The 57,671-nt window shown below is 43.6% G+C and carries 52 protein-coding genes (2 of these 52 cut by a window edge); 13 read left to right on the top strand and 39 right to left on the bottom strand.

Annotated elements, in window-relative coordinates; translation table 11 throughout:
* A protein-coding gene (locus DDT91_RS18415; RefSeq protein WP_187177663.1) for a S8 family peptidase crosses the window boundary here: on the bottom strand, nt 1-971 show its 5' portion. It extends 421 nt beyond the left edge of the window; only the first 971 of its 1,392 coding nucleotides appear in the window; the start codon lies at nt 969-971; its stop codon lies off the left edge, out of view.
* A gap of 244 nt (nt 972-1,215) precedes the next feature.
* The gene (locus tag DDT91_RS18410) at nt 1,216-2,712 is read right to left on the bottom strand and encodes a DUF748 domain-containing protein (RefSeq protein WP_187177662.1); all 1,497 of its coding nucleotides are present in this window, start codon (nt 2,710-2,712) and stop codon (nt 1,216-1,218) included.
* A 284-nt stretch (nt 2,713-2,996) separates the two neighbouring features.
* Here DDT91_RS18410 and DDT91_RS18405 point away from each other — a divergent pair, with 284 nt between their 5' ends.
* Nucleotides 2,997-3,791, top strand: a complete 795-nt coding sequence (locus tag DDT91_RS18405; protein ID WP_187177661.1) for an endonuclease/exonuclease/phosphatase family protein — start codon at nt 2,997-2,999, stop codon at nt 3,789-3,791.
* Nucleotides 3,788-4,645, top strand: coding sequence for a DUF1080 domain-containing protein (locus DDT91_RS18400; RefSeq protein WP_187177660.1), 858 nt, complete (start codon nt 3,788-3,790; stop codon nt 4,643-4,645). Before DDT91_RS18405 ends, DDT91_RS18400 begins: the two co-directional genes overlap by 4 nt.
* 53 nt (nt 4,646-4,698) lie before the next feature.
* Here DDT91_RS18400 and DDT91_RS18395 read toward each other — a convergent pair whose 3' ends face one another.
* The 16 genes from DDT91_RS18395 to DDT91_RS18320 all read right to left on the bottom strand — a co-directional run bounded on the left by DDT91_RS18395 (nt 4,699) and on the right by DDT91_RS18320 (nt 20,290).
* Nucleotides 4,699-6,105, bottom strand: a complete 1,407-nt coding sequence (locus DDT91_RS18395; protein WP_187177659.1) for a Gfo/Idh/MocA family protein — start codon at nt 6,103-6,105, stop codon at nt 4,699-4,701.
* A gap of 162 nt (nt 6,106-6,267) precedes the next feature.
* The gene (locus DDT91_RS18390) at nt 6,268-6,465 is read right to left on the bottom strand and encodes a DUF2892 domain-containing protein (RefSeq protein WP_370539341.1); all 198 of its coding nucleotides are present in this window, start codon (nt 6,463-6,465) and stop codon (nt 6,268-6,270) included.
* A gap of 122 nt (nt 6,466-6,587) precedes the next feature.
* Nucleotides 6,588-7,628 (bottom strand): hypothetical protein, encoded by a 1,041-nt coding sequence (locus tag DDT91_RS18385; protein ID WP_255502184.1) that lies wholly within the window; start codon nt 7,626-7,628, stop codon nt 6,588-6,590.
* Nucleotides 7,629-7,631: 3 nt separating this feature from the next.
* Nucleotides 7,632-8,384, bottom strand: a complete 753-nt coding sequence (locus tag DDT91_RS18380; protein WP_187177657.1) for a DUF6503 family protein — start codon at nt 8,382-8,384, stop codon at nt 7,632-7,634.
* Between the two features lie 163 nt (nt 8,385-8,547).
* Nucleotides 8,548-9,279 carry a hypothetical protein gene (locus tag DDT91_RS18375; protein WP_187177656.1) on the bottom strand — a complete coding sequence of 244 codons (732 nt, stop codon included), beginning with the start codon at nt 9,277-9,279 and terminating at the stop codon, nt 8,548-8,550.
* A 171-nt stretch (nt 9,280-9,450) separates the two neighbouring features.
* The gene (locus tag DDT91_RS18370; protein ID WP_187177655.1) at nt 9,451-10,746 is read right to left on the bottom strand and encodes a glycosyltransferase family 87 protein; all 1,296 of its coding nucleotides are present in this window, start codon (nt 10,744-10,746) and stop codon (nt 9,451-9,453) included.
* 44 nt (nt 10,747-10,790) lie between these two features.
* Entirely contained in the window at nt 10,791-11,720 is a 930-nt protein-coding gene (locus DDT91_RS18365; RefSeq protein WP_255502183.1) for a hypothetical protein, read from the bottom strand.
* A 78-nt stretch (nt 11,721-11,798) separates the two neighbouring features.
* On the bottom strand, nt 11,799-12,491 hold the full coding sequence (locus DDT91_RS18360; RefSeq protein WP_187177654.1) for a glycosyltransferase family 2 protein: 693 nt from the start codon (nt 12,489-12,491) through the stop codon (nt 11,799-11,801).
* 8 nt (nt 12,492-12,499) lie between these two features.
* Entirely contained in the window at nt 12,500-13,969 is a 1,470-nt protein-coding gene (locus DDT91_RS18355; RefSeq protein ID WP_187177653.1) for a cellulose synthase family protein, read from the bottom strand.
* A complete protein-coding gene (locus DDT91_RS18350; RefSeq protein WP_187177652.1) occupies nt 13,970-15,514 on the bottom strand; it encodes a 4Fe-4S binding protein in 1,545 nt (514 codons plus the stop codon).
* Complete coding sequence (locus DDT91_RS18345; RefSeq protein ID WP_187177651.1) at nt 15,511-16,863, bottom strand: NAD(P)/FAD-dependent oxidoreductase; 1,353 nt, start codon at nt 16,861-16,863, stop codon at nt 15,511-15,513. Before DDT91_RS18345 ends, DDT91_RS18350 begins: the two co-directional genes overlap by 4 nt.
* Nucleotides 16,864-16,902: 39 nt before the next feature.
* On the bottom strand, nt 16,903-17,664 hold the full coding sequence (locus DDT91_RS18340; protein ID WP_187177650.1) for a DUF547 domain-containing protein: 762 nt from the start codon (nt 17,662-17,664) through the stop codon (nt 16,903-16,905).
* Between the two features lie 81 nt (nt 17,665-17,745).
* Nucleotides 17,746-18,246 carry a rhodanese-like domain-containing protein gene (locus tag DDT91_RS18335; protein ID WP_187177649.1) on the bottom strand — a complete coding sequence of 167 codons (501 nt, stop codon included), beginning with the start codon at nt 18,244-18,246 and terminating at the stop codon, nt 17,746-17,748.
* Between the two features lie 51 nt (nt 18,247-18,297).
* On the bottom strand, nt 18,298-19,008 hold the full coding sequence (locus DDT91_RS18330) for a Crp/Fnr family transcriptional regulator (protein ID WP_187177648.1): 711 nt from the start codon (nt 19,006-19,008) through the stop codon (nt 18,298-18,300).
* A 71-nt stretch (nt 19,009-19,079) separates the two neighbouring features.
* The gene (locus tag DDT91_RS18325) at nt 19,080-19,556 is read right to left on the bottom strand and encodes a type I restriction enzyme HsdR N-terminal domain-containing protein (protein ID WP_187177647.1); all 477 of its coding nucleotides are present in this window, start codon (nt 19,554-19,556) and stop codon (nt 19,080-19,082) included.
* 53 nt (nt 19,557-19,609) lie between these two features.
* Nucleotides 19,610-20,290: a helix-hairpin-helix domain-containing protein gene (locus DDT91_RS18320; RefSeq protein WP_187177646.1), complete on the bottom strand. Its 681-nt coding sequence runs from the start codon at nt 20,288-20,290 to the stop codon at nt 19,610-19,612.
* Between the two features lie 187 nt (nt 20,291-20,477).
* Here DDT91_RS18320 and hemA point away from each other — a divergent pair, with 187 nt between their 5' ends.
* Nucleotides 20,478-21,746: a glutamyl-tRNA reductase gene (hemA, locus tag DDT91_RS18315; RefSeq protein ID WP_187177645.1), complete on the top strand. Its 1,269-nt coding sequence runs from the start codon at nt 20,478-20,480 to the stop codon at nt 21,744-21,746.
* 85 nt (nt 21,747-21,831) lie between these two features.
* Complete coding sequence (locus DDT91_RS18310; protein ID WP_187177644.1) at nt 21,832-23,391, top strand: WG repeat-containing protein; 1,560 nt, start codon at nt 21,832-21,834, stop codon at nt 23,389-23,391.
* Nucleotides 23,392-23,402: 11 nt separating this feature from the next.
* On the opposite strand, the gene floA is transcribed toward DDT91_RS18310, so the two are convergent.
* From floA to proS, 3 genes are all read right to left on the bottom strand, one after another.
* A complete protein-coding gene (gene floA, locus DDT91_RS18305; protein ID WP_187177643.1) occupies nt 23,403-24,413 on the bottom strand; it encodes a flotillin-like protein FloA in 1,011 nt (336 codons plus the stop codon).
* Between the two features lie 2 nt (nt 24,414-24,415).
* Complete coding sequence (locus DDT91_RS18300; RefSeq protein WP_187177642.1) at nt 24,416-24,874, bottom strand: NfeD family protein; 459 nt, start codon at nt 24,872-24,874, stop codon at nt 24,416-24,418.
* 91 nt (nt 24,875-24,965) lie between these two features.
* Nucleotides 24,966-26,447, bottom strand: a complete 1,482-nt coding sequence (gene proS / locus DDT91_RS18295) for a proline--tRNA ligase (RefSeq protein ID WP_187177641.1) — start codon at nt 26,445-26,447, stop codon at nt 24,966-24,968.
* Nucleotides 26,448-26,649: 202 nt separating this feature from the next.
* On the opposite strand from proS, the gene DDT91_RS18290 reads away from it, so the two are divergent.
* Nucleotides 26,650-27,951: a hypothetical protein gene (locus DDT91_RS18290; RefSeq protein ID WP_255502182.1), complete on the top strand. Its 1,302-nt coding sequence runs from the start codon at nt 26,650-26,652 to the stop codon at nt 27,949-27,951.
* Between the two features lie 77 nt (nt 27,952-28,028).
* On the top strand, nt 28,029-29,543 hold the full coding sequence (locus DDT91_RS18285; protein WP_187177639.1) for an OmpP1/FadL family transporter: 1,515 nt from the start codon (nt 28,029-28,031) through the stop codon (nt 29,541-29,543).
* Here the strand turns inward: DDT91_RS18285 and DDT91_RS18280 are convergent.
* The 3 genes from DDT91_RS18280 to DDT91_RS18270 all read right to left on the bottom strand — a co-directional run bounded on the left by DDT91_RS18280 (nt 29,533) and on the right by DDT91_RS18270 (nt 31,787).
* On the bottom strand, nt 29,533-30,063 hold the full coding sequence (locus tag DDT91_RS18280) for a shikimate kinase (RefSeq protein WP_187177638.1): 531 nt from the start codon (nt 30,061-30,063) through the stop codon (nt 29,533-29,535). The genes DDT91_RS18285 and DDT91_RS18280 overlap by 11 nt on opposite strands.
* Nucleotides 30,060-31,157, bottom strand: a complete 1,098-nt coding sequence (locus tag DDT91_RS18275; protein ID WP_187177637.1) for a BT_3928 family protein — start codon at nt 31,155-31,157, stop codon at nt 30,060-30,062. Before DDT91_RS18275 ends, DDT91_RS18280 begins: the two co-directional genes overlap by 4 nt.
* Nucleotides 31,158-31,229: 72 nt before the next feature.
* A complete protein-coding gene (locus DDT91_RS18270) occupies nt 31,230-31,787 on the bottom strand; it encodes a DUF1599 domain-containing protein (RefSeq protein WP_187177636.1) in 558 nt (185 codons plus the stop codon).
* Nucleotides 31,788-31,909: 122 nt separating this feature from the next.
* Between DDT91_RS18270 and folP the strand changes: the two genes are divergently transcribed.
* Nucleotides 31,910-32,686, top strand: a complete 777-nt coding sequence (gene folP, locus DDT91_RS18265; protein WP_370539340.1) for a dihydropteroate synthase — start codon at nt 31,910-31,912, stop codon at nt 32,684-32,686.
* Nucleotides 32,683-33,558 (top strand): diadenylate cyclase CdaA, encoded by an 876-nt coding sequence (cdaA, locus tag DDT91_RS18260; RefSeq protein WP_187177634.1) that lies wholly within the window; start codon nt 32,683-32,685, stop codon nt 33,556-33,558. The genes folP and cdaA overlap by 4 nt, the downstream gene beginning before the upstream one ends.
* A 155-nt stretch (nt 33,559-33,713) precedes the next feature.
* Here the strand turns inward: cdaA and kbl are convergent, their stop codons facing one another.
* The gene (gene kbl / locus DDT91_RS18255) at nt 33,714-34,910 is read right to left on the bottom strand and encodes a glycine C-acetyltransferase (protein WP_187177633.1); all 1,197 of its coding nucleotides are present in this window, start codon (nt 34,908-34,910) and stop codon (nt 33,714-33,716) included.
* A gap of 155 nt (nt 34,911-35,065) precedes the next feature.
* On the opposite strand from kbl, the gene DDT91_RS18250 reads away from it, so the two are divergent.
* The 4 genes from DDT91_RS18250 to DDT91_RS18235 all read left to right on the top strand — a co-directional run bounded on the left by DDT91_RS18250 (nt 35,066) and on the right by DDT91_RS18235 (nt 41,856).
* Nucleotides 35,066-36,022, top strand: a complete 957-nt coding sequence (locus DDT91_RS18250; protein ID WP_187177632.1) for an NAD-dependent epimerase/dehydratase family protein — start codon at nt 35,066-35,068, stop codon at nt 36,020-36,022.
* 216 nt (nt 36,023-36,238) lie between these two features.
* A complete protein-coding gene (locus DDT91_RS18245; protein ID WP_187177631.1) occupies nt 36,239-38,965 on the top strand; it encodes a PSD1 and planctomycete cytochrome C domain-containing protein in 2,727 nt (908 codons plus the stop codon).
* Between the two features lie 4 nt (nt 38,966-38,969).
* A complete protein-coding gene (locus tag DDT91_RS18240) occupies nt 38,970-40,475 on the top strand; it encodes a DUF1501 domain-containing protein (protein ID WP_187177630.1) in 1,506 nt (501 codons plus the stop codon).
* Between the two features lies 1 nt (nt 40,476).
* Nucleotides 40,477-41,856, top strand: a complete 1,380-nt coding sequence (locus DDT91_RS18235; protein ID WP_187177629.1) for a c-type cytochrome domain-containing protein — start codon at nt 40,477-40,479, stop codon at nt 41,854-41,856.
* On the opposite strand, the gene DDT91_RS18230 is transcribed toward DDT91_RS18235, so the two are convergent.
* The 6 genes from DDT91_RS18230 to guaA form a co-directional block, all read right to left on the bottom strand.
* Nucleotides 41,853-42,203 carry a Spx/MgsR family RNA polymerase-binding regulatory protein gene (locus tag DDT91_RS18230; protein WP_187177628.1) on the bottom strand — a complete coding sequence of 117 codons (351 nt, stop codon included), beginning with the start codon at nt 42,201-42,203 and terminating at the stop codon, nt 41,853-41,855. The genes DDT91_RS18235 and DDT91_RS18230 overlap by 4 nt on opposite strands.
* Before the next feature lie 13 nt (nt 42,204-42,216).
* Nucleotides 42,217-43,509 (bottom strand): glutamate-1-semialdehyde 2,1-aminomutase, encoded by a 1,293-nt coding sequence (gene hemL, locus DDT91_RS18225; RefSeq protein ID WP_187177627.1) that lies wholly within the window; start codon nt 43,507-43,509, stop codon nt 42,217-42,219.
* A 3-nt stretch (nt 43,510-43,512) separates the two neighbouring features.
* A complete protein-coding gene (locus DDT91_RS18220) occupies nt 43,513-45,150 on the bottom strand; it encodes an ABC transporter substrate-binding protein (protein WP_187177626.1) in 1,638 nt (545 codons plus the stop codon).
* 139 nt (nt 45,151-45,289) lie between these two features.
* A complete protein-coding gene (locus tag DDT91_RS18215; RefSeq protein ID WP_187177625.1) occupies nt 45,290-46,273 on the bottom strand; it encodes a type IX secretion system membrane protein PorP/SprF in 984 nt (327 codons plus the stop codon).
* Between the two features lie 10 nt (nt 46,274-46,283).
* A complete protein-coding gene (locus DDT91_RS18210) occupies nt 46,284-49,079 on the bottom strand; it encodes an MBG domain-containing protein (RefSeq protein WP_187177624.1) in 2,796 nt (931 codons plus the stop codon).
* A 711-nt stretch (nt 49,080-49,790) separates the two neighbouring features.
* The gene (gene guaA / locus DDT91_RS18205) at nt 49,791-51,320 is read right to left on the bottom strand and encodes a glutamine-hydrolyzing GMP synthase (protein WP_187177623.1); all 1,530 of its coding nucleotides are present in this window, start codon (nt 51,318-51,320) and stop codon (nt 49,791-49,793) included.
* Nucleotides 51,321-51,522: 202 nt separating this feature from the next.
* Between guaA and DDT91_RS18200 the strand changes: the two genes are divergently transcribed.
* Nucleotides 51,523-52,131, top strand: a complete 609-nt coding sequence (locus DDT91_RS18200) for a hypothetical protein (protein ID WP_187177622.1) — start codon at nt 51,523-51,525, stop codon at nt 52,129-52,131.
* Between the two features lie 2 nt (nt 52,132-52,133).
* On the opposite strand, the gene DDT91_RS18195 is transcribed toward DDT91_RS18200, so the two are convergent.
* From DDT91_RS18195 to DDT91_RS18160, 8 genes are all read right to left on the bottom strand, one after another.
* Entirely contained in the window at nt 52,134-53,138 is a 1,005-nt protein-coding gene (locus DDT91_RS18195; protein WP_187177621.1) for a phosphotriesterase, read from the bottom strand.
* A 279-nt stretch (nt 53,139-53,417) separates the two neighbouring features.
* The gene (locus DDT91_RS18190; protein WP_187177620.1) at nt 53,418-54,413 is read right to left on the bottom strand and encodes a ligase-associated DNA damage response exonuclease; all 996 of its coding nucleotides are present in this window, start codon (nt 54,411-54,413) and stop codon (nt 53,418-53,420) included.
* 141 nt (nt 54,414-54,554) lie between these two features.
* Complete coding sequence (locus DDT91_RS18185; RefSeq protein WP_187177619.1) at nt 54,555-55,214, bottom strand: flavin reductase family protein; 660 nt, start codon at nt 55,212-55,214, stop codon at nt 54,555-54,557.
* Nucleotides 55,211-55,654: a hypothetical protein gene (locus DDT91_RS18180; RefSeq protein WP_187177618.1), complete on the bottom strand. Its 444-nt coding sequence runs from the start codon at nt 55,652-55,654 to the stop codon at nt 55,211-55,213. The genes DDT91_RS18185 and DDT91_RS18180 overlap by 4 nt, the downstream gene beginning before the upstream one ends.
* Nucleotides 55,655-55,670: 16 nt before the next feature.
* Nucleotides 55,671-55,934 carry a hypothetical protein gene (locus DDT91_RS18175; RefSeq protein ID WP_187177617.1) on the bottom strand — a complete coding sequence of 88 codons (264 nt, stop codon included), beginning with the start codon at nt 55,932-55,934 and terminating at the stop codon, nt 55,671-55,673.
* Nucleotides 55,935-56,003: 69 nt separating this feature from the next.
* Entirely contained in the window at nt 56,004-56,684 is a 681-nt protein-coding gene (locus DDT91_RS18170) for an SDR family NAD(P)-dependent oxidoreductase (RefSeq protein WP_187177616.1), read from the bottom strand.
* A gap of 112 nt (nt 56,685-56,796) precedes the next feature.
* Nucleotides 56,797-57,501 (bottom strand): GTP cyclohydrolase I FolE, encoded by a 705-nt coding sequence (gene folE / locus DDT91_RS18165; RefSeq protein WP_187177615.1) that lies wholly within the window; start codon nt 57,499-57,501, stop codon nt 56,797-56,799.
* Nucleotides 57,461-57,671, bottom strand: the 3' portion of a protein-coding gene (locus tag DDT91_RS18160; protein WP_187177614.1) for a 6-carboxytetrahydropterin synthase. The gene runs 200 nt beyond the window's last position; 211 of the gene's 411 nt are visible here — the last part of the coding sequence; the start codon falls outside the window, past its right edge; the stop codon is at nt 57,461-57,463. Before DDT91_RS18160 ends, folE begins: the two co-directional genes overlap by 41 nt.

The following is a 57,671-nucleotide window of genomic DNA, read 5'->3' as shown; positions in this document are numbered from 1 at the left end:
AATAGAATCCCAGCTGCACCTGCGCGATCAATGGCATCTTTCAAAGCTTGAGAGAAGCCTCCACCACCCCAAGAGTTGTTGGTAGCCACAATATTCAAATTGTGACGAGTCTTCAAATCGGTGAAATAATCAACCGATTTGATCGCATTGGCTGTAGTTCCTCCCTGACTTCCCAAGAATTTTGCTCCCATCATTTTCACGTTCCACACCACCCCGGCAACACCTTTGGCATTTCCACCTACGCCACCAATAGTGCCGGCCACGTGGGTACCATGATCGTCCGCAGTTCCATCAAATAGGGAACTGTTGTTTCCGGCGAAATCCCAGCCGTAAACATCGTCAATCAGTCCGTTTCCGTCATCGTCAACCCCATTTCCTGCAATTTCACCGGGATTGACCCCTGCATTGGCTGCTAAATCCTCATGAGTATACATATAGCCCTCATCGATAATTCCGATGTAAACTGTGGAGGATCCGAGTTTATTTGCATTCCATGCAGTGGCAGCTCCGGAACCAAATTGGTTGTTATTGGCTGACATACCCCAAAGCTGACCACCTGTAAAGTAGGTGTCATTGGAGGTAGCAAAGTGGTTGTAAATCCAGTTGGGCTCAGCATATTCTACCTCTGGCATGTTGCGAAGTCGCTCGATGGCTTCCAAGGTACCTAAGTTACTTTGTACCAGAAGCAGGTCTCCACTTGGACCACTCTTACGGGCATTTGCCAACTCCATAGCCTCGGTTTTGATTTCTTCCACTACTTGAGCTTGAATCATTCCCAAAATATCCTGGGAAAGTCTGGAGCCTACAGTGGTCGTTTTGTACTTGATTAATAGCTGACCCGGAACGAATTCTTGGTGTGTTACTCGCTGCACTGCGTCAGAAACGGCTACTTCATTTTCGATGATTTCACCGCAGGATGCTGCTAAACCCAACAGGGCTGAAAAAGACAGCACAGAATAAAGTTTTCTCATAAGGTAAATTTGGTTAATGATTTCTAGAAAAGTAAGTTATAGTCCGAACATTCACAAAACATTTAATTATTAAACAGAACTTATTTTTTCAGTTAATTCATAACGCATTTCATTGACAAAAAATGTACTTTTATTAATTTAAAAACTGATAATATAGTTTACTTAATTTCATAATTGTAAAAAACAAGAATAATGATTCTCCAGAGTACACCTTCATTTTGAAGTAAGAACTGGAGTAGACCGCTTATTTTTCTGCCGATTTTAAGATTGTCTTAACCGCTCCACCTGGCACAATTTTCAACATGCCTTCTTTGGTACTCTGCCAAATCAAATAAAAAGGTCCACGAGAGCGATTGCGCTGCATCAAAAAGGATGGGTGAACGTATTTTTTCTCACCTGGCAAATTGGAATGATTCAAGGCGAGGTTGGCTGCCGTGGAAGAAAAAATATTCTTCTTTTCCCCTTTTTTATTGAACATCTCGACCTTTAAATCCTTGTAGTCAAAAATCATATCCACATGGGCAGATGCCTCGGTAGCCTTAATGACTAATTTCAGTCTATCCATGTGGCCGGAAGTCACATCCCCATTCATAATGGGCTTCATGGTAGAATTAAGGGTAGTCAGATCAAAGTTTTTCAATTCTACTTCCAAATTGAAGGCTTCCTTATCATAAGGGACTTTCAACTTGAAATCCAATATTCCTTCCCCTTTGACTTTTCCTTTCACAGAAGCATCAAAATGCTCCAGTTGGTTTTGAAATTCAGGAATGGTAGTGACGTTGACGATATGACCGTTGAGTTCTGTCCAATGTAATTCCCATGACTCCCCTTTTTCAGGAACATTTTCACTGTAAGCGATGTGACCATTGACCAAAATCAAGGAGTCCAACTTAAGCGGAAAATTCACTTTTTGTAACATTCCTTGAAACATGGGTTTGATTTCATCTTTTGGACGAGGCTTACTTTTATTCCTAAAATCTTTGAGATTAAGTCCTGCAACAGTGAGCTTATCCGCCCTAACATCCAAATCACTCTGAAACCTGCTATTAGATTCCAACCCCATAAACACCATGGAATCCAGCTCTACATTGATCAAGTCGGTCTGAAATTGCATTTTTTGGGAGGCCTTTTCCAGAGATTCAGAATAGGTAAAACTCAAGTTTTCAAATTTCACCTTGTCTTCCGCCGTGTCAAAAGTAAACTTGCCTAGGTTGACTTGCTGCCCCTGAAGATCATAAAAAAGACTGTCTATATGGAGACTGATGCGGTCATACTTAAACGGAATCATGTTGTTCCAAACCAAGGAATCTGTTACAAGCCCAGTAGCCAAAATATCCAGCCTTTTCAAATACCCTATCTCCTTGCCTTCATCCAAAATCAAAGCACTACCCTTTTCTATCTGAAATTCTTCCAGCAATCCTCTGGAAAGTATGTCACCGAAAAGACTTTTCAATTCATGATCAGATGCCTTTTTTTTAGACTCCCCAGCCTTGTGATGGATAACAAAATCAGCATTTATGAACTTCAATTTTTCAAGGGTGAGATCTTTCTCCAGTACCAGCTTTTTCAAATTGATCCCACTTAAATAGGCTACATCTACCTTTCCCTTTACAAAAGAGTTTGAAACACTATCCAATGGAATGATTTCAACTTCATCGATCTCGATACTTCGTTCCACTATATTGAAATCAACCTTTGTAAACAAAAAATCATATTTTCGATCAGGCTTGCTGTTGATCATGTTAACTAGATTTTTATTGATCCAGGCTTCGCCTAATAAATATACCGCCCCCGCAAAAAGGACAATTATCCCTATTACGCTCCCAAAAAAAATCAACACTTTTTTCACCTTACTATCTATTGAAATAATACCAAAACACTTATTTAAATTACTGAAAAATGATTTATTTCAAGTAAATAATTTTTAGAAACAATATCAGAGAGGAACCTTAATTTTTTAGACCAAAACACCTCAACTCATCAAAAATACTTTAATCAATCTAAGACAATTTAATAGATTTGAGGATGAAGCAAACATTCTTTCTCCTTTTGTTTTCAATTCTTGTGACGGGCAGCACTATTGCCCAAGAAATCAAAATTTTAACCTACAATATTTTTCATGGTGAAATGCCTGAAAAACCGGGAACGCCCAATTTTGAAAAAGTCAGTGATCTTTTTGTTTTGATGCAACCGGAGGTCGTAGCTCTTCAGGAAGTGGATTCACTTACAGGCAGGTACTTGACACTATACCCTGATTCTTTGGACCTTATCAATAAGTTTATCAGGGAGACAGGTTACCGAGGCTATTTTGGCAAAGCGATGAATTACGATGGTGGCGGATACGGAGAAGGCCTTTTGGTGAAGAAGGGATCCAAGTACCACACGATCCAATTGCCCAATCCCGCCGGTGGAGAGTCCCGTGCAATGGCTTGGGTAAAAGCAGAATTGAAGACTTTGGAGGAATTTTATTTCGGGGGTACTCACCTTTGTCATGAATTCTCCGAAAACAGGATCGCCCAACTTGACTCCATTCTATCCTACGCCGAAACCTTGGACAAACCCGTCATCTGGGCAGGAGACCTGAATTTCACCCCAGACTCGGAAGAATACAAAAGAATTCCAAGCCACTGGAAAGAAGCCGGGGCCGTAGCCGGAAATACCCAAAACACCTATGGAACAGCAGAAAATGGGCTTAGGATCGACTATATCTGGTATGATTCCAGAAAATTTGAATTGGTAGAATACAAAGTCATAGAAGTACCCTACTCCGACCATTACCCAGTCTGGGCGATCCTAAGAATGAAAAAAGAACCACAATGACCTCCCCGACATTCAAAATTCTCCGTTGGGCCCTGCCCGTTATCTTGGTCATTTTTGCTTCCTCTTTTCTTTTATCCAAGAAAGAAAATCCAGATTGGATTGAACTTTTCAATGGCAAAGACCTAAAAGACTGGACACCAAAAATCCGAACCCATGAGTTGGGAGTAAACTATGCAAATACCTTTCGGGTAGAGGATGGAATGATGAAAGTCCGATATGATGGATATGAGCAATTTAACCAGCAATATGGCCATATCTTCTACAAAAAGCCTTTCTCCTATTACCTTTTGACCGTGGAGTACCGTTTTGTGGGCGAACAATGCCCGGGCGGAGAAGGATGGGCATTGCGAAACAGTGGCGCCATGCTCCATTGTCAAGATCCAAAAACCATGCTCAAGGATCAGGATTTTCCAATTTCGATCGAAGCTCAGTTTCTGGGAGGTAATGGCAACGATCCCCGCAGCACTTGTAACCTCTGCACTCCAGGAACCAATGTCGTGATGGGCGACACGCTTTTCACTCCTCACTGCATCAATTCCAAGTCTCAAACTTACCACGGAGATCAGTGGGTCAAAGCCAACTTCATCGTGATGGGAAACAAAGAAGTGCATCACTTAGTAGGTATGGACACCGTGATCAGTTACTACAAACCTCAAATTGGAGGTGGAAATGTGTCCCCCGTGGACCCTAAAATAAAAATGGATGGCAAGCTGATCGAAGGGGGCTATATCAGCCTACAAAGCGAAAGTCATCCTATCGATTTTAGAAGAGTAGCGGTATTAGACCTGACCAAAATCAAGGACAACCCTGTAAAACTTCAAGAAACAATCAAAAAAGCCCTAAGTACAAACTAATAAAGGGAGGTCCTTGAAGACCTCCCTTTTGTTTTCCTGTTAGTTGGAATTCATCAAATTCTGACTTTGGTAGTTCCTCCACCTTTTAGGGTAATTTCCACAGGTTTATTCGTTTTCCAGTGGCCTCCTGTGAAATCAGGGACATCGATGGAATTGGATCGGTTAGCCACAGACCATTCACTCAATGGGGTGATACAGCTCCAAAGTGCGGCATCGTACACATCCTGATCCAGCGGAAGTCCATTTCTCAGACAATCGATCAGCCTCCAATCCATCATAAAGTCCATGCCCCCGTGTCCACCGATTTGCTTGGCAAGCTCGCCTACTTTCTGGACTATTTCAGGAGTATATTTTTCTTTCAATGCCATCATCTCGTCTTCTTTCATCCAGCTATGACCTTTGGATACTTTTTGGTCAGGGTATTTTTGGGCATAACCTTCAGTACCACTGACCACGTGCAATCTTGAATACGGACGCGGCGAAGTCACATCATGCTGAATCATGATAGACTTACCTTTCTTGGTTTTCACCACAGTGGTATTCATATTTCCCCTATAGTTTTTAGCCGCGTAGGAGTTCCAAAAAGTGTCCTTCTCAGCCAGTTCCTGCGCCTTTTTCTTCATTTGGAAATCATTGGACGACACCGAAGTCAGGTAATCCATCTGATCCCCTCGGTTGATGTCCAAAATCTGACAGATTGGTCCCAAACCGTGAGTAGGGTACAAATTTCCGTTTCGGAAGTTTTCTTCCAGTCTCCACATGCCCTGATAGCCTTTGTCCTTGTCAAAATTAAGCCAAAGCAAATCATGGATGTACGCACCTTCCACGTGAACTACCTCTCCGAAAAATCCCTCACGAGCCATTTTCAAAGTCATGAGTTCAAAGAAATCATAGCAGCAATTTTCCAATTGCATGCAGTGCTTTTTGGTACGCTCGGAAGTCTCTACCAGCTGCCAGCATTCGTCAAGGGTGCGCGCAGCGGGCACTTCCACCGCAGCATGTTTTCCAGCTTCCATGGCAAACACAGCCATGGGTACGTGCCATTCCCAAGGTGTGGCGATGTAAATCAAATCCAGATCCGGACGCTCACACATTTTTTTCCATGCATAGGCGCTTCCGGAGTAAAGTTCGGGTTGATGAATGGTGCCTTCCAGCGATTTTTTGGCCTTTTCTGCACGTTCAGGAAGTAGGTCGCACAGTGCTTTGATTTCCACACCTTCGATTTTGCTCAGACGGTCTACAGCCCCTGGACCTCTCTGTCCTAATCCGACTACGCCTACGCGTACCGTTTCAATTTTGGGTGCAGCAAAGCCGGACATATTAAAGGTCTGGATTCTTGATTCTCCATATTTAGCCTCAAGGGGAAGGACTTTCATAGAATCAGCGATGGCACTTCCTGCGCCAAAGAGGCCTAATCCAGCCAACCCGGTGGATTTCAAAAATTCTCTTCGTTTATTCATAGCATTGAAATATTTTCTGGGTTATTGTAAAGGCTATTTACTAAAAAAATTAAAAAAGTTCCTACCAGACATCAGAAAGCAATAAAAAAAGCCGGAAGCAATCGCTACCGGCATTTCCCTCAATTTGAAAGCACTATCAATTATCTATAACCCAAACCACCCTTAGGCGGACTTAGTCTTGCATGTAGTTATCCCAAAAACAGCATAGAGCGGACAAAAGCTGATGATACTTGTCAGGATGAATATGGCTGCCACCACCCAGGCTATTGTTCCGATTACACCCTCCACGACGCCAAGAAAATAAAGCGCGATTAACACTACAGCGATCAGTAATCGGACTGTTTTATCGAGACTCCCCATATTCTTATACATGGCGTCGTGAGGTTAAGTAAAAGAAAGGACTGTTTGGCTTTAATACTGAAACAAAGCTAAAGGCTCTCAGAATTATCAACCATGACAAAAGTCACAAAGAGGAGTGATTTTCAGTCTGCTAAATAATAGTTCGCCATGATTCGCTCTGCCTTTTTTCCTTGCGGAGTAAAGTCAAGCTCTCGCTCATGCCGCTGAGGATACCACTTCCAGAAAAATACGCCTGCCAACCAATCCTTTTTCCAGGCAGTTTGAAAAAATGCTTCATAGCAAAGCGCCTGAACCTCTTCAGAAAATTCAGTTTCCCTACGTTCATTTGGCCACACCCAAGGCTTCACCGCGGCATCAATCGTATTGCAATAGCCGATTTCGGTGAATAGAACCGGCTTCTTGAATTTTCTAATTACTTTCTCAATCTGAGGAAGATAGGTATTCCAAGATTGAGTGAGTTCTTGAAGTGAAGGATTGTGATTTTTCGCCAAGGGAAAATAGGCCTGAATTCCAATGTAATCCAGGGCATCCCAAAATTTGACTTGCTCAAACTCCGTAAAATTCGCAGCATAAGTGAGCTTGCCAGAATAAACTTTTCGAACCTCGGTGATCACAGCCCTCCATTCTTTTTCTTTGGTAGAAATCTTTTCCAGCTCCGTTCCCACACATAACATGGGCATTTTTAGCTCTTCCGCCAATCGGGCATAGTCCAGAATAAACGCTTGGTAGTTTTCAAACCAGCTTTTCCAGTCTTCCTCTGATTTCATCTCGATCTCCCCTACCCAGCCTTCTCTCACCCATAGGTGTGGCTTCATCATATTCATCATCCCAAACCGGGAAGTGGAATCCAAAGTGGCTTTGATTCCCAGCGGAGTCTCTCCCCACCAGCGGCGCTCATTGCTCATATCCCAGCGGATCTCCGGGGAGTGCTTGGCTGATTGCCAACCGAAAGGGGTTTGAGAAAGAGCATTGGCACCTGTAGAAGAAAGCTCCTCCGCTTCTCCTCCTGATAATGGCTGCCTGCTGCCTACCCAACATACTCCTTTCCACTTTTCCTCTGCCTTGATTAATTCCTCCTCAGGAAATATCCACCAGCCAAAAACCAATAAAAAAACAAAGCCCACCGAGCTGAAAAGGTAAGTTGCATGAGTGGGCTTGGCCATAGGTTAGTTTTTTGGAAGTGCTTCGACTCGTATATTTTCCAGATTGATTTCGGAGAGTTTTTCCAAGCTTCCTGCTTCGAAGAGTTCCTGCATCTTGTCGAGTGGCGTGTCCTTGTCAGCAGGCTTGTAGTTGAGGTAGTTTTGGAATCGGATTCCTCCCACTTCCTGCACTCCACTCACTTCACGAAGCCTCACTCCCCCCCCATCGGTAAAGTACAGGTAAGCCATGTAATCCATCAGGTGATCTTCCTTGCCAAACCAGTACAAAAACTCATCTTCGTAGTGATCTCCCCCGCCTTCAGCTTGGAAAGTGACTCGGATGAGGTCGTATTTTTTCCCTTTGATTTCTGTCTCTCCAACAAGCGTTTTTACAGCAGCTGGATCATTTAGTCCATAAGGCAAAAAAGCAAAATAGGCCACCGAATTGACCGAACGGGAAAAAGCGCCAATGCGCTCCTCGGTCAAGGTATCGATTTTGACCCCATTGACTGTCCTCGTAAATCCTGAATTATTTAATACATCTCGCACTGTTCCAGTAGAATCGGAGAATTCACGAATGTATTCGTAAGCGTGGGGAGTTTTGAAAATCGTGTAATGAATATTTCTAAAGTCAAAATCGATCTTGACTTGTTCGTAGATCTCTCCACCATGTGCCTCGATGGCGGCATCGACAATTTTTTCGGCTTCTGTTCGCTGCTTGCAGGAAATAGCTGAAGCAACAACAACCAACAAGAACAGGAATTGGGTGATTTTCATAGTCTTAAAGATAATGGGAAAAACAGTGGAAATACTGTTGAAATACATAGATATACAATTGAAATAATACCTCCTTTGGAGGTTGAAATACTTTGAAATATTTCGCGAAGCATATTTCCCAGAGCGGAGCGAAGGGTATTTCCAATGTATTTCAATCTTCTTTCTACTGTTTTTCAATTTGATAATCCGAATACCGATACTCCGCCCTGAGAAACAAGCGTTCCCCTTTTTCATTCACCCGCCAGCTTTCTCTGGTGCCGTGAAGTTTTAATCCCTTTACCTCTTCTCCGGAAAGGTCATAGACCAAACTGCGGTGATCTTTGAGTTGGACTTCATTTCCGACCATTAAGAAAGTCACAGGATCAAAAAAGTACCACCAAGTATCAGAATCAGGGCCATAATCCACACGGATTGATTCCACTTCCTTCCCGTTTTCCAAAGTCTTTTTTCCTTCATAGATGAGTTTTCCTCCTTTATCCATCAATTTCCAAGGCTGTGCCACCGTGTAAAAAGCCCCATCAAAATCCTTCTTTTTGGCTGCTAAAAAGCCTTCATTTTGCACTTCATTTTCTCCCATTTGGTAGCGGATTTTGGCTCCATCCCAATACATCACGTGCTGAATGCTGTCTTTTTCCCAAGTGATTTTTCCTTCGAAAAAGGGTTTGAAACGAAACTCATGCCACTGATCGAGTTCGGACTCCACGTTGCCGTTTTCGTCCAAAATCCGGGTCCATTTCCGGAATTTAAGTTGAGATAAATTCTCCCAAGCCTCCTGACCTCCATGAGCTTCAATGGATTTTTCCAACAGGTCCAGTGCTTGCTGCTCAGGGCTTTTGGAACAGGAAAACTGAGTTAGAAAACTGAGTAGGATAAGAAGTCGAAGGAATAGTTTCATGCAGCAAAATTAAATATTAAGGTCATTTGATTTTTTCCAAAAAACTGGCTAAAGATTAATTGATTTCGGTTTAACAGGCAGAAAGATAAAGCGTCTCATCTCAATAAAGGATTGTTTTTTAACCACATAGACACATAAGAATCATATAGATTTTTTAAGTGAGCATATCATCTATGTGACTTCTATGTGCCTATGTGGTTTCATTTTTTTTGAGAAGTAATCCAAATAGATTCCCAGAACTACCAGACCATACTCCAAAATCAGAAAAATAGACTGCTCTTGGAAATCGGGGTTTCCATAGGCCTGATAAGAGAAGATCGCTCCAGAGCTCCACAGCAAAAAGGTCAATTTCCCCCGTAACACACTCAATCCCAAGGCCGGCAGGATATACCAAGGATGCACCACTGGCTGTAAGATTAGGTAAACCAGGTAAATCAGTACCATCAAATCAACGAGTTCGAGGAGGGATTTTGGTTGCCTCTTCAAGGAAAAATACCAGATCAGGATAACCGTGAACAAACTGAGGATTTTCGTCAAAAAAGCGATCGTATTGTATCCTTCAATCCAATACCCCACTTCACGAAGCAAGTAATAGATCGAGGCATTAAATTCAAATTTGCCCTGATACAATTGGAGGCTTTGCAAAAAATTGACCCAAGAACTATCGATAAAAAGCGGGGTGAAACTAATCAGGGTAGTGAGTCCAGTTCCAACCCAAAACCAGGCCGATTTTCTCGATTTTTCATAAACCAAAAATGAAGGACCGAGCATCAGAGGAAGGAGCTTAATTCCTATCGCAACTCCCCAAAAGCCACCTGAAAGCCCCAATTTCACTTTTTGAATCGCCCAAATCGATGCCAAAAGAAACAGCAGCACCAAACCTTCCATGTGTAAATTCCCGGTTATTTCCATGATCACCAAAGGATTCAGCCAATACCAGAAAATCCGTTTGGTGGGAAGCTGAAAAGCCATCAACAACTTCCAAAGCAGGACAAAAACTCCGATTTCCCCTAAAAGCAAAATCAACCGGAGTGTGTAATTCCCATTCCAAACGAAACCCATCGAAGCTTTGGCTCCCAACCAGAAAATCGCCTGATTGAGCGGTGGATAGACGGAATAGTAATCGGGGGAATTCAGATTATCAAAAAGTTGATTGAGATAAGCATTTTCGGGATCAAAGTTTTCCTTTTGCCATTCCTGAGGTGTTTGAGAGTATGGATTTTGGCCGATTTTCAGCATTTCTCCATCCCAAAGGAATCGAACAAAGTCATCTGACCACTGTGGAGCAAATGGAAAAACTGCCAATCGGAGGAGTAGTCCTGCAAATAACACGTTGCGAAAGCTGAGCTTTTCTCCTGCTAAAAAAAACAGCCCTGCCATTCCTGCAAAAGCCATCGAAAACAGCAAAAAAGTCAAACCAAACGACTCTCTCGGGACCCGGGCGAGGAAAAACAAGATCCCCGACATTGCGAGAATCAGAGCATACTTGAAGGGTGTTTTAATCCTGCTGATCAAAGCCCCAAATCCTTTCTCAAAGGTTCGTACACTTTCTCATTCTGCTTCCAATATTCAAGCAGCTGCATGTTGGTACGGGTGGCCGTGGTGACTTCCTGTTTTCCGTCAGGTTTAGTCCAGGTTTCGGTAAAACCAAGGATCTCGAAAGGAAAGAACTGCTGGTAACGGATGAAGATTTTTCGGCCTATTTCTGAATAAACTACCTCAATCTCGGACTGATTGGAACCCAAGTCTTTTTTGGAAATGGTTGCCTGTTCGGCCTTGAGAGGAATATGGGCAAATCGCTGAAAGATCAAACTGGGGATCAAATTGATATTTCCCATGGGCACTAGGTCCGGATTGAGCCGGATGAGATTGAAAAGCTCCTCCTCCGCTTTTGCATCGATTTTGGATTCAAAATCACCCTCTGATTCGAAGTAGGAAAATAGTTTGGCGTTGTATTTTCCACTTTTGAAATTCAACTGGGAAAAAGACTGCCCGCACCATTCGGTCACGGAGGCAGTCAATTTGGGAGAAGGAACTTCCTCATGCACTGGAGTGAACACAGACAACATGGTATGGTAAGGATAGACTCCCGTCACAAAATCTCGGGTCATATTCAATTTTATCACCTTTTGGGCATCGGATGGACGATCTTGGGGATTGTCCAGCTTGACTTGCTTGGATTTGGAAAAATCCTCCGTCACAAAGATCATCACCGCTTTTCCTGACCGAACCTCTCCATAGCGACTTTGCTCCAAGTCAAAGACATTGATTTCAGCTTTTCCCTGATACCAATATTTGGCAAATTGCTCTTCCTCTACACCTTCTCGGCCGGAGGAACTGCAAGAAGAAAGGAAAGCCAGAATTAGAAAAAGGGGGATAAATGATTTGAAATTTCGGATTTCAGATTTCGGATTTCGGTGGTTTTGGTGATAGGTGTTCATTTTCTGAATTAGAAATGATTTCAAATTACGCGATAGTGCTTCCAAACTGCCGACTGCGACTGAACACTACCTACTTATTTACCAATACTTGAAGATCGTAAAAATAATCTTATACCCCGCCCCAATCACGCCCTTCACGGTCCCGCTCACTTTGGAGACTCCAATTCGCTTGCGATAGTTGACCGGAACTTCGGTATAGCGAAGGCCAGCTTTGTGGGCTTTGATCTGCATCTCGATGGTCCAGCCGAAGTTTTGATCGACCATATTTAAGTCCAAAAGCTTTTTCCAAACGATTGCCCGAAAAGGTCCCAAATCAGAGAACTTTGCCCCTTGCATGTACTTCATCATCGTCGTCGCCAGCCAGTTGCCAAAGACCTGAGGAAGCGTCATCGATCCACTCTCCCGCTGCCCTAAGGCTCTTGACCCGATGACCATGTCGGCTTTTCCATCTAAAATCGGCTGCACCAAATCGCTCATTTCCTCCGGAAAGTCGCTATAGTCTCCATCCAAAAACACCACGATATCCGGCTGTATTTCCTGATTTTTGATCCAGTCCATGGCAGTCAGGCAAGCTTTTCCATAGCCTTTTTGGGGTTCGAAAACGACTTTGGCCCCAGCAGCTTCAGCTACTTTTCCTGTTTGATCGGTGGAATTGTTATTGGCCACGACAATGTGGCGGACAAACTTTGGAATTTCGGCAATGACTTTTGGGATGGACTTTTCCTCGTTGTAAGCAGGAATAATGACGTCAATAATCGGCGGGTGATTCATGGAATGATTTATCGACCGAGGCCGTAGGATTTAAAGGAGGAAACAAAGACCAAGGTATAGCCGAAGGCTAGCATGGCATGAAAGGGCAGGAATAGAAAATTTCCCTCACGGAATGCCAATCCCACCATCACCCAGAAAACCAATGCCAAAAGCCCTTCAAACCACGTAGTAACCGGCATGCGATGCAGGATGTATCGATTGGAGCTCAAAGAAACTTTCCCGGATTCGAGATTGAATTTTGGAGTACGGATAAAGGGAGATTTCTTGCCGGTTAAACCTTCCCAAACCGCTTGGGCATTGTGCAAGGCCAAGCCCATGGATACCGAAAGGAATAGCGGCAATTGCCAAATCACTCCGAAAAAGGAAGACAGAAATGACTTTCTAGCGATAAAATACGAGGCCAGATACACGCCGGCAATCAGTACAAATCCAATCAGGAAAATCCCCGAAAGTCGGACCATCCACTCGGGAATCAGTCCCTGCACTCCAGCCCACCAAACCCCAATGCTACTCAAACTGGTCAGTAGCACCGCGATGAAAATCGTGGAATTGAACAAATGAGCGAAGGAATGAAACTTGATCCAAAAGGGTAATTTTTCCTGACTCACCTTGCCGGCATGCTTTACAGCACATTCGGCCCCACCTTTTGTCCAGCGGAATTGTTGGGACTTCACGGCAGACATGATCGGTGGGAGTTCGGCAGGCGATTCGATTTCGGGTCGATAGACAAACTGCCAGCCTTTTTGCTGGGCTCGATAGCTCAAGTCCAAATCTTCCGTCAAGGTATCATCGTGCCAGTTGCCCGCATCGAGGATGCAGCTTTTTCGCCATATTCCTCCTGTGCCATTGAAATTGATAAAAGCACCCTGTCGGTTTCGCCCCATCTGCTCGATAAAGAAATGCGCATCCAAGGCAAATGCCTGCAATCGCGTCAGGAGAGAATAGTCTCGGTTCAGGTGAGTCCAGCGGGTCTGTACCATCCCGATTTTTTCGGAAGAGAAAAAAGGAATAGCCTTGAGCAGAAAGTCCGGATCGGGTACAAAGTCCGCATCGAAAATGGCAATGTACTCTCCTGAGGCTGTTTCCAATCCTTCCCGCAAGGCTCCAGCTTTGAAGCCTTTCCGGTCAGTTCGATGCAGGTAGCGGAAGTTGATATCTGGATATTCCTTGAGTTTGGCTTGGATCAAGTCCACCGTCTGATCGGTACTGTCATCCAAAATCTGGATTTCCAGCAATTCCTTGGGGTAATTTAGCTTTGCGGCAGCATCGATCAGGCGCTCGACGACATAAAGCTCATTGAAAACTGGAAGCTGAACGGTGACTTTTGGCCAGATGGAAGGCGTGACTTGAGGTGTGGAAGCCCATTCTTTTCGGGCTTTCAGAAAATGAAAAAACAAATGCCCCTGCGCCAAACTGTAAATCAGGATAAACAGCATTCCCAAGAAATACAGTCCGCAGAGGATATAAAGGAAAATCATTTACGCGTTGAGCTTGATGGAGTCATTGCCGATAATGATCGGCAGGTCAGCAATTCGGTTTTCTTCCGGCCCGTTTTCCAACTTCAACACCCCACGAGGACACACGGCAGAGCACACACCACACCCAACACAGGAGGAACGCACAATGTTCTGTCCACGCTGCGCATAGGCACGGACGTCAATCCCCATTTCACAATACGTCGAGCAATTGCCGCAGGAAATACACTGACCTCCGTTGGTCGTGATTCGGAAACGCGACTTGAAGCGCTGCACGATCCCAAGGTAAGCTGCCAATGGACATCCAAAGCGGCACCATACCCGGTTTCCCATAAATGGATAGAATCCCGTTCCCACCACGCCTGCGAAAGCTGAGCCGATCGCAAAACCATAAAACGAATGTAGTTGATTGGTGACATTGCCCAAAAAACTGAAGCCGGAAAAGTAGTTGGCAATCGTCACAGCCGTCATCACCACGGCCAAAACCAGGACGCTATGAATGATCCACCGCTCGTATTTCCAGGCTTTTAGCGATTTGTCAGAAAGCTGACGAAAAGGATCTCCGACCGTCTCCGCCAAGCCTCCACAACCGCAAACCCAAGAACAATACCAGCGCTTCCCATAGAAATAAGTGAACACCGGCACTCCTACTATAATCAGCAAAATGCCCCAAATCAGCATAAATATGCCCATGCCTCCACCTGAGAGGAATGTGGAAATCTGGTAATCGTAGAAAAAATCGTAGTCGAGTGGCCAGATATTTTTGAAATCGTAATAAGGTTGATTGAGCAAAACCAAAATCTCGGGAATCAGAAAGGCAAAAGCCGTCTGGAAAAACATGACCGAAGCGGTGCGGAGTTGCTGGTATTTGTTGCCCCGATATTTTCGAAACATCCGCACTCCCATCACCAAAATCGCCAGGGTGTACACCAACCCATACAAAAACCACTGACTGGCAGGACCGCCAGAAAGCATTCTGGAAATCGGCTCCACCATCCAAACCAAGTTGACCAAATAGGCCGGAAACCAGTAAAGCAAAATGTAAAATAGAATCAGATAGCCTCCGGTGATCATTCCCAGCCAACCCTTGTTTTTCAGTTTGGAGTGGAAAATTCCGTTGTTTTTGATTCCTGCTGGTTCCTCAGCATACTGACGAAAGTTGAAGAGATATCCGCCTAAAACCGCCAATCCGATAGATAAACCCAACCAAAGCCATGGGTTGTCTCGAACCGGACTGCTCAGGGCAGCTTTGGCCAAAGAAAACCCATAATCATCCCAAATGACCTGATCCCAAAGTTGCTGGGCTTTCAGGTTGTCATTGTAGGTGTTGAAGTTTTCTCCAAAAGCGGATAGGAATGAGAAATTGGAACCATATTCCTGCCCGTACATCGGAGCGAGGATTTCGGCCATTTTCTCCTGATGAATGTCTTTGGTATTAGCCAAAACCAGTTCCTCGGTCAGGGTATAGGTACCAAAAAAAGGAACCACCGTAAACACAGTCAATCCGATCAGAAACAATCCCAACCCTATTTTTTCGATTGTCCTCATACGCTTGCTCCGAATAGTTTTTGGATAAATGATTTTTTGGCAGGCTGGAAATTTCCACCGAATTGCGCTTTAAAGGCTTTTTGAATCTCTATGAAATAGGGTGCAAAAAACTCCGGATCGAAGTTGGCTTTATCCAGTTTGGCTATCACTTTTTCTCCAGACCACTTTTCCCGGATTGCCTGATCGAAGAACTCATGCCGTAATCGGAAACCGAAATTGTTGATGCCGAGAATTTGACCTGCTGAATTCATTAACATCCGAAAGCAGACTTTTCCTGAGGAATGCTCCCAATAGAAACTTTTGACCTCCGAATCTTTCCAAGTCGAAGGAACGGTACCATAGGTTTGGTATTCGATATCCAGGAATTTGGCCGAGTTGAACCAGATTCCGGGTTGGTAGGGAACAGGTTTTTTGCAAAGGTTATGCGCTAAGGTCTCTCCGTGCTTGCGCCCGGTATACCAAACTTGCTCGATGGTTCTCCTATCAGCAGCCGGAGGATTTTCAAACTCCGCACAATCTCCGATAGCAAAGACATACGGGATATTGGTTTGGAAGAACGCATCCACTTTCACCCCTCGATTCACCTTCAATTCGGTATTTCTCAGAAAATCCACATTCGGACTTACTCCAGCTGTCAAGCCTACAAACTCGCAGGAAATCTCCTCTCCTTTGGAAGTGATAACAGCCCGAACTCGGCCATTCGAATCTGAAAGGATTTCCTTCAATTCGGTCTCCAAACGTAAGTCAATATGATGCTCGAGGATGTGTTTGCCTACCAAATCAGATTCTTCTTTGGGTAATACATTGTCCCAAAATCCTTTTTCTCGAACCAAAAAAGTAACGGGGATTTTCTTATAAGCCAGCATTTCAGCCATCTCAATCCCAATCAAGCCACCGCCTACAATGACCGCCCTTTTCACTTGCTGATGCGTATTTTTTTCCATCAGCTCCAAATCCTGCTTGGAATATAATCCCTGCACACCCTCTAAGTCTTGACCTGGCCAACCAAATTTATTGGGTTTGCTACCCGTGGCGATGACCAAAACATCATAGGTCATCTTTTCTCCTGAATCAAAAACCAAGGTCCTTTCACCAAACTCAACCTTCTGAACCCAAGCCTTCTTTAGCTCAATTCGATTTTTCTCCCAAAACCAGGATTCATAAGGCTGGGTATGCTCAAACTTCATGTGGCCCATGTAGACGTACATTAGCGCTGTCCGGGAGAAAAAATAGTCCGACTCACCGGAAATGACCGTAATGCGGGTATCCGAATCCATTTTCCGAACGTGTCGGGCCAGGGTAATTCCGGAGATTCCGTTGCCGATAATAACAAGATGACGAGCAGGCATAAGGGAGAGTTGAAAGCAAAAGTTACCCAAAAAATCGGGTTACTCGTTGAGGTTCCAGTTGTAATCCAAATGGGAAACCTTTGCGTTGGATTTGATTTTTATTTTGGAGTATTGATTGAGAAAATCGACGAGGCTTCCTTTTTTGGTGAAATCCCCCTGAAACCAAGAGAAAATCGAGGAGATCTGAACTTGATCTGGAGCGATTTTATTTCGAGTTGGATCATTGATAAACGTGACAGCTACTTTTTGAAGCTGACTTTCTAGCTTTTCAGCCACAAAAGCCTCATTCAATAAAGGGGGGCAAGAAACTGAAGCGCAATTGATGGCAAAGTGGATTCTTGGTTCGTCAAATTCCTTTCTCAGGATCGCATGCTCAATCTCATCCAAGCTGGAAAGAACTCCACCAATCTTGAAAAATTGGTAGTGCCAAACATCTTTGATTAGCGGGATTTTCAGTTTGGGTCCCAAGTCTCGAATGCTTTTCGTGGGGTAATTATCCACGATCAGTTTGACAGTAAACGCATTGTAAGCATTGATCCAGTAGGCGAGTTGCTGGTTTTTAGACCAGGTCTTTCGGTCCGGTGCATTGTCCGAGATCAATTTCAGGTATTGCTCCAGTTTTGCCTTGTCTTTGATAAAACCTTTGTAGTCCACCATCCCATTGGGCTTGACATGGGTTTTGACCAATTGATCCCAGATCTGGTGACTCGGAGGAGTCGTTCCTGCCATACCCAAAGAAGAGCTTTGGCAAGAGAAAACAAATAAAGGAAGAACTAATGCAACTATTTTGAAGAAGGACATAAGCTGGATTTTACTCGATATACGAAAGGAACGGAAAGGTAAGTTTTTTCAAAAATGATTTATGTCTTTTATCCGACACAATCAATCGTACACTTTCTCACCTTTATTTAGCCAAATGCCCCAAGATTTGGAATAGGTATGGACTTTTTGAGTGGGTTTTCCATTTTGTACTACGGGCTGATTCTCATTGACCCAGTGAATGATGCCTCCATAAAGGTTAAAGACTCGGGTAAAACCGGCACTTTGAAGTTTTTTGCCTATCTCTTGTGACCTGGCACCAACGGTACAGTAAACCAAGACAGGCTTGTTTTTATCCAAATCAGCAACATTTTTCAGATTAAAAGTATCGTACCCCACCCATTTAGCTTCCGGAAGGTGGCTGACTTCATACTCTGCCTTTTCACGCGCATCCAGTATTTGATAATTGCTGAGATTGGAAATCTGAGCGGGTTTGATCACCGGAAAATTGTCATCATAAATACCTTCCAATAGAGTCTTGTATGCAAGAGACTGCCCAAATGAAGGTAGGAAACCCCAAAAGAATAGTAAAGAAAAAAGAATTCGGGCCCTTTGGAAGAACATATCTATTCAGATTTTTCCCAAAGAACCCGAAAATAAGCTATCTGGTTCTGATCATGCGTAAAAATCAGACAAGCGAGCCAGGCCTCTCTTATCTTTGACAATGATTTTTTTACCATCCATATCAATCAGGTTATCCTTCTTGAATTCTGAGAGTAATCTGATCACTGACTCAGTTGCAGTACCGACAATACCAGCGATTTCTTCCCTACTTAGAACCAAGTCAATTTTTTGATTCCCTCCCCCTTCTACGCCGTATGAATTGGCCAATTGCAATAAGACAAAAGCCAATCTTTCTCTGATACTTTTTTGAGTTGCATCTGTCAATCTTTCCTCCATCACCCCGATTTCATGGCTCAATTGCTTGGTTACTCTTTTAAAGAAATCTGTATTTTTCAAAAGGGTATTCAAGAAAGGCTCTTTGGGAACAAAGCAAATTTTAGCATCCTCTATAATCATGGCAGAATTGGTGTAATTCTCCTCGCTAAGTAAAGCTGCATAACCAAGGAAATCACCTTTTTTAGCCAAATGGATAATTTGCTCTTTTCCATTAGACGCTGTTTTGTAAACTTTTACTACTCCGGCATTAATGCAGAAAATCCCAAGAGGCTTTGTTCCTTCATAGTAAAGAATTTGACCTTTCCGATGAGAAATAAGGTTCTTGTAATCCGAAATTGTACAGAGCTGAGATTCAGGAAGGTCTGAAAACATGGATTGCTTCCTACTGGCACAAAGCTCACATGGTGTATGGGAATGAGTACTCATAATTTTGCTGGTGTAAAAATGGTATTGAAAATTTAAAAAAATAACCTGATATAAATCATATAATGGAATAATTATTTAGGGCTCTCGGGTAAACTTTTTCGTTCAATAAATTTTTTTTCATCAAAGGAATAAACCATATAAAAATGTTTTATTCCATTGGAAAGAATCAGGTTGGGACAATTCAACACGTTATTATATGCCATTGCCTGACTCAAAGTCTGTTCGCTCATAGTGACATATGGAGCTTTGCATTCAATCAACAAATAAGGCTTACCTGCTCTGTCAAAGACCACTAAATCGGTTCTTTTTTGCAATTGATTGTATTTCAGCCCTTTTTCCAGAGAAAAAAGACCTTTCGGATACTGATGATGATTGACAAGGAAATTGATCCAATGTTGACGAACCCACTCCTCTGGAGTCAAGGACACAAATTTCTTCCTCAAAGGGTCAAAAATCATTAGCTTGCCATCAGCCACACGGAGATTTGGTTCGAAATGTGGAAGGTCTAATCCAGGCAATTTGATTTTTTGACTCTCACTGGAATTCATCCCCCAAAGATGGAAAAAACATCCTGAAATCAATTCAAATCCAAATAGGATTCTTAGAACTCTAAGTAGGGACCAATTTTATCTACCCATTCCTGTTTAAAAATTTTAATTTGAAGCAAGTCACTTGGTGAATCAAATTTTCCGTGTTGCTTTCGATAAGCCACCAATACTTTCGCCTCCTGAAAGCTGATGTAAGGATGTTTAGCTAATTCTTGGGGATCTAGCTGATTAATTTGAATTTTCCTGAATATCGAGGGATCAAATTCAAAATATTCCCAAATAGCTTCAATTGTTTCCTCTTTGAGTCCGTAAACCTCCTTTAGTTGGGATTGAGATCTAAAACCTCCCAAATTTTCCCGGTATTTAACTATTCTGCTTGCAGTGGAAGGTCCAATTCCCGGTACGATTTGGAGGGTTATGGAGTCTGCCTCTGAAAAATTGATTCGATTGATTCTCTCACTGACTCTCTGTCCTTGAAACTTCCTGACCGTATCCTGCGGGTTAAAGGTAGGAAGAGGTGAAGCCGCCAATGCTAAACCTTTCCTTTCGAGACTGTCAACTTTGGCCAAATAGTTTAGATAAATTTTCTCGGAATTTTGGTTCTTGACAAATCTTATCAAATCGGGACTTACCCCCAAAATGAGTAAAACCGGAACCAACAAAACAAAGCCTTTGGACTCTTTTCTCGAGAATCCCAAGTTTGTTTTTAACCAAAAGTAAATCTTCTCTTTCATCAAAAAATTACTGAAAAATTCTTTCTAAATGTTAAGTTAAAACTATTAAAACTTGTTGCCAAACCAAAACAGGCCTCAAATTTTACTCAGGCAATTATTTAGATTCATTCCAAATTAGCAAAGGCTTACACGAAAGAAACCTTTGCGGTGAGATCATCTGTTAAATTTGCAACGTCACATTGTAGCAATGCAGATTAAGTTTAGAGCAGTCAGTTTATCACATAAAACAGCACCTGTTCAGGTCAGAGAATTAATTTCTTTGGATGAGCAGTCCATACAGCGCATATTATTGAAACTGAAAGAATTCTTCAGTCTAAGCGATGCCCTGATCATTTCCACCTGCAACAGGACAGAGGTTTACTACAGCCACGAACTCGATTTGAGCACAGAAATCATCAAACTCATAGGCTTGGAACGAGGGATGACAGATGTGGTCAACTACTTGGAGTATTTTCGGATCATCAATGAAGATCAAGCTGCCATTACCCACCTCTTCAGGGTTTCCATGGGATTGGAAGCCCAGGTTGTGGGAGATATACAGATTTCAAATCAGGTAAAAAGGGCCTATCAAACAGCAGCGGATATGGAAATGGCAGGACCATTTCTCCATAGACTGATGCATACTATTTTCTTTACCAACAAGCGAATTGTACAAGAGACCTCTTTTAGAGATGGGGCTGCTTCGCTTTCCTATGCAACTATTGAATTAATCGAAAGTCTTACTTCAAACACCTACCAACCAAGAGTGCTTCTTATAGGTGTGGGAGAAATTGGTGAAGATGTGGCCAAAAACATGGTTTATCTTCCGGATGCCAAGGTTAAAATCACCAATCGCACCCAGTCTAAGGCCGAAGAAATTGCAGGGCCTTTGGGATTTGAAGTGGTGCCTTTCGAACAATGTAACCAAGCAATGGAAGAAGCAGATGTCATTGTCTGTTCCATAATGAAAAACGAGCCTTTTATTACCAAGGAACTCGTAAAGAAATTTGATATTCCGAGCTACAAGCTATTTGTGGATTTATCAGTACCTAGAAGCATCGAAACTTCTATAGAGGATGTACCTGGGGTCATATTGTATAATGTAGATAATATTCGAAGTAAGGCCACCGAGGCCTTGGATAAAAGACTTTCTGCAATTCCCAAAGTCGAATCGATCATTGAAGAAAGTATCGAAGATTTTCATAATTGGAAAAAAGAAATGATGGTATCTCCTACCATCAATAAACTGAAGCAATCTCTAGAGCAGATCAGACAGGAAGAACTCAGCCGCTACTTGAAAAATGTGGATGAAAAAGAGTATGTACTAATCGACAAGATCACCAAGAGTATGATGCAAAAGATCCTCAAAGTACCGGTAGTTCAACTTCGGGCTGCCTGCCAACGAGATCAGGCAGAGGAAATGATTGAGATCATTACAGACCTTTTTGACTTGGAAAAGGTAAAATCAGAAAAATAATTTCCTTAAACTTTACTAGAAATGACCAAAGGACTTTTTGCAAAGCCTTTGGTCATTTTATCTTTAGCGCCACAGATAACCTATTATGCAAAACAGATTCAGTCTTTCTTTACTGGCTTTTTTTGGATTTTCCTTGACGACATCGGCGCAAACCTGGGAGATATATGATCTAAACGGAACGCTTAAAACCAGGGCCATTTACGAAAAAGTCCAAATCCTGGGAGAAACAGTCAGTGTAGGGAAAAGTCCGGATGGCCTTTTTTTACTCTCTTCGGACCTACGTCCCATGCTAAATCTTAAAGGAGAAGAGGTTTTCCAATACCTTCAGCCATGGATTTTAGTGAAAGGCCCAACTGGAATCGGGGCTTTTCATGAATATGGACAACTTTCTCTTCCCTTGGAATATGAAGATATCCAAGCCTACACCAATATTTTATTGGCACGAAAAGGAAATTCCTACTGGATATTCGAAAGAGGGACAGGGAAAACCATTTCGTTGGGGCAAGCTGACGAAGCTATCTTGACCCATCATGGTATGGTGATTCTTCAAAAAAACGGAAATTACTACCTACCGCTTTCCAAAGACCCAGGGAAGGCCTACCAAATGCTTTCTGAAAATGAGGGCAACTTCCTTCTTGCGAAAGAAACAACAGGTTTTGGACTAATCAATAGAGAAGGAGACTATGTCCTTGAACCTGTGGTCGACCAATTGGAGCATTCTCGTGGGGATTACTTTTATGGATATGATGAAAATCAATATCTATTGATCCGAGGCGATGAGGTCAAGGCCCAAGTCAGTTACAATTCTTACCATAAGATCACCAAGGAAGGCGATCTCATGCTGGAATACATTCATGGCAAGCTCCGAAGGGTAATGAAAGAAGACGGCATCTTGCTGGATGCAGTCGGAATAGAATCAGTCCAATTGATAGGAAAAGACCTTTTTAATGTAAAATTCAGGGAAAACAAAATCGGACTCTTAGGCAGAAAAGGTTGGTTGGTTCAGCCCAATTCGGACGCGGAATGGATTGGAGCCGGCAATGAGGGACTTTTCCCAGCAAAAAAGGGAGGCAAGGTGGGTTTTGTAAATTCTGCCGGAAGCTGGGTAGTACAACCACAATTCAACGAAGTTAGCCTATTTTCCGAGCAGGCAGCTCCTTTTCGCAATTCTGGCACATGGGGCCTAATCAATCCCGATGGCAGAATTTTGTCTGAAAACAAATGGGATGAAATCAAGCCATTTTTGGGAGGTATAGCCGTGGCATATTCAGCTGGTTCTTGGTATTTACTCAATAGTAAAGGAGAATTGGCCAATGACTCAGGGTTTGACCAGATCTGCCGACTCACGGAGGGATATTTTTTGGTGGAAAAAAATCTAAAGAAAGGACTTCTTGACAGCAAAGGAAATCAGATTTTGCCTTTGGAATTTGATCACCTCCAAGTGGAGCAAAAGGATTTTATCATAGCCAAAAAGGATGGCAACTTTGGTGCAATCAAACAAAACGGGGACATCATTTTCCCATTTCAATACCAAGAAATTCAGGTGGACTGGGCTGGTCAAAAAATACTGGCCAAAGAAATGTACACTCCTGTGGTAATTCAAGTGGAGGAATCTGTCAAAGGAAAAAGGAAGAAGGGAGCCTAAAGCTCCCTTTCTCATTTTTTATCACCTTTCCCCAGGCTTGGGTCCTTCGTGTCTTTATCAGAATTGGCAATCGAATCTCTCATTGAAGTATCCGACTTGATATTTTCCATCTTGTAGTAATCCATGACCCCGAGTTGGCCGCTACGGAATGCTTCTGCGATAGCCTTTGGAACTTCTGCTTCAGCCTCGACCACTTTGGCTCGCATTTCTACATTCTTCGCCTTCATTTCCTGCTCAAGGGCAACCGCCATGGCGCGTCTCTCTTCGGCCTTAGCCTCTGCCACTTTCAAGTCAGCTGAAGCCTGATCGATTTGTAGTTTTGCCCCGATATTGGTCCCCACATCGATGTCAGCAATGTCGATAGAAAGAATTTCAAAAGCGGTACCTGCATCCAGGCCACGCTGGAGCACTAGCTTGGAAATCTTGTCCGGATTTTCCAAAACCGATTTATGAGTCGCTGCCGAACCGATAGAAGTTACGATACCTTCTCCAACTCTGGCCAGAATAGTTTCCTCTCCTGCCCCACCTACAAGTTGAGCGATATTGGCTCTTACGGTTACTCTTGCTTTGGCGATCAACTGAATCCCGTCCGCCGCTACCGCTGCCACGCTGGGGGTGTTGATCACCTTGGGATTTACAGAAATCTGAACTGCTTCAAAAACATCTCTACCTGCCAAATCGATCGCTGTGGCCTGCTTAAAACTCAGATTGATATTGGCTTTATCGGCAGAGATCAAGGCCCTGATTACCGCAGGCACATTACCTCCGGCCAAATAATGGGTTTCGAGATCATTGGTAGTCAATTGCAGTCCGGCTTTGGTCGCTGTGATCATGGAATTGACAATCACACTTGGCGGCACTTTCCGAATACGCATTCCGATCAGTTCGCCGATTCCCACTTTGACATTGGCAAACTGTGCAGTAATCCAAAGATTGACAGGCACAAAGTATAAAAAGATGAATAAAAGGACAATACCGGCAAAAGCGGCGACCAATACGAACAATGAGCTATCTGCTTCCATATTTATTTTACTATGATTTTATTGTTTTCAATTTTTACGATTTCCACTGTCTTCCCCACCTCTATAAACCCTGATTCGGACTTAACCTCATATAGCTCATCCGAAAATAATGCCTTACCAAAAGGCTTAATATCCGACACAGTGGTACCCATCATTCCCACCTCCAACCCTGACGTTCTTCCGTCAAAAGCCCCTCCAGTCATGGAGGATTTGAGCGAGAATTTTTTCCAAACGCCAGAACTGAAACCATACCATACCGCAGCAAAGTTCAAGGCCAAAGCCACCCCTGTAATCCAGAGAGCCAAAGAATACTCAAAAGTCAAAAACGCATAAACTAGTCCGGCGAGACTGACTAGGAAACCAAAAATCCCAACCACAGTGGTACCTGGGATAAAAAGAATTTCCAATAAAAGCAGAATTAAACCGGTGATGAGCAGACTGCTAAGAATCAATATCTCCATGGAACAGGCACGATTTTTCTCCAAAATACGAGAATAAGGGGAATTCTTAGCCTAAAGCCATAAAAAAACCCGGGAAAACCCGGGCTTTAGATCAATAGGCTTTGGCAAACAAAACCCTTCCTTGAGAAGGCTTGCCCGTCAGGACACAGACCCCTGCTTCTTCTTTTCTGTCCAATGGAATACAGCGGATCGTAGCTTTGGTAAGCTCCTTGATTTTCTCTTCCGTTTCAGTGGTCCCATCCCAATGCGCAGAAACAAACCCGCCTTTTTCTTCTAAAATCTGGATAAACTCATCCCAGGAATTGACTTCCGAGGTTTTTTCATTTCTGAAATCCAGTGCTTTTTGATAAATATTGTGCTGAATGTCCTCCAGAAGTTCAGCTATTTTCTGGGAAATTGGCATTTCAGAAAGGCTAAAAGATTCCTTTGTCAGGGTATCGCGACGGGCTATTTCTATAGTTCCATTTTCCAAATCACGCGGTCCCATGGCAATTCTCACAGGAACACCCTTCAGCTCATATTCCGCAAATTTCCAACCTGGTTTCTGTGTGTCGCGATCATCATATTTGACAGAGATTCCTGCTTTTCTTAGCTCTGTCATAATTTCCTTTACCTTGACAGAAATAGCTTCCAGTTCGGCTTCTCCCCTATAGATAGGAACAATCACAACTTGATGCGGAGCAAGTTTTGGAGGAAGCACCAGCCCGTTGTCGTCAGAGTGGGCCATAATCAATGCTCCCATCAATCGGGTGCTTACGCCCCATGAAGTACCCCATACGTAATCCAAGCCTCCTTCTTTAGTGGCAAATTTCACATCAAAAGCTTTGGCAAAGTTTTGTCCAAGGAAATGAGATGTTCCTGCTTGCAGCGCCTTTCCATCTTGCATCATTGCCTCGATACAGAAGGTTTCGTCTGCACCTGCAAAACGCTCGTTTTCAGTTTTACGGCCTTTAACTACAGGCAAGGCCATATATTCTTCCGCAAACTGGGCGTAGACATTCATCATCTGTACGGTTTCATCCATAGCTTCTTGTGCACTGGCATGTGCAGTATGCCCTTCCTGCCAAAGAAACTCAGCCGTACGAAGGAATAGCCTGGTGCGCATTTCCCACCTTACCACATTTGCCCATTGATTCACCAACAGTGGGAGATCCCTATAGGACTGAATCCAGTTTTTGTACGTACTCCAAATAACCGTTTCCGAGGTAGGTCTGACGATCAGTTCTTCTTCCAGTTTTGCCTCTGGATCTACAATCACTCCGGAACCATCCTCAGCATTTTTCAGCCTGTAATGAGTAACTACCGCACATTCTTTGGCAAATCCTTCTACGTGTGAAGCCTCTTTGCTGAGGTAGCTTTTAGGAATAAAAAGGGGAAAATACGCATTGGTATGACCAGTTTCTTTAAACATCTTATCAAGCTGAGCCTGCATTTTCTCCCAAATCGAATAGCCGTAAGGCTTGATTACCATACAGCCACGTACGGGGGAATTTTCGGCTAAATCAGCTCTTTTGACAAGTTCATTGTACCAGAGAGAATAATCCTCACTGCGCTTTGGAAGTCCTTTACTCATGGAGTTGTTGTAAATAGTAAAATGTCCTTATTTTTGCTTACTTGTGGGTGGCAAATATAACCCAAAAAGTACAACCTCGGGTTCGTCATCTCGTATAACCATGCAACAATCCACTTCTCTTATGAAGAAAATATCAATTATCTCTGCTTCACTTCTCCTGGGCTCTTTGACATTATTGTCCTGTAGTTCAAACAAAATGGCAATGAGTAACAACGATGACAACCTTTATTTCATGGCATCAGATGTGAAAATTGCAACACAGTATGCAGTAGCTAATAACAACCCCACCACATTTGAAAACCTGAAAAAGGATCCTACTGCAGTACAGGAAAATTTCAGTTCCAGAAACGTAAATCCCGAATATCTATCCAGATATCAAGCCAATACTAATATTGCCTCCTCGGAAGAAGGTGCGGTTTATTTCGATGATACTACACCTACCCAAAATACAGGTGTCAATGTGAATGCGTACGATAATTTCTATTCCAATAACGGAGCTCAGAATTTCAATACCCCTAATATAAATTTCAATTTCGGATTGGGATTTGGGTTCAGTCCTTGGGGTTGGGGAATGTCTCCTTGGATGGGTTTTGGATGGGGTTACCCTATGGGCTTCAACATGGGACTTGGATTTGGATGGGGTTATCCCATGTATCCAGGTTGGGGATTCCCAATGTATGGATGGAGAAATCCGATGTTTGGTTGGGGATACCCGATGTACGGCTGGGGAATGCCCGTCTATCCAGTTTATCCAGGATATCCATCTTACATCTTGCCCGGTGGTGAATATGGAAACAGAAGGGTAGTTTATGGAGCCAGACCTACAAGAGGTTCATCCTTTACCAATACTGGAATAAGAGCAGGAGAAGCAGCCGTTATGCCAAGCACAGCCAGAGCACAAGCCAGAGCGAATGCAGCAACAGCCAATTCCTCTTCTCCCAGAAGGGTCATATCCTCTTCAGAAAATTCACGAGTAGCGAGCAGAGACTTCAGCAATTCTCAAAATGATTATTACAACTCGGGAAGAAGCAGGGTGGCAACAACTACCAGAAACATGAATTCGGCTGCATCCGATCGTGGTACAGTCTCTAACAGCAGAGGTTCTTCCTACCCTAGTGCAAGACCTTCAGTAACCTCTCCATCAAATACCAGAGGCTACTCTTCCCCTTCAAGAAGTTCTTATCCTTCTGGATACGATAGATCCACCAATCCATCTTACAACAGATCTTCAAGTCCATCTTATAATAGGTCTACCAGTCCTTCGTACAATAGATCTACCAGTCCGTCATACAATAGATCATCCTCTCCATCTTACAACAGAGGTACATCTTCACCTTCCTACAATAGGTCAGTAAGCCCAAGTAGATCCTACGACAACTCATCAAGTTTCAGTGCTCCTAGCAGAATGAGCTCGGGAGGAAGTAGTTTCTCAGCACCTAGTAGAAGCATGGGTGGTTCCTCTGGAGGCGGAGTCTCCGGAGGTTCCAGAGGAAGGGGGAATTAATTCCCCCCTTTTTTTTATAAAAAATATCCAATAAAACACTTCTGGCTCGTTCTTTTCTGAACAAAAACAATCAATAAATGAGGTTATTTTCTTCACTATTGTTCCTTGTCTTTTTCCAAGCAGGTACTGTATTAGCCCAAAGCGGCTATTTTGAAGATGCATACCGATTCAGCCGAGCTGTTCCTACCGGTTCAGCAAGAATTATCGGAGTGGGTGGAACCCAATGGTCTCTTGGAGGAGATGTTTCCAATATCGCAGGGAACCCCGCTGGTCTTGGATTTTTCAGAAAATCCGAAGCAAGTCTCAGCCTAGGTTATGGAGGATGGGGAGTTGACACCAAATATCTCGCACAAAACAAGAGTTATAACACCAATAACTTTTCTCTTCCTAATCTAAGCTATGTGGGTGCTAGTCCAAAATCAGAACTGGAATCAAGATCCTTTAAAGGAGGGGCTTGGGGATTCAGCTTTCAGAGAATTGCGAATTTCAACACTGAATTTGGCTATTTTTCTAACGAAATAGGAGAAAGCTCTATCATTGACTTCTATCTTCAGGATGCTTTTGGAATTCCTGAAAATCAAATTGAAAACAGAGGTCTGACAGGCTTGGCCTATCAGACTTATCAAATCAACCCGATTACTGTTGATTCAGAAGGAAGACCGATTTCCAACCCTAACACGTATGATTCATTCGTTCTTGGATTTCCATTCCAGGATGAAAACGTCACTCAAGAAGGAAGTGCCAACCAAGTCACTTTTGGATATGGGGCGAATTTTCAACATAAGTTTTTCGTAGGAGGAAGTTTGGGAATACGAACCGTGAATTTTTCCTCATTCAAAGTTTATAATGAAGAATTCGTGGATCAACCGATGACAACTTCTTCGTTAAGAGAAAGCTTATTCATCAACGGAACCGGTGTCAATCTAAATTTGGGAATGATCTATAAGCCCATCGATTACCTGAACCTTGGATTCATTTTCCAAAGCCCAACTTGGTTTGCAATGAATGAAGAGTATGAGGCAGGGATGACAGCCAATTACAACAATTATTACTTTGAGCAAGAGGACGTCACTTTGGGAAGAGAAGAGGCCTTCTCAGACATCGTCATCAGCAATTATGGACTCAATACCCCATTGAAAATTGGTGGTGGAGCGACCTATTTCTTTGGTAAAAAAGGCTTCATTTCTGCTGATGTTGACTGGGTAGACTACAGTGCAGCCCGCATTAACTCCAATGATTTTGATGAAGGCCCAGACAATCAGGTAATCAGAGATATTTATACCAGCACTATTAATTATCGTGTTGGAGGAGAAGCCATCCTAGATATTTTCAGGATTCGGGGAGGATATTCTTTTCTTGGGGATCCGTATGCCAACTCCCCTGGCTTCGATCAAAGTACTCAAATCATTTCCGGAGGAGTGGGCGTGAAATTCAATTCATTTACGATTGATCTTTCTGTATTCAATCAAAAGTTCAATACTCTTTACAGAAGTTATCAGGTTTTGGATGACGATGGTTTCAATTACGGCCCGATTACCGAAGTTAGAAACTCGATCACTTCGGGAGTACTTACCTTTGGACTTAGCTTCTAAGTAAATTTATCAATTCATACATCAAAAGCTCAGCGGAAAAGTCTTCACCGCTGAGCTTTATTTTTGCCTGATTGTAATAAAATTCCCTCGAAACCAATAGAGATTTAAGCTTAAGGATGATTTCACCCTGGTCGAGTCCTTGAAACATAGGTCTATTTTGGACTTTTGAGGACCTTAAGCGATTGGAGATAGATTCGAGGGGGACATCGAGGTAAACCGATACCGCATGGGAATTGATTAGATCCATATTGTCATTGAAACAAGGAGCTCCACCGCCTGAAGCCAAAACAAAGGAAGAATCTCTGTTTAAAACCTGTTCCAGCGTTTCAGATTCCCATTCTCTGAACTTTCCTTCCCCATACATCGAAAAAATTTCCGGTATCTTCATCAGATACTTTTCCTCAATCAATTGATCCAAATCCAAAAAAGGAAATCCCAATTCACTTGACAATTGCCTTCCAAAAGTGCTTTTACCAGATCCTGGAAGACCGACCAAAACAACTTTCAGATTCTTACTCATAGGAAAAGATCAAGAACATCAGTAGCCTCAGGAGTATTATTGTGGTGATACTTCTCTAAAACAACCCCATCTTTCATAATCATGATTCCCGGATTTGCCCTCATGATAGTTTTTACCACTGTCGCATCTGCCTGTAGACCGATGATACTCCAGCCATTTTTATTCAAAAAAGCGTCAATTTCTTCTTGGGTAGCTGCCGCGATAAAGACCACATCCACAGGCGCACCTTCCATCGATTTCACCAAGGAATTGATGTCATCCAGATTGGCTTCACTCATTTTGGTCATATTCGAACTCAGGATGATCACTTTATTCCCCTGAAAAAGAAACTCCGTCTGATCCCCCTCTTGATTCCAAGCAGCAAAATCAGAAATCTTAGGTAGGGCATCAGGATTTTTCAAAACCATCTCTACAAACTCATAGCCTTCTTCAGTGGGATACTGATCCAGATAAACGGTCTCCGCACCTTTTTTCATCACATAGGTATATTCGAGGGGTGCCGAAGGCTGCATATTGAGAGGAATATTGACTCCGACCTTGTAAGCTCTAAAATCAATAAACGGAAGATTTTGAATTGCCCAAATCCCAATTCCTGTAGAAATAATCAAACTTGAAATTGCCGCAATCGTAGCCCATTTGGGTGTTTCTTCAGGGAGTTCTGATCTAAAGAAAAACAGGAAGGAGATCATCACCAAAAGAATGATGTCTTTGTAGAAAGATTCCCAAGGAGTCAATTTGATGGCATCTCCAAAACAACCGCAGTCGGTCACTTTATTAAAATAGGCAGAGTAAAAGGTGAGAAAGGTGAAAAACAAAATCATCAAGGCCAAAGCCCAAACCGTCTGTCGCAGCCTCACTCCCAAAATCAGCATGATTCCCAAAACTACCTCCGAAACCACCAAGACCAGCGCAATGTAAAGCGCAAAAGGCTTGAAGTAATAGAAAAAGCCTGCGATGTCATTGGAAAAAACATCGAAGTACTCCTCCAGTTTGATCGCTGTTCCTACAGGGTCATTGACCTTGATCAATCCTGAGAAAATAAAAAGGCCTCCCACCAAGATTCGGAGTACCCAAAGAATTGCTTGCTTGTTCATATGGTTTCTGTTTCTAAAAGCTGACTACCTCATACAGGGTTGCAGCTATGAAAATATCTTAATAGTTGAAAATCATTTGAGTTCACCTTCATGATATCCCAATTTGATCAGGCAAAACACAGAATAGTTAATCATGTCCTGATAGTTGGCTTCTATTCCTTCTGAGACAATTGTTTTTCCTGCATTGTCTTCAATCTGTTTGACCCGAAAAAGCTTCATCAAGATGATATCTGTCATCGAACTGACGCGCATGTCTCTCCACGCTTCTCCGTAATCATGGTTTTTATTTTCCAACAGGGCTTTAGTATCTGCGGCCCATTGATCATAAAGAGGCTCCAATTCCCCAAATGGAATCTCCATCCGCTCATCTTCTTTCAAAGAAATCTGGATCAAAGCAATCAGACAGTAATTGATGATCCCTATAAATTCATCTACAATAGGATCATTCACTTTTTGGCTTCCCTTTTCCTGAATGGAACGTATCCGCTGCGCCTTGATAAAAATCTGATCCGTAATCGACGGAAGCCTCAAAATCCGCCAAGCCGTCCCATAATCAAGGGTTTTCTTTCGGAATAAATCTTTACATCGGGCAATTACTTGCTTATATTCGTTGCTGGTTTTAGTCTCCAAAATATTTTTATTTAATGCTTCCCGGATCACCTCCGTCTTCTCTGACCGAAGATAAATTATTTCCCCAAAAATATACATTCCAAATCAAGGGAAGGATCTATTCCTTGGACAAACCTAAGGTAATGGGAATTTTAAATCTCACCCCAGACTCTTTTTTTAAAGAAAGTAGGGTGAAAACTGAAGAATATTCCATCCTTAAGGCAGCAGAGAAAATGATTTCCGAAGGAGCCGATTTTCTGGACTTGGGAGGCTATAGTACAAGACCTGGTGCAGAAGACATTAGCCCGGATGAGGAAATGAAAAGAGTGGTGCCGGCAATTGAATGGGTGAAAAAGAATTTTCCTGAAATCCTGATTTCTGTAGATACGTTTAGATCTGAAGTAGCCAAAGAGGCCGTAGATTCAGGTTCAGATTTGATCAATGACATTTCCGCGGGATGCCTTGACCCCAACATGCTACTGACAGTTTCCAAACTTGGAGTACCGTACATTGCCATGCACATGAAAGGAACTCCTCAGAACATGCAAAGTCAGACAGACTATTCGGATCTTATTCCAGAAATATTGTCCTATTTCGCGCAAAAGCTAGAGCATTTCAGAAAACTTGGCATCAAAGATGTATTTATTGATCCGGGATTTGGTTTTGCAAAAACCAGAGAACAAAATTTTGATCTTCTACGTGATCTAAAAAGCTTCCGGGTCTTGGGACTGCCTGTTTTGGTTGGAGTTTCGAGGAAGTCTATGATTTACAAAACCTTGCAAATCTCTCCCTCTGAAGCCCTGAATGGCACCACTGCATTAAATATGTTTGCTTTATTGCAGGGAGCGAATATCTTGAGAGTACATGACGTAAAAGAAGCAAAAGAGACCATTACACTATTTGAACAACTTTACACTTGAGCCTGCTATTTAAAATAGGATTTTTGGATGTCTCCCTTGTCAATATGATCGATATTGCCTTGGTAGCGGCTCTATTGTATCAAGTCTATAAGCTGCTCAAAGGCAGTGTGGCGATCAAGATTTTTCTGGGCTTCCTTTCTCTCTATATGATTTACCTTTTGGTAAGAGCAGTGAGAATGGAACTGCTTTCTGCCATTTTGGGCCAATTCATGGGAGTGGGGGTAATCGCGGCCATTATCATTTTTGCTCCTGAAATCCGTAAGTTTCTTCTGATCGTAGGTCGATCTTCTATCTTCTCAGATGACAATGTATGGAAGGATATCTTGTTTTTCTGGAGAAAAAAAGAAAACTCAGCCTTCAATATCTCTCCTATCATTGATGCTGCCAAAGTATTGGCAGGTTCAAATACGGGAGCCCTCATTGTCATTTCCAGCACAGTCGAGTTGAAGTTCTATGCCGAAAGCGGGGATATTCTGGATGCCGAACTTTCCAAAAGATTGCTGATTTCCATTTTCAACAAATACAGCCCACTTCACGATGGCGCGGTAATCATCCACAAAGGCAGGATAAAAGCAGCAAGGTGTATTCTTCCGGTAACCGAGCGGGAAGTTCCGGCACAATTCGGCTTAAGACATCGGGCCGGCATTGGCATGTCCGAGGCTACAGATGCACTGATTTTGGTCATCTCCGAAGAAACCGGTCAGATATCCATGGCCAAAAACGGGAAAGTACTCCACAATCTGTCTTTCCAAGAAGTACGGGAGATCATCAACGATTACCTCAATAATGTGGATTTGGATGACCGCTTCGAAAACCTCTCTGAATACGATCTGACTAAAAAGAAGAAATTGGCAATCAGCAGTAAGGAATAAAAAATCCGACTTTTCAGTCGGATTTCTTGCTGTCCAATACCCAAAATGAAGTTCTTTTCAGGGACCACTTTTTCTGATTATCAAAGACTCCAGAATTTAAGATACCAGGCAAATTCCACCTTCTTGCGTCTAAGGTTTTCTGTCTTAAAATCAAATTACTTAATCACTCCCAATTCTTTTCCAACCTCTATAAACGCTGCAATCGCCTGATCGAGATGATGCCTTTCGTGGCCTGCTGAAATCTGCACCCGGATTCGAGCCTGACCTTTTGGAACTACCGGATAGTAGAATCCAATCACATAGATTCCTTTTTCCAAAAGCTTTTCCGCCATTTTCTGCGAGAGCACCGCATCATACAACATGACAGGAACGATAGGGTGTGTTCCAGGCTTGATATCAAAACCAGCGGCATTCATTTTTTCTCTGAAGTAGGCAGTATTTGATTCCAACTTGTCGCGAAGTTCTGTAGTTTCCGAGAGCAAATCCAACACCGCAATGGAAGCTCCAGTAATGGAAGGTGCCAAAGTGTTTGAAAACAGGTACGGTCTCGAACGCTGACGTAGCAATTCGATGATTTCTTTTCTCCCGGAAGTAAATCCTCCCGAAGCACCGCCAAGGGCTTTACCCAAGGTACCTGTGATGATGTCGATTTTGCCCATCACACCACAATGCTCGTGAACTCCACGACCAGTTTTACCCATAAATCCGGTAGAGTGACACTCATCTGACATGATCAAAGCTTCATATTTCTCAGCTAATTCCACGATTTTATCCAGCTGAGCAATGGTACCGTCCATAGAGAATACCCCGTCGGTCACGATAATCTTTTGCTTGGCACCCGCAGCGATGGCGTCCTGAAGCTGCTTTTCCAAGTCGGCCATGTTGTTGTGTTCATATCTGTAGCGCATAGCCTTACACAATCTTACTCCATCAATGATGGAAGCATGATTGAGTGCATCAGAAATAATGGCATCTTCCGGTCCAAAAAGCGGCTCAAACACTCCCCCATTGGCATCAAATGCCGCTGCATAAAGAATGGTATCCTCGGTGCCCAAAAACTCGGAGATCTTACGCTCCAATTCCTTATGAATATCTTGGGTACCGCAAATGAAGCGAACAGATGACATTCCAAAACCATGGGAATCAATGGCAGCCTTAGCAGCTTCGATGACTTTGGGATGAGAAGAAAGTCCGAGGTAATTGTTGGCGCAGAAGTTCAGCACTTTCTGCCCTCCTGAGATAGTGATTTCTGCGGCCTGCGGAGAGGTGATGATGCGTTCTCTTTTGAAAAGGCCGGCTTCATGGATGGAGGCTAACTCTTGTTCTAATTTGGGTTTAAACTGATCGTACATGCGTTTATAAGGGTATAAATGTTTCCTGAAGATTGCTTATCCGCTGATCAAAAAATCGATGCGGACAGGTGTTTTTTACTACTTTTGCGCAAGCAAACCCAAATATAAACAAAAACCCTCAAGGCGACTTTTAGGGTATTTCGAAAGACCTTCCTATGGAAAAAATCCTTGTCATCGGAGCTGCCGGACAGCTAGGTTCAGAACTCACACAGGCCTTGGCCAATCAGTTTGGAGGAGATCAAGTCATTGCGACAGACCTCAGAGATTCAGCCCGATCCGCTTTTGATTATTGCCGATTTGAAGTTTTGGATGTAATGAACAAAGAGGCACTCAGAGATTTAGTCAAAGAGGAAAAAGTCACTCAGATTTATCACCTCGCTGCGGTACTATCGGCTACCGGAGAAAAGAACCCGCTCTTTGCCTGGCATCTCAATATGGAGAGCTTGCTTTATGTCTTGGAGTTGGCCAAGGAAGAAAAACTGGACAAAATCTATTGGCCATCATCCATCGCCGTTTTCGGACCCAATACTCCAAAAGTCAATACCCCTCAATTCTGCGTAAAAGAACCCAACACCGTCTACGGCATCAGCAAGCAGGCGGGAGAACGATGGTGTGAATACTATTTCGAAAAGCATGGCGTGGACGTCCGAAGCCTTCGCTACCCCGGTCTCATCGGGTACAAATCCCTACCCGGAGGAGGCACAACCGACTATGCAGTGGACATTTACCATAAGGCAATTGCGAATGAAAAATTCAACTGCTTCCTCCGCGAGGACAGCTACTTGCCGATGATGTACATGCCGGATGCGATCAAGGCTACGCTTGACCTGATGAATGCCCCAAGAGAATCGGTAAAAATCCGCTCCAGCTACAACCTCGCTGGAATGAGTTTTTCTCCCAAAGAAATCTTCGAAAGCATCAAAAAGCACGTACCAGACTTCCAGATCGAGTTCAATCCCGACTTCCGCCAAGCTATTGCAGACTCTTGGCCTGACAGCATAGACGATAGCCGTGCAAGGGAAGACTGGGGATGGAAACCGGATTATGACTTGGATGCAATGACGTCGGATATTTTGAAAAACCTGCCGAGTTATTTTCCTCTGAAGAAGTGAGCTCCACAATCCAATTTTGAAATACCTCTTTAATCCGAAGAGGTATTTTTTTTGCCTTGACATAGTGACATAGAGGCTTGCAAACAACAAAATTTTATCCTTTTGGTGGGGGTATTTTAAAAATCTCCTCTTCCTATTAGTAAAAAAAGATCAAGGAATGATTTTATTTCCATTCAAGTCTGAAGTTTTATATTTTATGGTCTTTTTATTTCGGAGATGAATAAAAACAATGTTGCTTTCATACTCACCATACTGATCGGGATTACCCTGATCGGGTTCTTTTTTTTCGGGACTGAAAAAGAAGTTGATTTCAGCACCGAAATCAAACCCATCCTTAACAAACACTGCATCTCCTGCCATGGAGGTGTGAAAAAAAGCGGAGGATTTAGCTTACTCTTCGAGGAAGAAGCCTTCGCCCCTACCGAATCAGGACATCCCGCGATCGTACCGGGAAGTTCCTCCTCCAGCGAACTCATTAAGCGACTGACGCACTCTGACCCCGAACTCCGCATGCCTTACCAGCGTGCCCAACTCAGCAAAGAAGAAATCGAACTACTGAAAGAATGGATCGATCAAGGCGCCAAATGGGGTAAACATTGGGCCTATGAGCCGGTCCAAGAACCCAAACTTCCCGCTAATCCCACGGCTGCCAGTTTCGGTGGCACTGAAAACACCTCGCTTGCTCCCATAGATTTTTTTATCCAAGAAAAACTCCCAAATCTTGGTTTGAGTCCATCCTCACCCGAAAATCCCATGAGACTCCTTCGCAGAGTGGCTTTGGACATTACGGGCTTGCCCCCTTCGGAATCTTTGGTTCGGGACTTTTCCTCCGGCAAAATCAGCTACGAGCAAGCCGTGGATCAATTGCTTTCTTCAGAAGCCTATGGGGAAAAATGGGCGACTTGGTGGCTGGACCTCGCCCGCTATGCAGATACCAAAGGCTACGAACGGGACGTTTCCCGCACCTTTTGGCCCTATCGGGACTGGGTGATTCGGTCTTTCAATGCCGACAAACCCTTCGATGAGTTTACCGTCGAGCAGCTGGCAGGCGACCTCTTGCCCAATCCTACCCAAGATCAACTGACCGCAACGGCCTTTCACCGTAACACCATGAACAATGACGAAGGCGGAACGGAAGACGAGGAATTCCGCGTTGCAGCAGTCCTCGATCGGGTCAATACCACCTTCGAAGTCTGGCAAAGTACCACCATGGCTTGCGTGCAGTGCCACAGCCATCCCTATGATCCCATCCGGCATGAAGAATTTTTTGAATCCATGGCCTTCTTCAACAATACCCGGGACGAAGATACCCACGATGAGGAACCCCGATTGCGGTTTTACGAAGTGGAAGATCAGGCCAAAGTGGATCAGATTGTAGCTTGGGTGGGAGAAACTGAAGGAAAAACAGCCGCCAAGCAGCGGGCTGACTTTCTGAAATTCTACGAACCCAAGTACGCCGCTCACCTCGCCACAGACCTCAAAAAGTCCGGCCTGATTGATACCAAATGGCTCGGGCTTTGGCCGGGAGGCTCTGCCGTCTATAAAAACATCGATACCCAAGGTTCTGACCAACTCCTGCTCGATTACTGGTCTGGGGTGGATGGTACCAAAATGATCATCCGAAAAGACGGCCCCGAAGGAGAAATTCTCGCCAGCTTTGTGATCAACAAAACCCAAGGAGAGGTCGTGAAGGAAATCCCCTTCAAGCCTGTGCAAGGGAAAGTCAACCTCTACATCGAAGCTCAAAATCCAAGTGCAAAACCCCAGCAAAACACCTCCTCCATCGTGTGGTTTGCTTTTGTACCCAGTCTGAAAGGAAAAGAAAAGCCGGGATTTGCGACTGTGAAAAAATCCTGGGAGGAGTTACTCCAATTCAGGGGAACACGCCTCCCCATCCTGATCGAAAATCCGGACTACATGGCCCGACCGACCTTTGTCTTTGAGCGAGGCAACTGGATGGTACAGGGAGAAAAAGTAAGTCCAAAAGCTCCGAAAGAATTGGGCAATTGGAAAAGCGAGTGGCCGTCCAACCGTTTAGGCTTTGCCTATTGGCTCACCGCCCCTGAAAATCCTCTTACCGCTCGGACCCTTGTCAACCGTGTTTGGGATCAGCTTTTCGGCAGAGGATTGGTCTCGACCCTAGAGGACATGGGCACGCAATCCGATCCACCCTCCCATCCCGAGCTGCTGGATTACTTGGCTTGGAAAACGGTCAATGACTACCACTGGAGCATCAAATCACTCATCAAAGAAATCGTAACCTCGGCTACCTATCAGCAATCTTCGGTGATCAGTCCGGAGGCTTTCCAGAAAGATCCCAAAAACCAATGGTATGCCCGAGGGCCTAGATACCGGCTTTCTGCAGAGCAAATCCGCGATCAGGCCCTTGCCGCAAGCGGACTATTGAGTCGAAAAATGTATGGAAAGCCCGTGATGCCTACCCAGCCGGAGGGCATTTGGCAGACGGTGTACAACGGGGAGTCCTGGAAAGAAAGTGAGGGAGAAGATAAATACCGTAGAAGTATCTACACCTTCCTGAAGCGTACCAGCCCTTACCCTTCCTTTATCTCCTTTGATGCGGGAAGCCGAGAAGTCTGTCTCAGCAAGCGCTTGGTCACCAATACCCCACTACAGGCTTTGGTTACTTTGAATGATCCCGTGTACCTCGATGCGGCCAAAGCCTTGAGCCAAAAAGCTTGGGAGGAATCAGGGAAAAAACCCGAATTGGCCATCCAAAAAATCTATCAAAACCTGCTTCTTTTTCCTATTTCGGAAAGCAAAAAAGCCAGCCTGATGAACCTGTATAATACAGCAAAATCAAGTTTTGATGAGGACCAAAAATCCTTGACAGAGTTCTTCCCTGGAGCGGATTCCGGGTTGGCAGCCTTGGCCGTGGCCACCAATGCAATGATGAATTTAGACGAGTTTTTAACCAAGCCCTGATCCCATGAACGTGGAAAAGCTACTGAACGAATTGGTCAACCAAAAACTGCAAACGCAGACAAGAAGGCATTTTCTCCTCGACTGCGTAAGCAAAATGGGCGGGCTTGCCTTAGCTCCTTTACTTTTCGGCTGTGAGTTGGGGAAAAATGGAACCCTGAAAAAAGGCCTTCAGCTCAGCGATCGGGATTTGAATCCTTTGTCTCCCCTTCCTCCGCCTTTTTTAGGAAAAGCAAAATCCATCATTTACCTCCACATGGCTGGGGCGCCTTCGCAGTTGGAGTTGTTTGATTTCAAGCCCGAGCTGGCCAAATACCATGATCAGGACTGTCCGGAGAGCTTGCTGGAAGGACGCAAGTTTGCCTTTATCAGAGGAGTGCCCAAAATGCTCGGTCCCCAGGCCAAGTTTTCTCAACACGGGGAAAGCGGAGCTTGGATTTCAGATTACTTGCCTCATTTCTCCAAAGTAGCCGATGAAGTAGCTTTTCTAAAGGCGATGCATACAGATCAGTTTAATCACGGACCGGCACAGCTGTTTATGCAGACGGGTTCACCGAGGTTGGGAAGACCGAGTTTGGGTAGTTGGGTGACCTATGGTTTGGGCACAGAAAACCAGAATCTTCCGGGATTTGTCGTCTTGACTTCCGGAGGAAAAACGCCCGACGCAGGCAAAAGCGTCTGGGGTTCGGGTTTTCTCCCCTCGGTCTATCAAGGCGTCCAATGCCGATCCAAAGGCGATCCCGTGCTATACCTCGAGGATCCAAGCGGCATGTCCCGCGATCTCAAAAAGCAGGTCATCTCCGCCATTAATCAGTCCAATCAGGAAGATTTTGAAAACTTTGGCGACCCCGAGATCCTCGCCCGAATCAATCAATACGAGATGGCCTATCGGATGCAGATCGAAGTGCCCGAGGTGATGAACATCAACGACGAACCCGAGCATATCCATCAGCTCTACGGCACCCAGCCTGGGGAGGAATCCTTTGCCAACAACTGCCTTTTGGCCAGAAAACTGGTGGAAAAGGGCGTGCGCGTAGTTCAACTCTACGATTGGGGTTGGGATACACACGGCACCGATCATGATGGCTCAATCGATATGGGCTTGCGAAACAAATGCCGCACCATTGACCGACCGATGACGGCCTTGCTGCTAGACTTGAAGCAGCGGGGACTTTTGGAAGAAACCTTGGTCGTCTGGGGAGGGGAATTTGGACGCACGCCGATGCAGGAAAACCGGGAAGGCAAGAAGATGGGTTTCCTTGGACGGGATCACCATGTGGATGCTTTTACGATGTGGATGGCTGGAGGCGGAGTCAAAAAAGGCGCGAGCTACGGCATCACGGATGACTTTGGCTTTGCCGGGGTAGACGAGCGCACCTCTGTGCATGACCTGCATGCTACCATTTTACACTTGATGGGTTTTGATCATGAGAAATTTACCTATGAGTTTCAAGGAAGGCCTTTCCGACTCACCGATGTTCATGGAGAATTGATCCGATCTGTCATTGCCTGATATGCTGAGTTTTGTTTTTCCTCTTTTGGGTCGCTTTCATCCCGTTTTAGTTCACCTCCCTATTGGGATTTTGGTCTTTGGTCTGATTTTGATTTTTCTTTCGAAAAAGCAGGACAAAGCTTTTCTTCCCGCCATTCAGCTGGCCTTTTTGCTGGGTTCGATCGGAGGGGTTTTGGCCTGTATTTCAGGATTTCTCCAATACCAATTCGAAGGCTTTTCCTGGGACACGGTACAGTTTCACCTAATTTTTGGGGTGCTGACTACGGCTGCGGGATTTTTCTTTTATGGGAAAAGCAAAAAAACAAACGACCCCAGCACGCTGAAATGGAGCTCGACTGCATTGGTTGGGGCCCTTTTGTTTACTGGCCACTTGGGGGGAACGATTACCCATGGGGAAGGCTATTTCACCGAAGTGATGCCGGAAAATCTCCAATCACTTTTTGGAGGATCGCCTTCTTATGCACAGCCTTTGACCTTGCCTGAGGAAGGTTGGGAGGAGATGGCCTACTACGAGGAAGTCGTGCAGCCGATCTTGAATTCCAATTGCCAAAGCTGCCACAATCCCCGAAACAAGAAAGGTGGACTGGACCTCAGCAACAAAGAAGCCCTGCTGAAAGGTGGGGAAAACGGACCTGTGATTGATCCGCATCAGTTTCTGAAAAGCAGTCTGATCAGTCGCATGGAACTTCCTTTGGATCATGAAGACCACATGCCTCCGAGTGAAAAGCGCCAACCCCAAAAAGAGGAACTTCAGCTGCTGCGCCTTTGGCTGGAAAACGAAGCTTCTTTTGACCTGAAACTGGGAGCCGCCAAACCGGAAAAGAAATGGCTGGAACCCTTTTTCCAACGGGAAGAAATCTCTTTTTATCCAACTGTAAGCTCGGCTGCGGTAGCTGAAGACAGTCTGGCTCAACTGAGGAAGAAAGGCTTTTACGTAGAACCCATTGCTCAGGGCAGCTCACTATTGAAAGTGAGTTGCATCAATTTCCCGGATTTTCAGGATCAAAATCTGGGAGATTTAGCTTCTCTTAAAGGCCATATAGTCTATCTGGATCTTAGCGGGACGAAAGTATCGGATCAGATTCTTACGAAATTGAAAGATTTCCCACTACTGACTGTGCTCAAGCTCAGCCACACCCAAGTCAAAGGAGCAAATTTGGAAAGTTTGAATTCACTAAAAAATCTGAAGTCCCTATACATCAATGGAATCTCCATTGCCCAAGCCGATCTGGAGAAGCTTGACAAACTTCCTATGTTGGAAAAAGTATTTGCCTACGAAACAGGTCTTTTTGGGAATGAATTGCCGAAAAAATTCAAGTTCAAATTGGAGATAGGAAGCTATGAATTGCCCCCTATCCCCAGTGATACCATCGTGTATTAAATCTTGGCTAGGATTTGATCAGGTACAAATCCCAGTGTGACACTTCCATCAGGATACACGATTACTGGTCGCTTAATCATGCTGGAGTTTTCGATCAAAATCGAAAGTGCTGTTTCTACTTTTTCCAAAGCTGCTTTTTGAGCTTCTTCCATTTTCTTATAGGTCGTTCCTTGCTTGTTGACCAAAGTAGCCAACGAAGTTTTCTCCAAAAATGAAGTCAATAACGCTGCGGTTGGCTTTTGCTTTTTATAATCGATGAAGTCGTAAATCACACCCTTTTCTTCCAGAAAAGTGAAGGTCTTCTTCATGGTGTCGCAATTCTTAATGCCGTATACTTTCAATGCCATTTCTCGAAACTGTTTATCCTAAAATCTCCTTCATACTTTCCTCATGCGCTTGCAAAATCTGAGCGATAAGGTCATCTGTTAAAGCAGTAGAAAGAAACAAGCTCTCAAACTGAGACGGCGCCAAATACACCCCTCGCTTTAGCATGCCTTGGAAATACTTCCCAAATAAAGCGGTATCCGATTTTTTGGCTGTTTCAAAATCCACTACCGATTCTTCTGTAAAAAACAGAGAATACATACTTCCCAACTGATTAACCGTAAAGTCATGGCCCAAACGGTGATTGATGGAGGCAATGCCTGAGGCGAGTTGCATTCCGATTTCGTTGAGTCTGGTGTACACTTCAGGATGGGTATTGAGATAATTCAACATGGTCAATCCAGCAGCCATCGCAATAGGATTACCGGAAAGTGTCCCTGCCTGGTAGACCGGTCCAGCAGGAGAAACAAACTCCATGATCTCTTTTTTACCGCCGTATGCACCGACAGGCATACCTCCACCGATGATTTTGCCAAGGGTAGTCATATCGGGAGTCACTCCAAAAAGCTCCTGTGCTCCACCTTTTGCCAAACGGAAACCGGTCATCACCTCATCAAAAATCAAGACAATCCCCTCACGGGTACAGATATCTCTCAATCCTTGGAGGTATCCCGGATTTGGAAGACAAAGTCCCATATTTCCCGGAACAGGCTCGAGAATCAAAGCTGCAATTTCACCTTTATTGGCTGCAACCAAGGTTTCGATTGCTTCGAGGTCATTGTAGGGCGCAAGCAAAGTGTCTTTTGCCGTACCTATCGTCACTCCCGGTGAATCGGGATTGCCCATGGTGATGGCACCGGAGCCTGCCGAAATCAAGAAAGAATCGCCGTGTCCATGGTAGTGGCCTTCCATTTTGATGAACTTATCACGGCCAGTGAAGCCTCTAGCCACCCGGATGGTTGACATGGTGGCTTCCGTACCGGAATTGACCATGCGTACTTTTTCCACTGAAGGAACCATGCTCACGATCAATTCGGCAATCTCCACCTCTCTGGCTGTGGGAGCACCAAAGGAAGTCCCGTTTTCCATGGCTTTGATCACTGCTTCACGGATCATCGGGTGATTGTGTCCAAGAATCATCGGCCCCCAGCTATTAATGAGTTCGATGTAAGAATTACCGTCTTCATCATAGAGAAATGCACCATCCGCTCTTTCGATAAAAATCGGATCTCCTCCTACGGCACGAAAGGCACGGACTGGGGAATTTACTCCTCCTGGAATAAAGTTTTTGGCATGGGCAAACAGCCTCTTGCTTTCAGAAATCTGCATGATCTATTTTAATGGAATCAACTCTCCGGATTCGAGTTTGAAAACCGGGGAATAAGTGTTGTTGTTCGTATCTCTAAAATTAAAACCCCAAGTCAATTTGCCTGGCTGGTAGGTCTTCTGATCCAGTGTCTTTCGGATATCAAAATTATTTATGAATTGCGCATTCGCGGAAACCCAATTGACCAGTTCGGCACCAAGAACCACATTCAAAGACGGATAAGCCAGATACTTATCATAAAAAGCTTTCTTGAAAGCCACCATATCTTCAGACTCAAATTTCGGAGTGTTGTTGGAGATAAAGTAAAAATTAGGAAACTCCAGCATTTCATAATTGGCAAAATTGAAGCCAAGCCAAGAGTCCATAACCAAGAGCGGAACGGACGTGGAGATACTTTCCATCAAGGCAAAGACAGGCTGCGCAATCGCCGGATCATCAGTCAAAAGAATGACTTGATTGACGTCAGGATTATTACCTCTGCGAACACCGAGTCCTTGGAGGAAGGAAGCAACTGATTTTGGATCTACCTTTTGAGATTTTGCGATCCGGAATCCGGCTTGGGTGAGTTCCTCCTGCAGAAGCTGAGCCATTCGCTCATCGCGGGCACTACCACTAAATCCAATCGCTACCGATTTACCCCAATTTTGGGAATTCAAAGCGGAAACAACACCCTTGGAAAGCGAAGCCACGGATGGTCTAAACAGATAACTGAACTCTGTTTGCTCAAACCGCTCACCCAAATTGGACAAGGGATGGATAAAAGGGATTTTCTGCGCCTCGGCAAAAGCACTAACCAGTTCAGACTCATCAGGATAAATTGGACCGATGATTACATCAGCAGCCAATACAGCAGGGTCCTTCAGAAGCGTATTTAAGTGATTTAGATCTCTTTTGGAATCAAATGTATTCAGATTGATCTGGACACCTTGAGCGGTTAGTTGGTCCACACTGATCTTGATCCCCTGGTGTAATTCTACCATGAAATCATTGCTGACAAGAGAAGAAATGCGCTGTCCCTGACTACTGGTAAAAGGCAAAATCACCACCAGATCAAGTACTTGGTCTTTGACAATATTATTTCCCCCAGTATTTAGGACTTGATTCAAAGCCATTCGCTCAGAAGCCGACATGACGGTCTTTTGCTGAAGCACCAAAGCCAACGCTGCCGTGTATCCCTCATTTGTTTTGAATTCCTCCAGATTAACCACTAAAAAGTTTGGCGTTTCAGTTTTCAAAAATGCAAACGACACATTATACGCTTTCGCTAAAATCTCTTCATTCTTTATCTGCTTAATCATTCTCAAACCGTCCAGCGCTTGTCCATTTTGAAAATAAGCTATAGAGAGCAGGTAGTTTAATTCATCCGATTTCCCCCAAGATTTACCAAATACAGGCCGAAGAGTCTCGATAGCCAATGCGGGTTGGTTCACCTTCAAAGCTGCTTCTGCAGTATGAAATGCGGAATAATAGGACAAGTTTCCATACTTGTCCTCATCTAAAAACTCCTTAAACAAATTGATCGCAGACCAATAATCCTGGGTGGAAAGGGCTGATTTTGCTTTCAAATAATTATCGGGGAGATTCTGAGCGCTAGCATTTGCTAAGACAAAAAATAAAGAAAGGATAAGAAGTATTCTTCGCATTTTCAGGGAGTATAGAACCAGCTTTTTGTCTGGCCAAATTTAAGCCATTATTTTCAAACCCAAAGGAAGAAGGTCTCCTTTAATGACCTAAGCCCGAAACACCAAAATCTTTTCCTGAATAGGACCGCCTTTGATTGACTTACCAAATGGGGATGTCTCTCCGATATTTGGGCTGATAAAAATTGAATAGGTTGAAAACCACCGTGATTTCATGAGTGCCTCCCGGAAGCAGGTAACTTTTTTGCACGGGATATTCGAAAAGGTATCCAACCCGCATCTTTTGAGTGAGAAATCCAAAATTGAAATTGGAGGCATAGCTTAATCGCTGACCGGCACCCACCCACACTTTTTGCATGAGTAAGGCTTTAAGATTGAATTCAAATACTTCAGGCAGATCTTTCCGAGACCTGTAAAAGCCATTAAAAATAAGCGCCAAATTATCGGTCAACGATTCCCGGAGCCCAAACTGGATCATCTTTTCGGATGGGTAGGCTTCCATAAATCGATCCCCCTTTGCAAATTGTCCACGATTGGCTTTATGCATCCCATAGGAGACAAAATACTTTTCATGGGTTAATGCCAATCCCAAATTGAAATCAATCACCTGTAAGTCCGAAAATTGTCCAAAATATTTTCCTAAAATCGGATCGTTTTGCTCTTCCCATGTCAGGGAATTCCCATCCAGTCGAATGGTCTGGTGACTTACCCCAGCCCCAAGTCTAAGATTATGACTTTCCGAAAGTCTTATCCTGGAAGCATAGGAAATAAGAAATTCATTTTCCTTAAAGGCACCGTAGGAATCACTCAAAATACTCAGAGAAATCGCATTTCTCCCCATCAATGCGGGATCTTCCAGCCCCGATAATTCCCCAAAATCAAACTCAGTGCTTAGGAAATAGGTTTTTGGGGCTCCCTCAAAACCTGCCCATTGATTTCTGACAAACCCTCTGATCGTAGAACTTTCATACCCGGTGAGGGCAGGGTTGAAATAGCCTTGGAAATGGGAAAATTGAGACACATATTTTCTTGTCTGAGCAGATGCTTGCCACTTTAGTCCAAGTACAACAAAGATGAGGAGTAAAACCTTTGCCCATCTTTTAATATGAAAATCAAAAGCGCCCATTTTTTTGGATTCAATTCCCTCTCAACAAATTAAGAACTCCACGTCTAACCTTACCCCTTGTCTCCAAGACCCAGAAATAAGTTCCTTCTGGCACCTCCTGACCCAGATAGGTACCATCCCATTTATCATCAGTGCACTCGGACTGAAACAATTCCTTGCCACTTGTATCATAAACTCTTACCCTAAAATCTTCGCCAGAAAGATTTTTTGAAGGAATCCAGGAATCATTGACACCATCTCCATTGGGTGAGAAGGTATTGACGACCTGCATTTCAACCTCTGAATTTGAAGCGATTTGAGCTTGGATTGAAAATCTTTTAGTAAGGACATTCCCATCTCTATCTTCTACTTGTATCTCCAGATCAAATCCTTTTTTAGATTTCGGAAATGCTCCATTTTTCCAGCTTAAGTCCTTACCCTTCAATTGGAAAAACGTATTGTCTAAGACCCCTTCCGGAATGCGGATATCATGTATCGTATCTATCGGATCTATTACTTCAAGTTCTCCGATAAATGATTCAGCAGACAGAGATGTGTGCAAAATCAGATCCTGAGGAGCTGGCTTTGGCAAAACTACCACCGTGATGAAAGGCTTGAAGTCACTTGGAAAAAGGTAATTTGAGGTCTGGATCTTACCTTCCACTTCATATTTCCCTCGCTTCATGGTTTGGACCTTTGAGGCATCCCACTCCAATGCGAGTTCAACCCAATCCCCATCCTGAGTTAGGAAGGTTGCTTTCTTGGGAAGATCAGGTAAAACTGACCAAGGTATTGTCACCTCTTCAAATTCCCGCATTGAAATAATCAAGGATGGCAATATCTCCATGGTATCCGAGGTAAAGACCAAATGATAGTTTTCACCCACCTGTAGATCATCTGAGATAATGGCATATTTGCCCACATTTTCTCCAGGCTCTCTTTTCAAACTCCCTTTAATGATCTCCTTCTCCAAATCATTAGGTACTAGTCCAGTAACTTTAAAGGTCAGATCAGGATCGGATTTACCATAACATTTCTCTTTGCCTTCTGCTTGGACCAAAAGTTCCTTCTTTAAAATCTCGAAGAGTGAAGCAGTAAATTCAATCAGGTAATTTGATCCGGCCTCCAAAGAGCCTTGAAAAACAGCATATTCCCCAACCTGCTCTCCCTCTTCTCGGACAGGAGTTCCTTTAACTACTTCCTGTCCATCATTGTATTTCAAACCTTCCACCTGAAATGATAGCATCGGATCCTGATCCCCATAGGTTTTGAATAGATTTTGATCAGTCTTAATCCTTAAGATCGCAGGATAAACAGTCAACAGTTGCTCCTTAGGATTGGAATTACCATCTTCTACCTGTGCCAAAATGGTTGCCGTACCAGACTGAAGGATTTTGGCATAGTTTCCTGATATTTTGATGACTGTCGTATCCTTGGTAGAATAAGTGATCGGGTAATAAGAAGGATCGATCTCCTCTCCAAGTTTAAAGTCCGGGTCTCCATAGGTCACAGATTTTTCTTTGGGAAATTCATGTTCTCTGGGAACCCTGAAATTTTCCAAACCCGGTATTGGATTGACCACAGGAGCCTGACTTGCTGGATCATCATAAGCAATGGATTTCAGATAAGGATAAGAGACAAATGGGAAGTCCACTGAAGGCTTTTGAATATTCCAAACACCTTCAAAATCCCAATTTTTATCCTTAAAATACTGTGCTGATTTCAATTCTGAAGAAGTAGTGCCAAACCCTACGTCAGTATTGGTTGCGGATGGGACAGAGGACTTAACCCAAAACGATTCCAAGGCTTTTGTCTTTCCAACTACCAAGCCTACCAAACCCCCAGAAAGGGCAGATTCGGGAACGGAACCTGCGAAATAGGAATTGTCGATCTGTCCTCCTGAAATTCTAGCTACCAAACCTCCGATAGTTTCCAAAGCTTCCAATTTCGCCACACTGTAACAGCTTTCGATTCTATGATAGGCATTGGATTGGAAAAAACCAATCAATCCGCCTACGCTGGAATCAGAAATAATTTCCCCTGAGGAGAAGGATCTGCTCACATGGGTTTGATAAGCATTTCCGATCAAGCCTCCCACCATTTTCTGGCCTTTTACTGTTCCCAAGGAATAGGAATCCATTATCAAAGAATTACTTATGGTTCCCAAAAGACCGCCTACGTAGGTAGAACCGGACACTATTCCAGAAAAAGAACATCCCTCCACCTTAATATTAACCCCTACTCCCACCAAAGAACCCGCATCCTCAAATGCCTCAATGTAAGCATCCCTCAAATGAATATTTCTAAGGTCAGCGTTTTGAGCAGACCCAAAAAGTGCCTGCCCTCTCTGAGTCGTACGCTTGATATACAAGTCAGAGATCGCTAGTCCGTTTCCGTTAAATCTGCCTCTGAAATTCATTAAGGCCACCCAGCCTTTTCCATTATTTGCAGTCGGCCCAGCAAACTCCTGGTACCCTTCTGTAGTATGGTCCAGAGAAGAAACCAGAACAAAAGAAGCTTGAGGATTGAGAGCGATGTTTTTAAGATGGACCCAGTTTTTGATTTGAAAGGGGTTTTCCTTGGTCCCATTTCCTCCAGCATATTGCCCAAATGAGGTAGAGATGAAGGAAAATAATACAACACAAGAAATAATGTATTTTATATATATATATTTCTCTTTCAAAACAATTCTATCTACAAACACTCGAATCACCATTCTGAGCACATATAAAAAATCACTTATTAGAAGCTTAACCCAAGACATCAAGACACCTTTGGAGTCTTTACTGTCAAAATATCCTAGCCGATTTTCAAAAAAAGGTCTCATCTTATTTGCTGATTAATGAGATTGATTATTTAGAGTAAATAAATTAAATAATACCTCTATCAACAACTTTAAAAAGTACTAAAAACAACTTTTGCAATGAATTGATAACTAAGTGCACCTAACGAAAAAAAACAAGGTAAATCGCCCTAAAATCCAGAAAAAAGGCAATTAACCATTCTTTATTCAGGCAAGAATCTTCCCATAAATCGAATCAAACAAATAAAAAAAAAGACCCATGTTCCAGCTAAACACGGGCCTGAAAAATAAACAAACAAACCAATTTATCACACTACTATTTACTCTTACACATCAATCTATTTACATAATACAGCACTTCATTTATATCTATATATTCAAACAAAGAATAATCATTTATCAACCTCCATAAATAACAACCTCAAATACAATTAGGGCCAAGAAGTAAGAAATTTAATTCCAGAAATACTATTCCACTTTAAGACTTACTTCTACACAACCTTCTCAAAGTCGCCTTGGAGAACTTACTTCTTATTCCATACTTGGATTTACTGGTCAAGGAGGTACCGATAGGCGCTTGAGGTGTTTAGTTCCGTTTATTCTTTGTTTGAGCTAAAAATAGTCGACCAAGAAGAAAATAGATTCCTATTGTCAATTTTTGTAAATAAAAAGCATGATCTGAACATTAAAAAAGCCGAACGATGTCCGGCTTTTAAAAATGCTTTTTCAACTGACTTATTCCCACTCAATCGTCGCCGGTGGCTTAGAGGAGATGTCGTACACCACGCGGTTGACACCTTTTACACGATTGATGATTTCATTGGACATTTTTCCCAAAAATTCATACGGAAGGTGAATCCAATCCGCTGTCATACCATCCACAGATCCTACCGCTCGCAAAGCGACTACCCGCTCATAGGTACGTTCATCCCCCATGACACCTACCGACTGGATTGGAAGCAGTATGGCTCCTGCCTGCCAAACCTGATCGTACAGCCCGTGATTCTTCAGTCCCTGAATGAAAATATGATCTACCTCTTGAAGGGTTTTCACTTTTTCCTCTGTGATATCACCCAAGATTCGGATGGCCAAACCTGGTCCTGGGAATGGATGACGCCCGATGATGGTTTCCGGGATTTCCAAAGCTCTTCCCACTTCGCGAACCTCATCTTTGAAAAGGGTATTCAAAGGCTCCACTACAGATAGCTTCATGAAGTCAGGAAGTCCGCCCACATTGTGGTGAGACTTGATCGTGGCAGAAGGTCCTTTTACAGAAACAGACTCGATCACATCAGGATAGATAGTTCCTTGGCCCAACCATTTAACTCCTTCAATCTTGTGCGCTTCATCGTCAAACACTTCGATAAACACGCGACCGATTGCTTTCCGTTTCGCTTCAGGATCGGTCAATCCAGCCAACGCATCATAGAATCGCTTTTTGGCATCGACTCCAATCACATTCAAACCCATGTGCTTGTAGGAGTCGAGTACTTCCTCAAATTCATTTTTGCGAAGTAAACCATTGTCCACAAACACGCAAGTCAGCTGATCGCCGATCGCGCGGTGAATCAAGGTCGCCGCCACGGAAGAGTCAACTCCTCCGGAAAGTCCCATCACAACTTTATCCGAACCGATTTTTCGTTTCAGTTCGGCAACTGTGGAATCTATAAACGTATCGGAAGTCCAATCCTGTGAACAGCCACAAATACCCACCACAAAGTTTCGGAGCAGGTTTTTACCTTCCAAAGAGTGGGTCACTTCCGGGTGAAACTGGATCCCGTAGGTTTTTTCACCTTCGACTTTGAAAGCTGCAACCCGTACCGAAGAGGTACTCGCAATCACTTCAAAACCTGCTGGAAGTTCCTTGATGGTATCGCCATGTGACATCCACACTTGGGAGCCATGGGTCATTTCTTTTAATAGGTCGTGATGGAGATCTATGTGATCGAGATTGGCTCTGCCGTATTCCCGGATGGTAGATGGAAGTACCTCTCCTCCGTATTTACTGGCTAAAAGTTGCGCACCATAGCAAACACCCAAAACAGGTAATTTGCCTCGGAAAGCATCGGTATTGACATCAGGCGCACCTTCGTCTCGCACGGAGCAAGGCGAACCGGAAAGGATGATTCCCTTGATATCGGAAGTGATTTCGGGAACTTTATTGTAAGGGTGAATTTCACAGTAAACGTTCAGTTCTCGGACTCTTCGGGCGATGAGCTGGGTGTACTGAGAACCAAAATCGAGGATAAGGATTTGTTCTGCCATGCGCAAAGGTAATCAGGCTAAGTGGCTTGCAGAAATGTGGCAAAGAAAATTTGGAAAATAGCTCGCTAAAGTTAACCCGCTTAACTGGTTCGCTTCGAATCTAAGGTGAATTAACAATGATTTAGTTAAAAGATGTCAAGCATTTTTTATTCCTAATGATTACTAAGGAAGTTTGGGATACAAAATCTTAAATCCAAATCCCATGACAACAAATCGACTTTTTCTAATCTTATTCTTTTTGATTGGAATCCAGGCAAGTTCTTTAGCACAGGTTAAACCCAAACTCCAGTACAGTATAGGTGCCGGAGGCTCCCATGATGGAGCCAACATGCTTTATGGCATTAATTTCACAAACGAACTTAATTATCGTCTTGGAAAAAGAACATCTCTCAACGCCGGACTATTATTTTATCAATCTATTGGGGGATTGGAAAAAAATGAATTTGCTCCCGGCCAAAGAAACTTAGACAATTCCTCCGGTTTTTTTATCACTCCTTCCTTTAAATACAACCTCATCCAGCGACCCTCTGGGTTTAATTTGTCGTTTGCTTTGGGACCCACTCTTCAGATAGGAGGAGAAGGTTATATGGCCAATATCAATTATTTCAACCCTGAATCCGGGCCTGAGTTAGTCAATTTCATTGACAATTATCAGCGGATTGGAATTTTTGCAGAATTGGAAGCCGAGTGGAAAACCAAAAATCCAAATGTGAGAAATGCAGCCAGTATTTCTGCCAGTGGTTTCGATAGTTACCTACAATGGTACATCAATGCTACCTACAAGGTGAGATTTGGCTTGGGCAAAAAATAGTACTATTCCACAACCTTAAAAGCCAGTATAGGATTTACCACCAAAAGCTGATTCCAGTCCTCATCTGTAAACCCTTTTTCGTTCAGGATTGGAGTCAGCTTTTCAAAAATATGGGTAAAAGGCTGAAAATCTCCCCCACCTATTTTCGCTGGATCATACCAGCCGGCATCATGGGAAATTAGGATATTTCGCAAAATCCCATTTTCCTTAGCAAAAACCAAGCGCTCCACGTAGGGTTCTATAGCCCAGCCAATCCCATCCAAACTGATCCAAACACCCGTTTCGGCAGCTTTTTTATAGTTCTGAAAATCCTGTTCGGCCTGTGCATGGACCCATACAAATTCTGAAGGGTTGACTCCCATTTCTTTCAAAATCCTCACTTCCTGAGAAGCAGTTTTCCAGGTCCCGGTATGAGAAGCTATCGTCAAACCGGTGTTTAAATGCGTGATCGCAGCGGCACGAACGAGCTTTTGGTCAGTTTCTGAAATTGTATCCGCTTCATTGACCGAAATCTTGATAAATCCAGGTTTGATTCCCGTGCCCTCAATTCCATTTTCAAATTCATCAACCCATCGTTTGGCAAGTTGCTCGGCAGTTTCGGTTTGGACAAAGTCAGGAAGATATTTGCCTCCCACAGCCCCATAAAATCCGGTATTGGTCAAAATCTGAATTCCTGACTTTTCGCTAAGCGTTTTCAGTAAAAGTGGATCTTTCGCCAAATAGCTTGGCGTACAATCCAAAATCGTCCGAACTCCATATTTCTTGACTTCCATCAGGTAAGGAAGGACTTTGGCTACGACCGAATCTTGATGCCAACGATCTGAGCTAATTGAATCTGCCCCTATAAAGTCCACCAGCATGTGTTCATGAATGAGCGTCAAGCCCATCGAATCAATGGAAATAGGTCCGGTGACGGTTTCGATGGTACTGATTTCTTTTTCGGTTTGAGATTCAGCGCAGGAAGCAGCAAGGGCAATGAGTAGTAGTAATCCTGAAAAATACTTCATAGCGAATGGTGGTTGGAAGCCTGAAGTTAGGATTTTTTGGTTTGAAGAACTTTATCTGGATAGTGTGAATAAAATTGGAACTAAAGCCTCGGTCTTTGTCCTCACAGACCGAAATCGTCTAGGTGACAGATTCTTCGATATAGCACCTATCGTTCAAAAATAGGGTTGGTTAATTCAAGCTTTAGGAGTGGCCTTTGGAGACTCAGGCCAAGGCAAAGAATCACATTCCACGTGACAAGCCACATCGGTCATCCGACATCCATCATCAGACAACTCTTCCTATTCCACCTCTTCTACTCCAAAAAGCGTCTGTAGCTCAACGGCATCAATTCCTTTTTCTTCCTGAAGGAAGCGCCCAAACGATGCCGTGCTACCATGGGTGAGGTAGACTTTTTCGGCTTCGGTAGCTGCAATTGCAGAGATCAATCCTTCCCAGTCCGCATGATCCGAAAGCACAAATCCTCGATCAGCGGCTCTTCTCCTCCTTGTTCCCCGTACTGCCATCCAACCGGAACAGATTCCTGTACGGTATGGAGAAAATTTCCGCATCCAGGGCGTCCCCATAGCCGAAGGAGGTGCGATGATCAAGGCTCCTTTGAATCGGTTTTTAGGAATATCCTGGGTCACTTTGGGCACATCCCAAAGGGAAATTCCATTCGCCATCAGCGCTTGATTGGTATTCCAGATCGCGCCATGGACGAACACTTCTCCAATCTCTGGATTGAGGTTTTGGATAATACGTTGGGCTTTTCCCAGAGAGTACGCAAAAAGGATAGAATTGCGCCCTTCTTCGGCATTTTCTTTCCACCAGGAATTGATTTGGGCGAATATCTCTGTTTGAGATTCCCACTTATAGATTGGAAGGCCAAAGGTGCACTCGGAGACAAATTCGTGACATTTGACTGGTTCGAAAGGCGTGGAAAGCCCGTCATTTTCGACTTTGTAATCCCCACTGACCACGGCTACTTTTCCCCGATACTCCAGTCTGACTTGGGCCGAACCCGGAATATGTCCTGCCGGATGAAGAGTGATCTTGACTCCATTGATATCCAGGTTTTCTCGATATTCTAATGTATGCAGACTGATTTCAGGTCCCAAACGAAGCTTCATCACCTCTGCCGAATCTAGATGGGCCAGGTAATGCTTCATTCCCCAGCGGGCATGATCGGAGTGTGCATGGGTGATTACTGCCCGCTCTACAGGCCTCCAGGGATCTATAAAAATCCCTGCAGGAGGACAAAAAAGTCCTGATTCGGTGAGTTCGAGAAGCTGCAAATTTCGGATGTGGGATTTCGGACTGGGGATTTTATTGAGAAATTAGAAACAAGAGTCCAAGAGAAAGCCGAGAAATAGGAAAACTAGATTTCATGTGATCATAATTTGACTTTCATTTGCCACATGGAATGCCCTGGATAATCATTCTCCTGTGTGAGAAGCCATTCTCATGGGCATTTCAGCGGGCTGAACTCCGGGCTTCGGGTAGGCCAATCTACCCAATTTTTCACCGACATGGTATTCGTCCAATCCGCTAACGGTAACTGTTTCCAGGATATTCAGATCCAACGATCCATCCATTCGAAGGCCCTTTTCCTCCACATAGATGTGATCGATACTTCCAATCAGCAGTACAGTTTGATTCACCTGTAGTGTTTGGGTCTCTACCAAAGTACATCCGAGTTGCACCGGACTACCTTTAACAAATGGGGCAAAAAAATCTCCCTTCATTTCTTCTTGCAGACCTGTACCTTCAAATTCACTTTCCTCCCAGTTGGCAGCAGTCCAGTGTGCTTCTTTATAAAAAGCAGGAGTCACATGGTTAAGCGTGAAGCTTTTGGTTTCAAAAATATTCTCCAAGGTATCCCGCTTCACTGTATGGGGGCGAAACAGGATGCCTACCAACGGAGGTGCTGCTCCAATATGAAAAACCTGTGAAAATGGGGCAAGATTGGAAACTCCAGAAGAATTCCTTGTACCGATCAGATTTAGGCTTTTATATCCAGAAAGGCAATTGATGAGGTTCCTTCTAAAGAAAGAGTCCAATTGCATCAAATCCTCAGAAGAAAAGTGCCTTGTCATATGGCAATGGCCTCATCTATGGAATCACAGTATCTGATATCCAGCTGATCGATGATATTGTCAGGATAGGTCTGGAGAATTTGGTCTTTGGCGATTTGAACCATTTTTTCAAACCACTTCTCGGAAGGAAGTATTTTTCTGTGGGTTTTCACACCATATTCGAGCATTTCCTTTTTCCAATAAATGAAATACCATTCCATGGTGGGTTGATGAAATGCTCTCAGGGATCTTTTGTCGAAGATAAATTTCTCGAAGCCGCCTGTCTTTACAATTTCCCCGATTTGGTTGAATGCCTCTTTAAAATCTTCAATCGGGATATAATCTGCCAAAAGTTCACAGATGATGGTTTTCTTTTCTTTGCTGACCCATACTCTGGCATAACGCTGCTCAAAGGCCACCTCGAAGTCTTGGATCTCAGAAGAGTTTATCGTTTCGTTCATTGCTGATAGAGTGGGTTTAGTAGATGGAGTTTCGGCTTTTTGAAGTGGCATGGGCCACTTCTTCCTTGACCTCAGTGAGTCTGGCCTCAAGGTTGGACGCGTATTCGAGAGTAGTCCTCATCATATCTTGCTGGGACTGAATCTGCTCCTTCAATCGACAGAGTTCTTTGTTGACCTCTGCCAGTTTTTGCTCATAGTATTGTTGTAGCCTTTCTTTCTCGAGTTGGGCCTTCCTCAATTCTTCCTTAAACAACAGGAATGATTCAGGTGGAGTCTTCATATTCACAGATCTTTCATCTCGGGACCGTACCCGTAATACAGACAAATAGGAATGGGTAATTGTTTTGAATTATTTCAAATTTGACATGCCTCCGTCGAGGTGAAGAATCTGACCAGTCATCCAGGAAGATTTTGGAGAAAGCAAAAAGACAGTAGCCTCGGCAACATCCTCCGAAGTACCGATCCTGCCTAATGGATGACGCTTGTCGGAGGCCTCTTTTTTCTCAGGTGTGGAAAGCAGCGCAGATGCCAAAGGAGTTTCTGTCAATGAGGGCGCGATAGCGTTGACACGTACTTTGGAAGGTGCCCATTCTGCGGCAAGAGAACGAGTAAGTCCCTCAATCGCTCCTTTGGCAGAAGCGATTCCTGCATGAAATCCCATGCCCGTCTGCACGGCAACGGTACTGAATAGAACTACGGAAGGAGACGCAGATTTTTTTAATCCCTTCAGACAAGCTTGAAGAACACGGACAGCGCCAAAAAAATTGACTTCCATTTCATTCATGAAATCCTGTATGGAAATCCGGTGGAAAGGTTTTAGGTTGATCGTTCCTGGACAGTACACCAGACCATCAATGACTTCAGGAAGTCCGGGCATCTCGTCAAAGTCTTTGCTTATATCCAAAGCGGTGGTAATTTGCCCGCTTCTTGAATATAAAAAAAGATTGGCGCCGGCTTCTCTAAGCAAGTTGGCAGTCGCTTTTCCTATTCCGGAGTTTCCTCCGACGATCACAATATTTTTTCCTTCCATCAGTTGTTATTTTTCACATTAAATCAAATCAGGCTGTTTTTGTTTGCATTACTTACAAAAAAACCCCGCTTTTTTTGCAGGGTTTAAGTTGGTTTAGCAGAGGTTTAGCTATTTACTTTTTCAAACTGATGTACTTCATAAATTCATTTCTGCTTTGCTCGTCAGTTTCAAATTTTCCGGAATAGAATGCAGTCACTGTTGAACTATTCGTGTCATTCACTCCTCTTGAACTTACGCACATGTGGTAGGCATCCATGATTACTGCCACATCCTCTGTGCCCAAAGCCTCCTTCAGTTCGTTACCGATTTGCATGGTCAATCTTTCCTGGACCTGTGGTCTTTTGGAATAGTACTGCACGATTCGGTTGATTTTAGAAAGCCCGATTACATTTCCATTGGAGATGTAAGCCACGTGAGCTTTACCATAAATCGGCACGAAATGATGTTCGCAATGCGAATGGAATGTGATGTCCTTTTCCACCAGCATTTCATTGTACTTGTATTTATTTTCGAAAAGCTTGGCAGCAGGCTTATTTTTGGGATTCAGTCCTGAGAAAACCTCCTTTACATACATTTTTGCGACGCGATGCGGAGTACCTTTCAGACTATCGTCTGTCAAATCAAGCCCCATGATATGCATGATTTCACGGAAATGCTTTTCAATCAGCTCTACCTTGAGATCATCATCCATTTCGAAAGCATCCTCTCTGAGGGGTGTCTCAAGAGAAGTTCCTACGTGTTCTTCTCCAATTTCTTCGAATGACGCCCGGGCAATATTAATTCCCATCGTATTCAACAAAGTTTCTTTCTGTTTCATAGAGCCGAATGGTTAATTCGAATTTCCGATCAATTTTTTCCCTCAAAATATTCCAAATAACCACTGCAATGTTTTCAGCAGATGGATTGAGATTTTTGAATTCATCGGTATCCAGATTTAAATTTTTATGATCAAACTTATTTAATACATGAATCTTAATCAGGTCACTG

Source organism: Algoriphagus sp. AK58 (assembly GCF_014324365.1).
GTDB lineage: Bacteria > Bacteroidota > Bacteroidia > Cytophagales > Cyclobacteriaceae > Algoriphagus.
Note: the sequence above shows the minus strand (reverse complement) of the source record. Positions and strands in the feature narration are given on the sequence as shown.

What these genes read in the sequence shown, in the direction of transcription:
- DDT91_RS18410 (WP_187177662.1), bottom strand. Translation starts at nt 2,712, where the DNA reads ATGATCAACAGCAAGCCTGATCGAAAATATGATTTTTTGTTTACAAAG.
- DDT91_RS18405 (WP_187177661.1), top strand. Translation starts at nt 2,997, where the DNA reads ATGAAGCAAACATTCTTTCTCCTTTTGTTTTCAATTCTTGTGACGGGC.
- DDT91_RS18400 (WP_187177660.1), top strand. Translation starts at nt 3,788, where the DNA reads ATGACCTCCCCGACATTCAAAATTCTCCGTTGGGCCCTGCCCGTTATC.
- DDT91_RS18395 (WP_187177659.1), bottom strand. Translation starts at nt 6,105, where the DNA reads ATGAATAAACGAAGAGAATTTTTGAAATCCACCGGGTTGGCTGGATTA.
- DDT91_RS18390 (WP_370539341.1), bottom strand. Translation starts at nt 6,465, where the DNA reads ATGGGGAGTCTCGATAAAACAGTCCGATTACTGATCGCTGTAGTGTTA.
- DDT91_RS18385 (WP_255502184.1), bottom strand. Translation starts at nt 7,628, where the DNA reads ATGGCCAAGCCCACTCATGCAACTTACCTTTTCAGCTCGGTGGGCTTT.
- DDT91_RS18380 (WP_187177657.1), bottom strand. Translation starts at nt 8,384, where the DNA reads ATGAAAATCACCCAATTCCTGTTCTTGTTGGTTGTTGTTGCTTCAGCT.
- DDT91_RS18375 (WP_187177656.1), bottom strand. Translation starts at nt 9,279, where the DNA reads ATGAAACTATTCCTTCGACTTCTTATCCTACTCAGTTTTCTAACTCAG.
- DDT91_RS18370 (WP_187177655.1), bottom strand. Translation starts at nt 10,746, where the DNA reads ATGTCGGGGATCTTGTTTTTCCTCGCCCGGGTCCCGAGAGAGTCGTTT.
- DDT91_RS18365 (WP_255502183.1), bottom strand. Translation starts at nt 11,720, where the DNA reads ATGAACACCTATCACCAAAACCACCGAAATCCGAAATCTGAAATCCGA.
- DDT91_RS18360 (WP_187177654.1), bottom strand. Translation starts at nt 12,491, where the DNA reads ATGAATCACCCGCCGATTATTGACGTCATTATTCCTGCTTACAACGAG.
- DDT91_RS18355 (WP_187177653.1), bottom strand. Translation starts at nt 13,969, where the DNA reads ATGATTTTCCTTTATATCCTCTGCGGACTGTATTTCTTGGGAATGCTG.
- DDT91_RS18350 (WP_187177652.1), bottom strand. Translation starts at nt 15,514, where the DNA reads ATGAGGACAATCGAAAAAATAGGGTTGGGATTGTTTCTGATCGGATTG.
- DDT91_RS18345 (WP_187177651.1), bottom strand. Translation starts at nt 16,863, where the DNA reads ATGCCTGCTCGTCATCTTGTTATTATCGGCAACGGAATCTCCGGAATT.
- DDT91_RS18340 (WP_187177650.1), bottom strand. Translation starts at nt 17,664, where the DNA reads ATGTCCTTCTTCAAAATAGTTGCATTAGTTCTTCCTTTATTTGTTTTC.
- DDT91_RS18335 (WP_187177649.1), bottom strand. Translation starts at nt 18,246, where the DNA reads ATGTTCTTCCAAAGGGCCCGAATTCTTTTTTCTTTACTATTCTTTTGG.
- DDT91_RS18330 (WP_187177648.1), bottom strand. Translation starts at nt 19,008, where the DNA reads ATGAGTACTCATTCCCATACACCATGTGAGCTTTGTGCCAGTAGGAAG.
- DDT91_RS18325 (WP_187177647.1), bottom strand. Translation starts at nt 19,556, where the DNA reads ATGAATTCCAGTGAGAGTCAAAAAATCAAATTGCCTGGATTAGACCTT.
- DDT91_RS18320 (WP_187177646.1), bottom strand. Translation starts at nt 20,290, where the DNA reads ATGAAAGAGAAGATTTACTTTTGGTTAAAAACAAACTTGGGATTCTCG.
- hemA (WP_187177645.1), top strand. Translation starts at nt 20,478, where the DNA reads ATGCAGATTAAGTTTAGAGCAGTCAGTTTATCACATAAAACAGCACCT.
- DDT91_RS18310 (WP_187177644.1), top strand. Translation starts at nt 21,832, where the DNA reads ATGCAAAACAGATTCAGTCTTTCTTTACTGGCTTTTTTTGGATTTTCC.
- floA (WP_187177643.1), bottom strand. Translation starts at nt 24,413, where the DNA reads ATGGAAGCAGATAGCTCATTGTTCGTATTGGTCGCCGCTTTTGCCGGT.
- DDT91_RS18300 (WP_187177642.1), bottom strand. Translation starts at nt 24,874, where the DNA reads ATGGAGATATTGATTCTTAGCAGTCTGCTCATCACCGGTTTAATTCTG.
- proS (WP_187177641.1), bottom strand. Translation starts at nt 26,447, where the DNA reads ATGAGTAAAGGACTTCCAAAGCGCAGTGAGGATTATTCTCTCTGGTAC.
- DDT91_RS18290 (WP_255502182.1), top strand. Translation starts at nt 26,650, where the DNA reads ATGAGTAACAACGATGACAACCTTTATTTCATGGCATCAGATGTGAAA.
- DDT91_RS18285 (WP_187177639.1), top strand. Translation starts at nt 28,029, where the DNA reads ATGAGGTTATTTTCTTCACTATTGTTCCTTGTCTTTTTCCAAGCAGGT.
- DDT91_RS18280 (WP_187177638.1), bottom strand. Translation starts at nt 30,063, where the DNA reads ATGAGTAAGAATCTGAAAGTTGTTTTGGTCGGTCTTCCAGGATCTGGT.
- DDT91_RS18275 (WP_187177637.1), bottom strand. Translation starts at nt 31,157, where the DNA reads ATGAACAAGCAAGCAATTCTTTGGGTACTCCGAATCTTGGTGGGAGGC.
- folP (WP_370539340.1), top strand. Translation starts at nt 31,910, where the DNA reads ATGGGAATTTTAAATCTCACCCCAGACTCTTTTTTTAAAGAAAGTAGG.
- kbl (WP_187177633.1), bottom strand. Translation starts at nt 34,910, where the DNA reads ATGTACGATCAGTTTAAACCCAAATTAGAACAAGAGTTAGCCTCCATC.
- DDT91_RS18250 (WP_187177632.1), top strand. Translation starts at nt 35,066, where the DNA reads ATGGAAAAAATCCTTGTCATCGGAGCTGCCGGACAGCTAGGTTCAGAA.
- DDT91_RS18245 (WP_187177631.1), top strand. Translation starts at nt 36,239, where the DNA reads ATGAATAAAAACAATGTTGCTTTCATACTCACCATACTGATCGGGATT.
- DDT91_RS18240 (WP_187177630.1), top strand. Translation starts at nt 38,970, where the DNA reads ATGAACGTGGAAAAGCTACTGAACGAATTGGTCAACCAAAAACTGCAA.
- DDT91_RS18235 (WP_187177629.1), top strand. Translation starts at nt 40,477, where the DNA reads ATGCTGAGTTTTGTTTTTCCTCTTTTGGGTCGCTTTCATCCCGTTTTA.
- DDT91_RS18230 (WP_187177628.1), bottom strand. Translation starts at nt 42,203, where the DNA reads ATGGCATTGAAAGTATACGGCATTAAGAATTGCGACACCATGAAGAAG.
- hemL (WP_187177627.1), bottom strand. Translation starts at nt 43,509, where the DNA reads ATGCAGATTTCTGAAAGCAAGAGGCTGTTTGCCCATGCCAAAAACTTT.
- DDT91_RS18220 (WP_187177626.1), bottom strand. Translation starts at nt 45,150, where the DNA reads ATGCGAAGAATACTTCTTATCCTTTCTTTATTTTTTGTCTTAGCAAAT.
- DDT91_RS18215 (WP_187177625.1), bottom strand. Translation starts at nt 46,273, where the DNA reads ATGGGCGCTTTTGATTTTCATATTAAAAGATGGGCAAAGGTTTTACTC.
- DDT91_RS18210 (WP_187177624.1), bottom strand. Translation starts at nt 49,079, where the DNA reads ATGAGACCTTTTTTTGAAAATCGGCTAGGATATTTTGACAGTAAAGAC.
- guaA (WP_187177623.1), bottom strand. Translation starts at nt 51,320, where the DNA reads ATGGCAGAACAAATCCTTATCCTCGATTTTGGTTCTCAGTACACCCAG.
- DDT91_RS18200 (WP_187177622.1), top strand. Translation starts at nt 51,523, where the DNA reads ATGACAACAAATCGACTTTTTCTAATCTTATTCTTTTTGATTGGAATC.
- DDT91_RS18195 (WP_187177621.1), bottom strand. Translation starts at nt 53,138, where the DNA reads ATGAAGTATTTTTCAGGATTACTACTACTCATTGCCCTTGCTGCTTCC.
- DDT91_RS18185 (WP_187177619.1), bottom strand. Translation starts at nt 55,214, where the DNA reads ATGACAAGGCACTTTTCTTCTGAGGATTTGATGCAATTGGACTCTTTC.
- DDT91_RS18180 (WP_187177618.1), bottom strand. Translation starts at nt 55,654, where the DNA reads ATGAACGAAACGATAAACTCTTCTGAGATCCAAGACTTCGAGGTGGCC.
- DDT91_RS18175 (WP_187177617.1), bottom strand. Translation starts at nt 55,934, where the DNA reads ATGAAGACTCCACCTGAATCATTCCTGTTGTTTAAGGAAGAATTGAGG.
- DDT91_RS18170 (WP_187177616.1), bottom strand. Translation starts at nt 56,684, where the DNA reads ATGGAAGGAAAAAATATTGTGATCGTCGGAGGAAACTCCGGAATAGGA.
- folE (WP_187177615.1), bottom strand. Translation starts at nt 57,501, where the DNA reads ATGAAACAGAAAGAAACTTTGTTGAATACGATGGGAATTAATATTGCC.